Genomic DNA, 54,888 nt, shown 5'->3' with positions numbered 1-54,888 from the left:
CACGCCGCCTTCGCCGCGGCCCAGCTTCCCGAAGGCATGGCGCTGATCGAGCAGGTCCGCGCGGACCTGGATCGCGCCCCCGTCTCGGCCAAGATGAAGGCACTGCTGAAGATCGCCGCAGCGGTCCAGAAGGGCGGCCGGAGCGTCGGCGAGAACGATGTCACGGCGGCCCGCGAGGTCGGCGCCACCGACCTGGAGATCCATGACACCGTGCTGATCGCCGCCGTTTTCTGCATGTTCAACCGCTATGTCGACGGTCTGGCCACGCTCGCGCCCGACGATCGCTCCTTCTATGCCCGACAGGCGGAAGTGATCGTCTCCGCGGGCTACCGGGGAACACCCGCGGAGACGTAGGGAGTGCCGGCCTCCGACACCGAGGGTGTGTCGGCTTCCGGCACCGGCCGGTGACTCAGGACGCCTCTCTTACCTGCGGTGACGCGCCGCCCTCCCCCGGTGAGGGCGGTCGCGCTTCCCGTGTCGTCCATGCCGCCCACGCTCCACACGCTCCGCACGCTTGCCGTGAGCACGCTTGCCGTGAGCACGCTTGCCATGCCGTTTTTTTCCATGCTCCGCACGCTTCCCGTCCTGCTCGCGCCGGTGCTCCCACGCCCTGTCCCAGTTCCGGTCTCGCCATTGGGGAGCGGTCCTGCGCCCCTTCTTGTGTCGTGGCGGCGCCGCGGACGTCTGGAAGTTCTGGAAGCCGAAGTTGGGGATCGTCACCGGAGCCGCGGGCATTCCCGAGGCGTCGATCGGCAGCGGGACCACGAAGATCTCCTTCGGCACCCCGTCCTTGCCGACCTGCACGATGTGGCGCGCCTTGGGCTCGCTCTGCGGCATGTTGCCGGCCGGAATCCGGTTGCCCATCGGCGCCCCGTTGCCGTTCGGAGTCCCGTTGCCGACGGGAACCCCGTTGCCGGTCAGCGGCGTGGCGCCGGCGGCGCTGGGACCGGCCGTCCGGGCCGGTTCCTGGACTGCCGGCACGGGCGGTGGCCCGGCGAGTAGGACGGCGATGAGACTGGCCGCAGCCGTGCAGACGAGCATCAGACTTTCCCCGATGTGGATGGGCGGTGGATGGATGGTGCCGAAAAGCGTGACGAGACGACGGTAAGCGGCACACACTCGCTGATCAGCCGTACACGGTGAATGTCGGGTCAAAGCTCTGGAACGGTCTCCTGTCTCACCAGATCGCCGATGGCGGCTACCCCGGGAGAATCGGCTGCGGGCGATGGAATTCCATGGGTTAATAAAGCTTTGCCAAGAGTTTCACAATCCGCCACGAGGTCGAATTCCATGGTTAAGCCGCTTTTGGGGCATTTGGCGACGCTGTTCGGCGCCGACGACGACCCGCACCTGGGAGACGACTCGCACGCGCGGGGCCGGGAGGAAGAGTGGGACGACGAGTGGGACCACATGGACGACGCGGATGAAGAATAGTGGAACTTCCGACCCATAGCCCAAAAGGGACGCACGTCACCTCGCGGACATTTACCGCTTAGACCCGAAATAGGAACAAGAAGGTTTTCTGCATGAAGTTCACCCTGGAAGATGTTCGGTCGCGGACGTACAAGGCGCGGGACGCCTGGTGGACGGTCTTCCTCGTGGACCCACTGGCGGGCCGACTGGTCGTCGCCGTCGCCAACCGGACCTCCATCACCCCGAACCAGATCACCTGGGGTGCCTTCCTCCTCGGGTTGGGCTCGGCCGGCTGTTTCCTGACGGCGGACCCGATATGGCTGGCCGCCGGGGCAGTCCTCTACCACCTGAGCTTCGTCCTCGACTGCATGGACGGCAAGATCGCCCGGCTCAAGGGTACGGGGACCGTGCTGGGCGGCTGGCTGGACTACGTCTTCGATCGGATCCGCGTTTTCGGCTGCGCCCTCGCGTTGACGTGGGGGCAATATCAATCGACCGGGCAGGACCTCTACCTGCTTCTCGGCATCGGAATCGTCTTCCTCGACATGCTCCGCTACGTCGACGCACTCCAGGTGACGAAGGTCCGGCGCCAGATGCGCCGCACGATCCGGATGGCGTACGAGGCGGCCGCCCCCGCCGGCTCACGCTCTCCGGCGAGATCCCTGCTGCATGACGACCCCGACCTGGACCTCGACACCAACTCGGACTTCGACGCCGACTCGGACTCCCACGAGGACCACGTCCGTACAGCTGAGGCCGTCGACCTGCAGGTGGAGTTCCACTCGCGCTATGCGTGGTACATCCCGTTCCGGGCGTGGCTGCGGGCGCACCGCGTTCGTACGCACCTGGTCAGCGGCATCGAGTTCCAGATGGCGGTGTTCATCATCGGCCCGCTGCTCGGCGCCCTCTCCTCAGCTCTGATCATCGCGGTCACGATCGGCGCGGCGATCCCGCTGCTCGCCTTCGAGGCCGCGATCATGTACAAGCTCTGGCTCTCGTCACGCGACTTCACCCGCGCTCTCGCCGAGATCCGGGAAACGCGTCCGCCGCACATGGCCGGCGCCTGACGGATCCACGGCCGACACCGCCGGATCCCGGACAGCCCTATCGGACGACCTCCCGGCGATCGGCTCCCATGACGGGGATACGACGACGATACGGCGCGATGCCGTGTTAGCGTCACGGCTCGTGGTGGAGAACCCGGACAACTCGGTGGAGACCGTATACGTGGGCAAGGCGGGCATCGACGCGGCCGGGGACCGTGGCTGGCTGCTCGGGCACTTCAAGTCGGCCGACGGCCCCCGACACAGCGAAGACGTCGAGATCAAGTGGGGTGTGCACCCGCGGGGCGACGAGCGCGCCGAGTGGGTCACCGGAGAGAAGCGTACGGCGCTGCTCGTGCTGATCAGCGGCCGTTTCCGGGTGGAGTTGCCGGGACGCAGCGTGCTGCTCGCCGAGCAGGGCGACTACGTGGTGTGGGGGCCGGGCGTCGATCACTCCTGGTACGCCGAAGAGGAGTCGGTGGTGCTCACCGTGCGCTGGCCGTCCATCCCCGGTTACGCGGTTCCGGACCCGCATCGGAACCCGTGATCCGTCAGGGTGGCCGCTCTGCCGGGCACGATGGGCCGTCCTGGCTGGTTCATGCCTTCCCACGGTGGGCCTCCACGGGCTGTGCCGTACGGTCGGTGTCCTGCCGGGCCTGGCTGATCAGTGCGATGAGATCGGTGAGGATGCCGGGTGTCGCGGCGATGGTGGCCTGAGCCTTCGTGGTGTGCGGGCCGCCGTCGATGTCGGCGACGACGGCGCCGGCTTCACGGGCGATCACGACGCCGGCCGCGGTGTCCCAGGGGTTGTTGGACAACGTGATGGACGCGTCGGTCCTGCCCTCGGCGACCCAGGCCAGATCGACGGCCGCCGAGCCGAGCATCCGTACCCGCTGCACCCGGGCGGCGAGCCGGTGGTGAAGCGGCAGACGGATCCGGTTCTCCGCCTCCGCGCCCTCGCCCACGGCGTAGTCGCCCACGGAGACGATCGCGGCGCTCAACGCGTAGGTCGTGTGGGCGCGGATCCGGTGGCCGTTGACGGTGGCGCCCGCTCCCTCGGCCGCGCAATAGTACGCGCCGAGGTACGGAAGGTCGATCACCCCCAGGACCGGGCGGCCGGCCTCGATCAGGCCGAGAGAGACGCCGCAGAGCGGGATGCCGCGGGCGAAGTTCGCGGTGCCGTCCACCGGGTCGAGCGCCCACATCAGGCCGCCGTCGCCGGTACGGCTCAGGCCTTCCTCCTCGCCGAGAAACCCGAACTCGGGCGTCTCACGTGACAGGAACTCCCGCACCACATGCTCGACCGCGTAGTCGATGTCGGTGACCATGTCGCGGTCGCCCTTGGTCGTGACGACCCCGGGATCTTTCGTACGGATCAACCGGCCGGCGATGGTGACGGCCTGCTCTGCTGTGCGCAGCAGCGCGCGGGTGTCGACGGTCATTCGGGTTCGCCCCGTTTCCAGATCCGACTTCGTCGAGACGGCGAACTTGCGGGACGTAAGCGAGTGTCCCCCGCAGGCTGCGGTCCCATGTCGCCCCAGCCGGTGATTAAGCAGGGCTTACGAGGCACTTCAGCATTTCTCGATGGACGAGGCACGCACGGCCACGCGATCATCCAGAACATGGAAATCAGCACGCCGGCCCGAGGGGTGCACATCCCGTTGATCACGCCCTTCACCGGAACGGGCGAGGTCGCGCTCGACGCCCTGGAGCGGTTGGCTCACGAACTCCTCGACGAGGGGGCCGCCGGCCTCGTCGCTCTCGGCACCACCGCCGAGGTGGCGACGCTCACCACGGAAGAGAAGCAGTCGGTGGTCGATGTGGTGGCCCGGGTCTGTCGCGAACGCGACGCGCCACTGATCGTCGGGGCCGGGAGCAACGACACCGCCGCCAGCCGGGAGGCGCTGGCCGCCCTCCGGAAGGTGCCCGAGGCAGTGGCGGCGCTCACTCTCGTCCCATATTTCACGCGACCCTCCGAGGCGGGAGTGATCGCGCACTTCACGGAACTCGCCGCCGACAGCCCGGTTCCGCTGGTGATCTATCACGTCCCGTATCGGACCGGGCAGGAGTTGGGCGCGGAGGCCCTGCGGAAGCTCGGCGCACTGCCGGGCATCGTCGGCGTGAAATACGCGACCGGCGCGCTCAACGCTTCCACCGCGGACCTGATGGCCGATCCGCCCGACGGCTTCGCCGTACTGGCCGGGGACGACGTTCTTTTCGCACCGCTGCTGGCCATGGGCGCCCGCGGCGGCATCCTGGCCTCGGCCCATCTGGCCACCGCCCGTTTCGCCGAACTCGTCCGGCTCTGGCACGCGGGCGACACGACTCACGAGGGCGACACGACTCACGAGGGCGACACGACTCACGAGGGCGACACGGCGCACGCCCGCGGCCTCGGCCATCGTCTCGCCACCCTGTCGGCCGCGCTGTTCGCCGAGCCGAATCCCACCGTCATCAAGGGCGTACTGCACGCCCAGGGGCGCATCCCCAGCCCGGCCGTCCGCCTGCCCCTGCTGCCCGCCGGCCCCGAATCGATCTCCGCCGCACTACGGGTGCTCGACTCCCTCACCCGGTAGCCGTACCCCTCCTATCTCGCCACCTCGCGCCTCGAGCGGGGTCACCGTTCTGCCGTCCCACCCACGCCGGCTTCATGGATATGCGGAAGACGACCACCGATCGGCGAGACTGGGGACATGGAGATCATGTTGCTGCGGCATGGGGAGACCGAATGGAGCAAAGCGGGCCGACATACGGGACGCACCGATGTGCCGCTGACGGCGCACGGCGAGCAGCAGGCTCGTGCCCTGGCCCCGATAGCCGGCGCCCGCTCGTTCTCGCTGGTCCTGGTGAGCCCCGCCCGGCGGGCCCACCGTACGGCCGAGCTCGCCGGGGTCGCCTCATATGAGGTGGACCCGGACCTGTGGGAGTGGGATTACGGCGGGTACGAGGGCGTCACGGCTGCCGAGATCCGCCGGTCCCGTCCTGATTGGTATGTCTGGCGGGACGGTGTCGTCCCCGGGGACCGGGACCATCCGGGCGAGACCGTCGAACACGTCGGCGAGCGCACCGACAAGGTCATCGCCCGGATCCGGCAGGCCCAGGGGGACGTGCTCGTCGTGGCGCACGGCCACCTGCTCCGCGTGCTCGCGGCCCGATGGCTGGGACTGCCCGCCGCCCACGGACGGTATCTCCGACTGGACACCGGAACCCACTCGCTACTGGGATATGAGCACGGCGAGCCGGTGGTGCTTCGCTGGAACACCCCGGCATGAACCTCGAAGGTCAGCTCGGACTCGCGGCGCTCAGCAAGGAGGAGGGGGAGGTCGTTCGTCAGCGTTTGGTGATCTCTTGGACATCAAGCTACAAGTCGTTTACAACTAACGGAATCTAGCATTCCGGGCATGCTCAGAAAGACCATCTCGGTCGCGACGGCCGGTCTGGCCGTACTGGCGGCCACTCTGGCGACCCCCGCGGCGGCGTTCGCGAGCGACGGCGAGACCAAGCAGATACACCTGCGCAAGGGTTTGACCCTCAAGATCCCCAAGTCGTGGAAGGTCGACAGGAAGAACGCGGACTGGGTCCGCGTCATCACCGGCTCGTGCCCCACCTTCGGCACCGAGGACTACGGTTTCCGCGACTGGGGGTGCCGTAGCTTCTGGGTGCTGGGCCCGAAGGCCCTCGAGATCGGGCTCCGCACGTTCCAGGCCTACAACCCGAAGTACGGATTCGATCCCGCGACCGACGTCAGCGTCTGTCCCAAGAGCTACAAGCTGTTCAAGGGCGACTGGAAGCTCGCGGGCAGGGGACTGCGGCAGGTCGGGCCGGGCCACAAGGCGGACTACCACAGGTGGGCGGGAACCTGCGTCGACAAGAAGTTCAAGGTGAAGACGCACTACAACCAGCGTGAGTGGTACCTGCCCAAGTCCAAGATCCTGGTCCTCGACCAGTGGGACCACCCGGGCCTGAACGCCATCCTCAAGAACGCGACCTGGAACTGGCCCCTCCATCCGTGACCACCGCGATCAGGGTGGGCAAATCCCTGGTCACGGGCCTTCTGTGATGTGCGCGGCCGAGAGGACACGAACCTCTCGGCCGGACTGCACAAGCACTAGAGACATCGGTGGTCCGGGGCCCGGAAGCTATCGAGGCAAATACTGCCCACGTGGCTGATATAACCCCTACATGACCTACCGATTCACTGCCCGCGCCGCTGGCGGGGAAGAAGAGTTCGATGAGGATTACCGCCAAGCCGGGGTGGCGGAATTCGAGGATGGCAGCGGCTTCAACCTGCTCTTCATGAGCGGAATCGAAGAGGCTGAAGAGCAGGATGTGGATCTCTCTATGGACACCCACTGCCTGGTTACGGCCGATCAGGGAACCGCTTACGGCTGCGTGCGAGAAGTCGCTGTTCGCGATGGCACATTGCGCGTTGTACTCGACCCGGCCGCTCTGGAAGATCTCGGCTTGGACGACCCGGTGATCGAAGCCGTGTTGGATGTCCCCGAGGCCGACGTGAACCGTATGCGCGACGTGCTCCGCCGCATACTCGCCTATGGCAGAGCAGACGCCAGACCAGCGCTTTTCGACCTTTGAACTCCTCCCCGGTCTAAAGCTGAAGGCCGAAGATTCTCCCGTCGCGCCCGTTGCCAGGTTTTCCCTGGTCACGGGCCTTGTGCGATGTGCGCGGCCGAGAGGACTCGAACCCCTAACCTTCTGATCCGTAGGGGGAGACTCAATCCGCGAAGAGTAGGGCGTCTACCAGCGCCAACGTAATCACTGGATCGCCTAGAACTCTAGCACGGGAAGGCATTGGGAAAGTTGAGGAGCGAAGCTGTCAAGGGACTGTCGTATCTACGCCGCCCAGAGGCTCACGACTCATGCAGCGGGTCGCTATGCTCCTTCTCTCCATTAGTGCGAAGTTCCTTTTCTGTAATTGCTGGGGCTGGGGTTGGGAGCGGAAACCAAGCTCTCGATAACTTCTCCCTCGAAAGCCTTGACCTCCACGCTAGACAGTCGGAGATACGGGCTTGCACCCATGGGTCATTGGCAAGATCCTCCGACAGCTTGGTCTTGTCGTCAATGATTGCTTCCGCCAACTGTGCAGCAGTGAGCCCGCTGACATCGCGAAGATCGGCACTTCTGAAACTGGCGCCCTGGAGGAGCGCTCCCTCCATAGCTGCCCCACGGAGGACGGAATTATTGAATGCTGCGTAACGCAGATCTGCGTTACTTAGCCAGGCGCGACTTAGATCCGCAAAGTTGACAATGCTTGATTGCAATACCGCCCCACGAAGGTCCGCACGCCGAAGATCCGCCCATGTGAGAAATATCGCAGTAAGCCGTGGCGGCTTGGCAAAATCATATGATCTTATCGACAGCCTAATGAGGCTTACTCCTCTAAGATCTGGGCGATTCGGCTCATAGCGCACCGGCCTGCGAGCAATTACAGTCATCGCTGTGTCAATATCGAAGGGCAGCTCAACCCCCTCGATATCAGAAGTGGATATTTCGGAGATATACTTCCCCTTTTCATTGCGAGGACGGATGGTCCGAGCACGAACAAATGAGCTTAGGACTCCGAGAACCGCCGAGTGATCTGTAGGGGATTCCGCCATAACGTGTTCAAGGGCGTGAATTCCACCTAACCTCTCTTCAAGCTTGTCGGAGGCGAGTTGAGCAACAGCCTTACCAAATCGATCTGTCACTTGCCCCCGTCGAGAAAGATAGTACGTGCGAACCGTGAACCCAAGAGCGATGAGCGCAGCGGTTCCACCGAGAGCGGTCAGAAGCGTTTGCCGGACCGCGTTTATAGCGTCGGCCTGCTCTTTACCGCGCAGACGCTCAACAGTGTTCCCACCAATTAGCCATGACAAGGGGCCTAGAGTAACCAGGATGCCGACCAGAAGAGCGACTACAGTTGCCGACCATACAAGGATTTTTGACGATGCCGGATGCAGATTAATCCAACGGCGAAAGGTCCTCCACCAACGGCGAAGCCGACGGAGTGGCCTCACACGGCGAAGCCAGCGCAGTCGCCCGGGGAGACGAAATGATCGTTGCCATTTATAAGCCATCGTTGTTCCATGAATAGATCGACGACTTCCTGGAGACGCTTTCCCTTCGTCGTTAAGTTCAAGCTTGGATATGTAGAAATCCTAGACCCTGCCCAAGAGGGCCTGTCCCATGGTCGTGGCGGAGCTGACCCGTAGTCGCATCCTCCTCGCTGCTCAAGTGTCCCGGACGTGCCCGTCGAGTCAAGGCCGCCTGCGGCGACAATTCGTGATTCTTCTTTTCGCTGCGCGCCTCCGCATCCGTCCCGGAGTCGCCCACGAGGACTTGCTCCCGGCTCAATCGTCGTCGTTGACTCGGAACACTCGGGAAGCCTGGCAAGGACAGGCTCAGTGAGAGAGACTCGTTGCATGGAGAAGCTGACCATGACAGCGCAATGATGGAATGAACTCACTGTCCTGCTGAAGGATAAGCAGCGTCTTCGGGCCGAGTATCCCAAGGTGGCTGAGTACCTGGATATGGCGGCAAGGCTGTCGGGAACCAGGGCTCCGGCGTTCTCGCGTTTTGTCCGGTTTGACTATGTGATGCCGAGGGTGGCGAGGCAGCGTCCGGGGTCTTGAGCGTGGCGGCGGTTGGCCTTGGCGATGTTGGTCCAGCCGCAGAACTTCAAGATTCCGATGGCCAGATTCCGCAGCGCTGCCATGACCGCGGGTCCTGATCCGGTACGGACCTGGCTGGCGTCCTCGCGGTAGGTGACGTCTCGGATATGGTGCAGGGCTTCGATCTGCCAGTGTGCGCGGATCCATGCGGCGAGGTCGGCGGGCCGGGCCTGGTGCGGGGCCAGGCTGGTGACGGCGTAGACGGTGACGGTCTTCCACCGCCCGCCAGCGCGGGGCCGTACCTTGCGGGTGATGCATATGGCCTGGGCGGCGAGGGGAAACAGCAGCCCGGACCCAATGGCCACGGAACAGACCTTGATCGAACGTTTCTCGGTGCGGCCGTGCCCGTCGACGGTGATCACTGTGTCGGTCAGGTCGAGGGGGTGCAGCAGCGGCACGAACGCGGTGATCTCGTTGCTTTTGCCGTCGACCTCGACCTGGCCGAGGACCGCCAGGGTGCGGGTGTCGGTCACCGCGAGCAGGTGCATGGCGCGGCCGGTGGCGGTGTGGTGCCGGGTGCCGCGCAGCGCCTTTCCGTCGACCGCCAGCACTCGGCGCGGGCGGCGTCGCGGCCTGCGGCCGATCGTCTGCGCGGCCGTGGACCGGGCCGTGGCCAGGTCGTTCAGCCAACTCGGGAACCGGTGATGTTCAACTTGAAGCGGCGTTCGACCTGCGGTTCGTGCACTAAATGACCGGTGGGAGCGCTGTGAGCCCGAACCCGTACTGGGCGGACGCGTGTTCCACGGCGCACACCGCGGAGTGCTGGCCAAGAGCACATCCTTCGGATCTGGCGCAATGCTCGTAAGAAGGCCCTGACTCTCGAGGAGTACGCCTCACCGCTGGCCCGGCGCCCGTATGACCTCCGGCACGCCTGCCTCTCCACGTGGCTCAACGCTGGAGTCTCACCGAAGCAGGTGGCCGAGTGGGCGGGCAACAGCGTGGAGGTTCTTCACAGGACCTACGAGAAGTGCCTCGTTGGTCACGATGAGATCGCCATGCGTCGAATCAGCGAAGTGCTACGTCCCTCCCGGCGGGAAGGCATTGGGAAGGACCACCCGGATACCACCGATCGGAACCGGACGCAGCCGGACGCAGCCGGACAACAGCAACTGATCCAGAACGCAAGAAAGCCCAGGTCATCGCACTGATGATCTGGGCTTTTTTCGTGCGCGGCCGAGAGGACTCGAACCCCTAACCTTCTGATCCGTAGGGAAGGGCAGTTGCCTTGTCGGCGGCTCCTCGTCCTGCTCGACCGGTAGATACGGGCCGGTGAGGTGTGATCGCGTAAGGCGGCGTTGCTGTACGCGCTGCTGTACAGCAGCCTCAAGGGCCCGCCGCTCGTCCGCTTCTCTGCTCAGCCGGCCGCGCCATCCTCGTAGTGCTCGTGCGCCTGGTGTGCGGTGGTGAATCGGCCGATGAAGTCAGCCGTTGAGTGTTCCGGCCTGCTCGGCTGGAAGTGCCCGTTGGCAACAGCCCACTCGTAGACCGGATCGTCGATCCGGTACTCGGTAAGCATCCCGGTCAGTCCTCGCGCACTGATCCACTCCTCGGCCAGGCGCTTGGTAGTGAAGATTGCCGAAGGCCAGCGTCCACCCTCACCCACGAACGCCCAGACCGTCTGCCGTCCATCGTCCATCGCCTCCGGGCCTCCCTTACCTGACTCGGCGGCACGGTATCAGCCGAAGACTGACCCCTTCGATGCGAAGCCACTTACCCATGATCCCTAGCAGGGACGGCCCGGCCCTGGCTTGCGGGAGAGATCCCCAGGAGTCCGCGAACGTCCGGGGCCGTACACCTCGGTTGTCACCCAGTTAGTCACTCACTCTGAAGCATTCTGTACAGCCGTCTTACGTCCGGCCGTAGACAACGAACGACCCAACTCGACCTCGCCAGGTCGCTTCGAGCCACCGCCCACAACGTACAGAGCAACCGCGGCTGTGACCTGGCTCATGATCTGCGAGATATCGGCGGAGCTGACTCCGATAAGGGCTAGCGCAATCGCCAGGCCTGCCAGGATTCCTGCGATCCAGACAGAGATGCTGGCAGAGGGTAGTCTCTCCATACATGGTCTCCTCGGGAAGTAGGGGACATGGAGCCTCGTGCGGCATGGAGATCGTTCGTGATGGGATTGCTCTCCGCGCCTCGCGGGGCTCGCTACGGAGACCATACGCTGCACATGAGCCACCGTTGGTGAGCGCTCAAATCGAGCGAAACCTCTCAGGTTATGCAGGTACTTATCTACCCGCAAGGATGCTCTTAGGCCTATTTATAGTCCTGAGCTGGCCTTTAGGCGCTAAGTACTAGTACATAGCGCCAGGTCAAATGGTGATTAGGGTGTACTGTTGACTCAACGGCCCATCAGATTCTACTTGCAAACCGTTATCAATTTGATACTTTAAAATGGGCATTATATCCCACTTTGTCCAATAGACAGAAAACCTAATCATGAGGCATGTGTGAGCCGCCACCTCGAAACCGGGGTTGGAGACGGCCATCGATCCTGTAGCACTCCCCCGCCCTGATGTCTCGTACGCCGTCGACCCACCGCGGAGCGGCAGCGGGCCGGCGACGGAGGGGCAAGCCCGGCCTCGCGTGTACGTCAACCGGTCGCCGTTCCTCGATCATTGGACGCCATCGGTCACGGCCGGGCTTGAGCCGTAGGAGCTGGTCTGCTGGGCTTGCCTGGGTCGATGGCGTGCGAGGCGATCAGGGCTCCCCAGCCACCTACGAACCTCGGCTTTTCGCGATCACCTCGGGGCCGGAGATCCCCGCCGGAGGCAAAAGGAAGACCTCGGCCCGCTACGGCGTGTCCGCCTGGTCGCGGCGGCCGGTGTCGCGCCCGTCATCCTCGTGGTTGGGCTTTCCGCGGTTGTCATGCGTCTGCCTGTTGGGCGCGGCTGGCGGCGGCGCGGTCGGGACCGGCCCGAAGAGGCCGCATGCCCGGCCGCGACCGACCGCGCCGCGCCGCCGCCGCCCGACTGGGCGGCGGCTTGAACCCGTACGGAAGGTTGTAACCAGGTAGATCGGCAGCCACGGCAGAGGCCAGGCCGAGGGTTGGCAGTTCGCGCTCTCAGACGGGCAGGAGTCTGCTGGTAAAGCCTGCGTCCACGAGGCGCTGATAGGCGGCTTCCACTTCGTCGGGCATCTCTTGCGGGATCGCGAAGCCCTGTTTCGGGTATTCGGTGATCCGTTGCGTGTCGCCGACGATCATGTTGATGACGCGGGCGGTGTCTCCGATGCTCGCCACGTACTCCTCCAGCGGGAGCGGCCGGGAGGCGCAGATGACCTCGGGTTCGGGCCACAGCTTCTTGCACGTCGCGAACGCGCGCCGCTGCTGGTAGGGGCGAGTGATGAGCATGATCGAGGCGGGATGGACGCCTTGGCTCGCGAGAAGCCGGCGAGTGAACTGGATGTTCTCGCCGGTGTTGGTCGCGCATGGCTCAACAAGGATGACCTCGGCGGGCACTCCGCGCCGGGTGGCTTCCTCACGGTAGTGGACGGCCTCGCCTCGGGGGAAGCGGTCGATCGTGGTGGGGGCGTTGGCGCCGCTGAACACGATGCGGGGGAGCATCTGGCGGTGGTAGAGCTCGGCGGTGAAGACGGCGACGCCGATGTCGTGACTTCCCAGGCCTACGCCGATGTCGCAGGGGCGTGGCTCGTGGTGCATGTCGTGGTAGTCCCACAGGGTGCGTAGGTCGGACTTCACGGTCTGTGGGAGTGCTGAGAAGTCATCGGACATCGGCGTCACGTCCCTCAGTCGGGAATCTTGAAGGTATATGCCCACTCGAAGTGGGACGCGGCGTGGACGCCGCGCGCGAACTCGACTACCCGGCCGTCTCGTGTGCATGTCGTGCGCTTGAGCACGACGACGGGTTCGCCGGTGAGGAGTTGGAGTTGCTCGGCTTCCTCGGGGCTGGGCATGCGGGCGTGGAGTGCCTCGGTGATGGCGTCGGGTTCCAGTCCTTGGACGGTCAGGACGGCGAAGCCGCCTCCCTTTCCGGCCGGTCCGGCTGAGGCGTTGACGAGGGGTGTGCCTTCGACGTCTTCGGGCCGGTAGTAGCTGGTGAGGGTGTGGGTTGGCGTGTCGCCGTCCTTGACCAGTCGGGCGCGTTCGTAGACCGGCGCGCCTGGCTCGATCCCGAGGGCTTCGGCGATCTCCTTGTCGGCTTCGATTCGGCGGACGGTGTTGGTCTGGTCGCCGGGTGTCCAGGCCCGGCCGGATGCTTCGCGGTCGGCGGCGAAGGCGACGAGGCCGAACTTCCACTTGCTCTTGGCGTAGCGCTCGGCGCCGAGTCGTTTCATCGGGGGTCGTGAGCGGACGACGGTTCCGCGGCGTCTGACCGGTGTGACGAGGCCTTCGCTCTCGAGTACGCGGATCGCCTGGCGGACGGTCTTGATGTTCACGCTGTAGGTTTCGGCGATCTCGTCCTGCTTGGGCAGCGTGGTCTGCGGTGGGTAGTCGCCGCGTTCTATGGCTGAGCGCAGGACGCTCGCCAGCTCGCGGTAGCCGATCCCCATGTGTGCCTCCTTGTTCCTGGAATAAGGCTAGCGCTACCCCCTCTGAGCAGAACATGGTCTTAATAGAGCTAGTTCTATTGACAGAACCATCTCGCTCCGTCTTAATAGAGCTAGCTGTAACAGCGTCAAGGAGGCAAGGACATGCGCAACATCCCTGTGGATCTGTCGGCCCTGTCGTTCACCGTCGCGGGTGAGCCCGAGCCGAAGATCGTGGATCGGGCGACGGGCGAGGTCAAGAAGGACGCTCAGGGCCGGGACCTGTACACGGTCCCGCTGCTGCCGCGACCGAATGACGACCGGCGTAACCCGGTGATCGTCGTCACGTTCCCCTCGGAGACCTTCCCGAGCATCCCGGAGGGCGTGCAGGTCCGGCCGGTGGGCCTGGCCGCGTTCTTCTGGACGATGAACGGCCGGTCGGGGCTGGGGTTTCGTGCCGAGTCGATCGTCCCCGCCGCGGTCAAGGCCGCCTAGCCGGCGCTTCCTCATAGCGCCCCCGGGAGCGGCCCTAAGCCTGCCAGCTCCGCCACTCCCGGGGGCTTTCCCTTCGCTCACCGAAAGGAGGTCTCCAGTATGACCGCTGACACGCTCGTCTACCTCATCCCGTGCCTGTTCACCCTCGCCGTGATCCTGGGGCTGGTGGCGTGGAACCGGCGGCATCCGGTCTCGTTCTGGCTGGTGCTCGGCTACCCGCGCAAAGCCATCTCGGTCTACTTCACGTGGGGGAACGTCGCTGCCGGGTGCGGTCTGACGACCAAGCGGCGCCGCTGGCGGTGGACGTTCGACGGCATCCCCGCCCTCGGCACGGCCCTGCACACCGGCGGCGCCACCTCGCAGCGGCGGAAGGTGCGGCGGGTGGCGGTCGACAAGCCGCCCCGCCTCGGGCTGGTCCGCCCGTCAGCGAACGGGTTCCGCGTCCGCGTGGGCCTGGCCGATGGGCAGACCCCCGACGATTACGCGGCCAAGCTGCCCAACCTCGCCCACGCGTGGCGGGTGCACTCGGTGCGGGTGCTCGACTGGCGGCCCGGCCGGGTCACCCTGCAGGCCACCCGCCGCGATCCGCTCGTCGAGGTGGGGGTTCCGGTGCTGGCCGATGGGCTGTTGCGGGTCCGGGTCGGGCTTTTGGAGACCTCCGCCCCCTGGGTGATCGACTTCCGGACGGTGCCGCACTGGCTGATCACGGGTGCGACCCAGTCCGGCAAGTCCACTCTGCTGAACGCGTTGATCTGCGGGCTGGCCCCGCAACCGGTGGCGCTGATCGGGTTCGACCTCAAGGGCGGGGTCGAGCTGACCCCCTACAGCGAGCGGATGACCGAGCTAGCCACCGAACGCGCCGACTGCGTCCACGTGCTCAACGACCTGGTCGCGGAGATCAAACGCCGGATGGCCTTGTGCAAGCAGCACCGGGTGCGCAACATCTGGAAACTCCCCGAGCAACTGCGGCCCGTCCCCGTGGTGGTCCTGGTGGACGAGGTGGCCGAGCTGTTCTTGATGGCCGACAAGTCCGAGAAGGACGAGATCGCCGCCACTGCCGTGCAGTTGATCCGCTTGGCCCAGCTCGGCCGCGCGTTCGGCCTGTACCTGCTGGTGTGCGGGCAGCGGGTCGGCTCCGACCTCGGCTCCGGGGTGACGGCGCTGCGCGCCCAGCTCTCAGGGCGGATCTGCCACCGGGTCAACGATCCGGAGACCGCGAACATGACGCTGGGCGACATGGACCCCGCCGCGCTGCAGGCCGCGCGTCTCATTCCGGCCAATCAGCCGGGGGTGGCGGTCCTGGCCGCCGATGACGGCCGCTGGTATCGCGTCCGCTCCGCCTACGTGTCCGAAGAGCAGGCCGAGCAGGCCGCCGCGACCTACGCCCACCTTCGGCCCTCCTGGGCGGAGATGACCACGGTCACCGTGCCCCCGGTCTCCGATGAGGAGTTCGCCGGCTACGTCCCCGACGCTCAACCCGAGTCTGACCCCGTCTGACTCCTCTCCCCTGTCTTACCGCGGTACGGCCCCGCCTGAGCGGGCCGTGTCCTTACCCGATCCATGCCTACTTCTGAAAGGAGGCGCATGATGGCCGTCCGTCGCTCCGGTCGTGTCCGGTCCACGCTGGTGGACTCCGGGCCGGTGATCGTGCTCGCACTGATCGCCGCTGTCGGGTCGTTCACCCACATCAGCGAACTGGCCGCCGACCACGGCCAAAAGGGCTGGCAGTCGTGGGCGGTCGCGGTCTGCATCGACCTGATGTGCGTGATGGCCGCCGGTGAACTCCAGCGGGATAAGCGCACCGACCGCCGCCGTCGCGGGCTGATCTCCTGGCCCGGCCTGGTCCTGGCGGGCGGGATCGTCTTGACCCTGGCCGCCAACCTCGCCCAGGCCGAACCCTCCCCCTGGGGCTGGACCTGCGCCGCGACTCCGGCCGTGGCCTTCCTCGTCGCCGTCTCCATGCTGGAGCGCCGCGCGTCCCACCGTCACGCCGCGCAGGCGGAGCCCGCCCCCGCCCCGGTCGAGACGGCGCCCGTCGTGTCGGTTCCGGTCGAGGTGGACGCGGTCCAGCCGTCGGCCGACCTCATCCCCGTCGTACAGCCGTCCCCTGCCCCAGCGTCGGCCTCGGCCTCGCTTGCCGGGCGGTCCCCGGTGCCGGCCCCCGGCCCGGCTGACGCGCTGGTCGCCTACGCCCGCCGCGTCGCCAGCGAGCACACCGCCAAACACGGCACCGCGATCACGTGTGACGCGCTGCGGCAGCGGTTGCGCGTGTCCAACGAGCTCGCCGCCGACCTGCTCGCCCAGATCCACACCGCACCCGAACCGGCCTGACCAAGGCCCGGCCCGGTGACAGGCCGTCGGCCGCTGCGGGTCCTCACCGGCTCCGGCCGGTGGGGCGCCCGGGGCGACCGCCCCGCCAGTCCGGCACCACGACAACGAGGAGAGACTGATCATGGGTAAGACGAACTACACCGACAGCGGCCACACGACCATCCAAGCGGGCCGTATCGGCCCTCGCGGCGAGAACGACACGCGCGAGGAGAAGGTCAAGGCCGCTGCCGAGAAGGCCGAGAGGGCCAAGGCGAAGGTCCGCAACATCAAGGCGGGTAACGCCCGGGTCGGCGTCCAGACGGACGGCGTCATCGGCAACGTGGACATCCGCCTGGACGGCCGCTCATGACCGGCGAGTACACCCACCCCGACGTGCTGACCATCGGCGTCGCGCAGGGGTGGGCCGATCCGGAGACCGACCCGGCCCGCATCGACTGGCCCGCCCGGCAGGCCGCCGCCGCGATCCCATTCCAGGTGATCGACGGCCGCCCGGTCAACCCGTTCGCTCCGACCGGCATCCGCTACGGCCGCAACGAGCTGGGCCACTGGGGCGAGCAACTCGCGGCCGACGCCATCATCACCGCCACCGACGAAAACGGCCGCCGGTGGCTGGTCATGGTCGAGCGGCGCGACGGCCACGGCTGGGCCATTCCGGGCGGCTGCGTGGAACCCGGCGAGGACCCGGGCGCCGCTGCCGTCCGCGAGCTGGAAGAGGAGACCGGCCTCGACCTGGACGGCCACTCCTGGCAGGTGCTCCCCGCCCGGTACGTGCCCGACCCGAGAGCCAGCGATGAGGCGTGGATGGTCACCGTGCCCGCCACCGTCGATCTCGGCACCCTCCGCCGTGCCAACTTCCCCACGCCGGTCGGGGCCGACGACGCCAAACGGGCCGCCTGGGTCCGGGCCGACAGCTACCCCACCCTCGTGACCCACCTCAAGGAAACCCACCGAGGGCAGGTGTTCGCCGCACACGTGGCCATGCTCTCCGGCCTGCTCGACTGAGCCGCCCTCGCAGCGGTCAGCCCCACCCCATCCCGGAAAGGAGATGAACCCTGTGATCGTTCGCTACCGCTGCTGCACCTGCGGCGGCACGGGCCTGATCAACGACGACCAGAGCGACGCCACCACCTGCCGCGACTGCGACGGCACCGGCATCGACAACCACGGCGCATAACGCGCCGTCCCCTGCGGCCCCGCCTGCCAGCTCCCGGCCGCCACCGACCATCAACCCGAACTCGCTCACCAGGAGAACCCACGATGAAGCGCTTCCGCCTGCTCCGCCGCCGCCCCTGCCACATGTGCGGCGGCCACGGATCCATCGCCTACGGCCAGACCCGCGACACCTGCGGCGTCTGCGGCGGCTCCGGCTACATCAACTAGCCGCGGCCCTGCCCTCCAGCCCTTTCCAACTCGACCCGCGCGGGGCGGTCCACGCCTGCCAGCTCCCGGCCGCCCCGACCACGCTCACCAGGAGACCGCCACCATGCCCACGCCTGTCCCTACTCGTGTCTGCCCAAACTGCGACGGCGCCGGTTCCGCCGTCGTCAGCACACCCGACCCCAAGCCCGGCGCTCACTCCCTGACCACGGTCGTCTGCCCCGCCTGCGGCGGCACGGGAACGGCGGCCCGATGACCCTTGCGCCTTCCGAGCCTCCCGCCCTCGCCGGTGACCTGGTCGGCCCGGTCATCCGCGACCTGACCCGCCGTTCCGGCCACGATCTGAACCGCTGGATCCAGCAGGTACAGCGCCTGGGCGGCTGCGCCGAACCCGTCCGCCTGACCGGCGACACCCTCACCCTCGATGCCGCATCCGGCGAAGTCCTCGGCAGCTACTCGACAGCGGCCGAACCCCACGGACAGCTCCTCATCCGCTGCGGCAACCGCCGCGCCTCCCGCTGCCCGTCCTGCGCCGAGACCTACCGACGCGACACCTTCCACCTGATCCGCTCCGGACTGCTCGGCGGCAGCAAAGGCGTCCCCGAGACGGTACGCAGCCATCCGCGCGTATTCGCCACGCTCACCGCGCCCAGCTTCGGCCCCGTCCACCGCGGCCCCGGCAAGAACGGCCAGGCCGCCGTCTGCCACCCCCGCCGCACCGGCCCGGCCTGCTTCGAACGCCACACCGCCGACGACCTCCGCATCGGCCAACCACTCGACCCGGCCACGTACGACTACGTCGGGCATGTGCTGTGGAACGCCCACGCCGGAGACCTGTGGCGCCGCTTCACCATCTACCTCCGCCGCCACCTCGCCGGAGCGGCCGGACTCACCCGCGCCGCGTTCAACCGGCAGGTCAAGGTGTCGTTTGCCAAGGTCGCCGAGTACCAAGCGCGCGGCGTCGTCCACTTCCACGCCGTGATCCGCCTCGACGGCCGCACCGACGATGCTGACGGCCCTCCTGTCCAGCCGCCGGACTGGGCAACCGTGCAGCTCCTCGACGGCGCGATCCGTTCTGCGGCTGCCGCCGTACGCCTCCCAGCGCCCGACCTCGGCCAGCCCACCCGCCACCTCGTCTGGGGCGACCAGATCGACGTCAAGCTCATCGAGCCCGGCGACCTCGACACCGGAGAGCACCTGTCGGAACAAGCGGTCGCGGGCTATGTGGCCAAGTACGCCACCAAAGCCGCCGAAAGCGCCGGCACCTTGGACCGGCGTGTCCGCTCACACGACCTCGCCCGCCTCGCCGAGCAGGGCGTCACCGAGCACGCCGCCCGGCTCATCCGTACCGCCTGGACGCTCGGTGACCCCGCCACGCATCCCGAGTTACTGCCGCTGCGGCTGCGCGGCTGGGCGCACATGCTCGGCTTCCGCGGCCACTTCTCCACCCGCTCCCGCGCCTACTCAACCACGCTGACCGCCCTCCGGCAGGCCCGGACCGACTACCGCCAAGCCCAGCTCCGCGAAACCGACTGGGCCTTTGACCCCGACACCACGCTCGTCCTCGCCCACTGGCGGTTCGCCGGTCAGGGCTTCACCCCTGGCGAATCCGCCTTGGCCGCCTCGATTGGTACGGAGGGCACCGATGACCCCTGACCTGCTGACCGTCCCCGAAGCCATGACCGTGCTCAAGGTCAGCCGGTGGACGCTCTACACCCTGATCCGCTCCGGTGAGCTGCGCTCGGTGATCGTCGGCACCCGGTGCCGCCGCATCCCCGCTGCCGCCCTGGAGGAGTACGTGACCCGCCTGTGCGAGGAGGCCGCCTGATGGGCAAGCGCGCGAACGGGGAAGGCTCGGTCTTCCCCTATAAGGACGGATGGGCGGGCTACGTCTGGGTCACCACGCCCGAGGGCAAGCGGACCCGCAAATGGGCGTACGGCAAGACCCGCGAGGAGACCCATGAGAAGTGGCTCAAGCTCCACGAGTTGGCGGGCAAGGGGCCGGTGCCGACGAGACACCCGACCGTGGCGGCGTACCTGATTCGCTGGCTTGCCGAGGTCATTAAGCCGAACCGCGAGCCGACGACCTACGTCGCCTACGAGCCACTCGTCCGGCTCTACATCATCCCCGGCCTGGGCAAGAAGCGGCTCGACAAGCTGACCGTGCGCGACGTACAGGCCTGGCTCAACAGCCTGACGACCCTGTGCACCTGCTGTGATCAGAAGAAGGATCACAAGCGTCCGGAGTCCAAGCGGCGGTGCTGCTCGAAGGGGCAGTGCTGCAAGGGGTACCCGTCGCGGAGCACGATCGCGGGCATCCGCCGTGTCCTGCGCTCGGCGCTCGGTCACGCGCTGCGAGAGGAGTTGATTTCCAAGAACGTGGCGGCCCTGGCGACCCTGCCCAGTGCGAGCAAGACCAAGAAGAAGCGACAGCACACCGCGTGGACCGTCGACGAAGCACGGCGGTTTCTTGAGCACCTGCGCGTGGTCGACGATCCGCTCTATGCGGCGTACGTGCTGATCCTCGTGCTCGGCCTCCGTCGCGGCGAGGTGCTCGGGCTCGCGTGGGACTGCGTCGACCTCGGGGGCGAGCAGCTATGGATCTCTCGACAGCTCACGCGGGTGAGCGGCCAGCTCCTCCACCGAGAGACGACCAAGACGGAGGACTCGACGGCTTCCCTTCCGCTGCTCGGGCTGTGCGTCTCGGCGCTGCGGCACCGCCGACGGGTGCAGGATGACGCACGCAAGGAGGCCGGGGAGAAGTGGAAGGACTCGGACCTCGTCTTCACGACGAGGAACGGCACGCCCATCGAACCGCGCAACTTCAACCGGGCCTTTGAAGCCCACTGCCGAAAGGCCGGTGTCCCTCGAATTCGCGTGCATGACACCAGGCACACATGTGCCTCGCTCCTGGCCGCCCTCGACGTCCACCCGCGGGTCGCAATGCGCATCCTCCGTCACTCGCAGATCTCGATGACCATGGACGTCTACACGCAGATCCCTTCGGCCGAGACCCGCAAGGCGCTCGACCGGCTGAATCAACGTCTGGACGGCGACGGCTGAGGACGTTGCTGTATGGAACTGCTGTATGGAGATCAAAAAGGCCCGTTCCGATGATCGGAATGGGCCTTTGAGCTGGGCGCGGCCGAGAGGACTCGAACCCCTAACCTTCTGATCCGTAGTCAGATGCTCTATCCATTGAGCTACGGCCGCTTGGTCGTCGCCACCGCTCACCTGCGGCTTCGGCAACGGAGGTAACTCTACCAGACCTCACGCCCCTGCTCGCGCCAATAGTTCGCCCGCCTCCTCCCCAAGGGTTCATGATCCGCTTGCCACCTTCTTGGGCCAGATCGTGTAGCTGACCGGCCAGATCAGCGCGATCAACGGCACCCTGGCGAGGCCGGCCATGAAGTCGGACAACGCGGCCGTCCTGGCCGGATCTCCCACCATCCAGATCGCGGCGAACAGCAGAGCGCAGGTCACACCGTACGCGATCACGATCCGAAACCAGAACGCCCACTCATACCGCGTACGGGCCATGCCGCCCGCCGGTGGCCTGCGCGGGGGTGGCCCGCCGCCGAACCGGTGGCCGACCCACGCGTCGGCCCAGCGGATCGTACGGTGACCGAAGACCACGGTGTACCCGAGGTACGCGGCCGCCAGGCCGTGCTGCCAGGTGGCGACGGTCTCCGACGACCGCAGGTCGATCACGGTCGCGACGAGCAGGACCACGTCCACAAGCGGAACGCTCAGCAGCGCGACGTCACTCGCCCGGCGGGCCCGCACCAGATAGCGCAGCGCCAGGCCGAGCGCGAGCAGCACCCAGAAGCCGATCTCACAGGCGATGATGAAGACGAGCAACGACGACGCACCTCCGGCTTCAACACTCGCGCTCGCCGCCGCCTCACGCATCGTCGTCGGCGACGATCCCGGGTACACATTTCGATGTACGCACCCGCCCCACCCTCGGAACGACGCACCACACCTGCGTTGATGGTGGAATCGTCATCGATGACTTCTTGGTCCCCTCCCAGCTGGTCCCCTCCCAGTTGGTCCCCCGCTCGGCAGGACGCGCTGCTGGCCGTGGCGGCCTTCGTCATGGGCCTGGTCCTGCTGGCCGGCGGCGCCCTGCTCGATCGCGGCCGTCCGCTTCCCCTCCTGGCCCTGCCGCTCGCCCTCACCTGCGCCGCCGTGGTCGTACGACGACGCGCGCCGGTGGTCACGCTCGCGCTGGGCGTCACGGGCATGGCCGCCGACGTCGTGCTCGGGCCCTCGCTCGGGACGATCCTGGTCTTCACCGACAATCTCTACGCCGCCGCGCTGTACGGCCCGCGCCCGCTGGGCCGTGCGCTGCTCTGGATCACCTCGACGGGTGCCGTGCTCACCGGTGCGGCCGCCTGGTTCGCCACGGGGGACTGGCGGACGCTCGCGTTGTTTCCGGTGCAGGCGGCGCTGATCGGAGTCGTCCCCGTCAGCACGGCGAACGTCATCAGACAGCATCGCGACCAGGCCGTGGCGGAACGGGAGCGCGCCGAGCAGGTGGCCCGGCTGGCCGAGCTCGACCGGCAGGCCGCGATCGCCGGCGAACGCACGCGCATGGCCCGCGAGCTGCACGATCTGGTCTCCAACCACTTCAGCGCGATCGCCATCCAGTCGTCCGCGCTGCTGGCACGGCAGGACCTGGATGCGGCAGCCGTACGGAAAGTCATGAAGTCGATCAGGGAGAACAGCGTTCAGGGAATGGCGGAGATGCGCACGATGATCGGACTGTTGCGCCACGACGGCGAGGGCGAGGAGGCCGAGCCGATCCGGCGGCGGCTGGCGGACGCCGCCGACCTCATCGACCGGACGGGGGTCAGGGCGCGGCTCACGGTTCGCGGCACGTCGCGTCCCCTGCCGCCCGCTGTCGATCTGGCCGCCTATCGGATCCTGCAGGAGGCCCTCACCAACGTGCTCAAGCACGGCGGGGCCGGTGCGGAGGTGGTGATCGAGTACGCCCCTGATCGTGTGGTGCTGATCGTGGAGAATCCGGTGGACCGCGACAGCCCGCCGACCCTGCCGGGCGCGGGCGCGGGCCTCGTCGGGATGCGGGAACGCACCGCGCTGGTCGGCGGCTCGTTCGACGCCGGCCCACTCGAGGCCATGCCGTACGACACCGGGCAGCTCTCGACCGCACCTCTTGAGGCCGGGCCGTCGCGGGGGACCCGGTGGCGGATGCGGGCCGAGCTTCCGACAGGATCACCGGCATGATCCGCGTACTGGTGGCCGACGATCACGCGGCGGTGCGCGCCGGGGTCGTGCTGATCCTGGACGGCACACCGGACATCGAGGTCGTCGCTGAGGCCGCCGACGGGCTGGAGGCGGTCGAGCTGGCCGAGCGGCTCCGTCCCGACATCGTGCTGATGGACATCCGGATGCCGCGGCTCGACGGCATCACCGCCGCCAGGAGGCTGCGCGGCGTGGCGGACGTGGTGATCCTCACCACCTTCGACCTGGACGAATACGTCTTCGGTGCGCTCCGCGCCGGGGCGGCCGGGTTCCTGCTCAAGAACACCGACGCCGACGCGCTCATCGAGGCCGTCCGCGTCGTGGCGCGCGGCGACGGCCTGATCTCTCCCTCTGTCACCCGGAGGATGATCGAGGCGTTCGCCGCCATGCCCGCTTCGGCCGGGACTCCCACAGCCGGGCGGGGGCCGTACGAGAACCTGACCGCGCGTGAGCGCGAGGTGCTCTTCCACATCGGTCGGGGGCTGTCCAACGCGGAGATCGCCCGGGAGTTGGGCATGGCGGAGGGTACGGCGAAGACGCACGTCAGCCGCCTGCTCGCCAAGCTCGACCTGCGCAGCCGCGTACAGGCGGCGATCATGGCGCGGGAGTTCCCGCCCGATGTCGGCCCCGGCGATCCCCGGACCCGCTGACCCCCCGCCGACCGGCATCGGCCGTACGGCCTTCGCAAACGGAAGTCACAAGGAACGGCCGAGAGCCCGGGCGATGGCGGAACGGCGGAGTTACGATGGCGCTCCGGAACGTGGGCGATGGCCGCCGCGCTGCCGCGGAGGACACGTGAAGCAACAACCAGGACCGCGCGGTAAGCGTTATCGGCTCCGCGGTCTCATCGCGATGGTGATCGCCGGGCTCGTCTGCTGGGCGGTCGTCATCTGGTTGGGCTGGCTGCTGGTGCGGCTTCTCACGTAAAGTCCGATGCCCGCCGGGCGGAGGACATTCTCGGCCCGGCGGGTCACTCGCTCTAGGTCGTGTCCCCTCCGCCCTGGGTCTTCCCTTCGTTCTGGACCTCCTCGAGCTCGTCCAGGTGTTCCTGAACGACCGGTTCGGCGTCCCGGGCGAGCTGCTTCACCTCTTCCGAGGAGCCCTCCGACAGCTGCTTCGCCCCGGCTGCCAGGTCCGCTCGATGCTCGGCGACCTCCGCCTCCAGCCAGGCCCGGTCGAACTCGGTCCCGCTCTTGGCGGTGATCTGTTCGAGCTCCGCCTGCTGCTTCGCGCTGGGACTGCTCGGCAGGTCGACGCCTAAGTCTCCGGCGACCTGCGTGACCTCCTTGTCCAGCTTCTTGTGGTCGTAGACCAGCATCTTCCCTACCTCCCGGACCTCCTCGTGGCTGGCCTGCCGCTTGGCGGCCTTCCCCGCCTGGATCTCGGCCAGGTTTCCCTCGTGCAGCGCGGTCAGGAACCCCCGGTCCTGCTCGTTGACGTTGGGCGGCGCAGCGGCGAACCCGGCCGCCGCCGTCGAGAACGTCGCGGCCGCGATGGCCGGCAGGATGATGAGCCGTCTCACCATGAGACCCCCCGGAATCTCTCTCCGGACGGCTGGGGCATCGGCAAACCGGCACCCCAGCCGGTCCGGTCATTCACTGACGTAAGCCCCATACCCCACCAAATGTCACTCTCGCCCGGGTCCGTCCAATCCATCGCCCGCAGCTCTCGTTGACCGACCGTGCCAGGCCGCACGGCTCGTACGGCTCATACGGCCATCCGCCGGTGCCGCGCGGCGGATTCAGGCCGCCGAACTGGCCGAGACACTGACGCCGAGCGAAGCCACCGTGAAGACCCATGTCGCCCGCATCTTCGCCAAACTCGGCCTACGCGACCGCGCTCAGGCGGTCGTCATCGCGTACGAGACCGGGACTCATCCGTACCGGAAACCGGTCGTCCCGCTGATCATCCCTCGCTGAGGCGGTGACGGGACAGCAGAAGCCCGGCAGCGGCCGTGAGGGTGAGCAGGAGGCCGGTCAGTACGAGCACCCGCCCGTCGGGGCCGACCTCACCCCCGCCTCCGGTCGCGACTCCACCCGACGGGGTCTTGCTCACCTTGCCGTTCCTCGTCGTTTCGATTGCCGTGTCGTCGGCGGGTTCCTGACTCGGGAGCTCCTGACTCGACGTGTCCGAGGCGGTATCGGAATCGGCCAGCCGATCGTCCACTGTGCCGATCGTGAGGTTGTAGGTCGTCAGATCGTCGGCGTTCTTCACCTCACACTCGATCGTCGGCTCGGTGGGCCTGGTCCCGAAGTTGATGGCGGCCGGCCGTACCGTCGCGGTACCCGCGTTGGCCGAGGTGGTTTTCAGGGGGACTTCGGCCAACGGAAGGGGGATGCTCTCGCCCGGGGTAAGCGACGCGATCTCACCGACTCCGGTGGCTGAGGTCAGCTTGGCGAGCCCGCTGATGGATGCGTACGCGTAGAGCTTGGCGCCGACCGCCAACCCCGCGGCGGGCACCCTCAACGCGGTCGTGTCGTCGAAGTAGGTCCCACGCCAGTTGATGGTCATTTGCTTGCCCGCCGTGGCGTCGACCGGCATCGTCAGTTCGACCTTGACCTTGATTTCCTGTTTCTCGGCCTCACCGTCCGCGGTGCATTCGTAATCCACGATGTCAGTGACGACGAGCGCATCCCGCTGCAGTCCGGCGGCGGAGGCGTACACCGGCTGGCAGACCGAGATCAGGCCACCAACAAGGGTGGCGGCCGAGAGAATCGAGCGGATGCTCAAAACGACTCCTATCGTGACAATGAGGCACAGGAGAAGACGGGGCACTTGGGCATCCGGTTGACAACCCAGCCTTACGAGCAGGAAACCGATCATTCCAATGGGAGGCGTCTTGCCTGTATCGTCGCGATGTAGATGGTCAGAGCACGGGAAAGCGCTCAGCGCTTGAGCTGATCGCGATCTGTGTAGCCGTGCTGATCGGGGATGGCCTTCTCAATCCCGTGATCACACTCGTCCAGACAGTTCCGCTGGCCATGGTCGGCGTCTTCATGGTCGAATGGGCGCGCGCCGATCCGTGGTGATTTCCGGCGTGTGTACGGTAGCCGGACCCCGCACTCACCGACTCCGCGACATTCCAGAGCCGGAGTGCCTCTCCGGCGGCGCAGCCGGGGCAGGTAGTGCCGCGCACGCTGATCGCCCAGTTGTTGAGGAGAGCGACGTATGACCATCGTGAAGGGCATCGAGGCTCGCGGCATGCACCACTGCGAGACGACGGCACTGGGAGTGCTGCTGCGGCATGAGGGGCTTGATCTGTCCGAGCCCATGCTGTTCGGGCTGGGCACGGGCCTGTCCTTCATCTATTGGGACAGCAAGGCCATGCCGTTCCCCTTTCTCGGAGGCCGCGTCAAGCCTTTCGACCTCACCAGGAACCTGGCCGCCAGGCTGGGGCTGACATTACTGGTCGAGGAGACCACCTCACAGCGAAAGGCATGGGAGAACGTAGCCGCCCCCATCGATGCCGGCCAGCCGGTCGGCCTTCAACTCGACTCCTACCACCTGGAGTACTTCCAGTCCAAAACGCACTTCGGCGGCCATGTCGTCGCGATGTACGGCTACGACGAGCACGACGTCTACCTGGTGGACACCGACCAGCAGGGAGGGGCGGTGCGCACCAGCAGGGCCAGCTTGGCCATGGCGCGGACCGAACGCGGACCGATGACCGCCAGAAACCGTTCCTTCACCATCACCCTGCCGGAGGGTTCACCCTGCTGGCAGGACCAGATCATCCCCGCCATCAGAGACTGCGCCGACGCCTTCCTGGCCGCTCCCATCGCGAACCTGGGCTACCGCGGCATCGAGAAAGCCGCCAAACAGCTGCCGAAATGGCTGCTGCGCGCCGACAACCCGCAGCAGGACCTACCGCAGGCCGCCCTCCTCATGGAGAAAGCCGGCACCGGCGGTGCCCTGTTTCGCGCCCTCTACCGCGATTTCCTCGGCGAGTGCCTCCAACTGATCGACGACAACAACCTCCGCACGGGTCACAAGCTGTATGCCGAGGCCGCCACCCTGTGGACGGACGTGGCCACCTTGATCACGAAGGCTGGAGAGAGCGGCGACGCGGGGCATCTCGAACAGGCACGCGCCATTCTCCACGATCTTTCACGCATCGAGAAGAATGCCATGCAGGCACTACGTCAGTTGCCCGCGGCGACTCCCCCTCGTCCCTGATCGTCATGCTCCGCCGTACGACTGAGCATCCGGAGCCGGAGGCGCTTGTTCACGGTTCAGCGTCGGCTTCAGATGCGGTGGGTCTCCAGCGCGTCGGAGAGTTCCTGGGCCACTTCCGGTGAGCTGGCGGAGAAGAACGCGCGCTCCAGGATCGTCGCAGGCGCCAACCCCCTGATCCAATTGTCCAGGAGCCTGGGCCGGATGCGGACGGGATACCCGGACCGCCGCCGTCCGTGGGCGGAGCTGCATATTGAGCACTGTCGGCAACACAGATAGTTGTGATGGCCGTCCCCATTTGCCATCGATCGGGTGAGAGCGTGCAGGTGCTCGACTCTGCCGATGCGAGAGGGTCACGGACCGGCAGTGGGCCGTAACAAGCCCCTCGATCACGAATAAGCCCCGCCACCGAGCGAGGGCTGAGGCACGCCGTAAAGACAGACGATCACGGGGTGGAATCGAGGATGGCGCCACCGAACGCGAAGATCGCGATCAGGAGCGCGGGGATCGCGACGATGTAGCCGAGGATCAGGCCAGCGATCGCCATCCCGTGACCGCCCTTGCGGCCGTTCTTCGTCTCGGACAGGGCGACGTGGCCGAGGATCACGGCGAGGAAACAGGGGATGCCGAACGCGCACCAGCCGCCGAGGATGCCGAGGATGCCCATCACCAGGCTGGCCGTGGCGTAGCCGGAGGTCGGCGGAGCCTGCACGTACATCGGTTGGTAGCCGTACGGCGGCGGGTGCGGTCCCGCCTGGTAGGGCCGCGGGTGCTGCCCCGGCTGCTGGTACGGCACGGACGGGTAGGGGTTGTTCTCGGTCACGGAGACCTCACGAGGATGCGGGATTTGGGAGGGTTCAGCGTGACAGAAGACGCGTGAACGAGCTGACAGGTTGGCAAACCTACTCCTCCGGGCCGCCCAGCCAGTCCTCGAACTCCCACTCTCCGATCCGGCAGATCTTCGCGGCGAGCTCTCCCCACGTCGCGGCCTCCAGAACAGCGATCCGATCACTCAACCATCTGACTACCTCGGCAGGACGAAGCTCAGGGACGAAGAGCCAGTGACGACCGATGAGGACGGGATGATGATGCAACCGCTCGGTGAGGGCGGATGGAGTGCAGACGGTGAGCTGGAACCGCTCCTCCCCCGGCTCACTCTGCGGGCCGACGTACATCTCCAACAGCTCGCAGGCATGCGCCGGGTCAGCGACGCCATGTCCGTCTTCAAGATCTGGCCAGCGGAAGGAACTCACTCGTGCCCTCATGGTCCTATGATCACGCAGCGGACGGCGTCATGCACAGGTGAGCTGTCAGCTTGGGAATCGCGTGGATCACGCCTCGTAGGGGGCCTGACATGGGCTCCGGGCGGGGTCAGGAGTGAGCGTGGTTAACCCTCGTCGCCCTGATTAATGGCACGCTGATGCCCGAGGATCATGCGGTTGTTCCCGCTCGGGTCTGCAGGGTCCGGATCCGGGCTCGTCGGCGGTCACGGAGAAGAGCAGCCAGTCGACTCCGGGCACTGTGAAGCGAGCACTGGCCGTCTTGGCTGCGATTCCTTCGAGGTAAAGGCGATCATCGCAGATGTTGCAGGTGACGGACCAGGGATTGGCGATCCTCTGCGCGGTGAGCAAGGTATGGAAAACGGCCTCCTGCGGTTCCTGCACGCCGAGCGGGGAAGACATCCGTACTTCGGCCAGTTCCGGCATCTTCCAGTAGCTCTCGCAGGACAGGAGCGTGAAGGGCTCTCCCGCAGCCTTGCCCATTCTGGCGATCACCCGTCCGGCTCCGGCGTGCTTGTTCACACGCAAGTAGCCACGCCAGTGGATCACATCGAACATGGCGTCATCGTGGCACGGGAGACACATGCTGCGCACCTGTACAGCACCCCGCCTGCCTGATCACCCTGGAGCCGGAGCGTCCTCGCCGGAGGCGTCTTTAATAGCGAGTATGGAAGGCGTGTCCGATTTGGCCTGGGACGACGTGAAGCAGTTCTTCGACATGGATCGAAATGGGGCACTGCCCGATGTGACCGTCGAGGGAGCGGGGGTTGATGATTGGCAGGCGCTTTTTGACCTGGTCCGGTCGCAGGGCTGGGCACATGAGTACTCCCTGGATGGCGACCTGCTCGACCTACCCTCCGCCGCTGACGCGCTGGCTGCTGGTGAGGCGGCGGCCACGTTGAAGGTCTGGCCGATACCGGCGGTGCTGGCGATCTTTCGTCCGCATCGCGCGGAGTCCATTGACTTCGATGTGGACTTGCGAGAGTTGCAGAGCCAGGAGCGGCTAGACATCCTCTGTGATCTGTTCCGGGTGGTCGGGCGGCGGTTGCGAAAGCCGGTGCTGATGACGCCGGAAGGCGACCGCGGTCATCCGGTGCTCGGGTTCGATGTCGAATCCGATCGGGTGGTGCTGCTGGCTGATCCAGATGATGACTGATTCGACGTGGTGGCGGTGCGGCGGTGGTTCCGAGGGCAACCTCGGGCATAGCGGCCCGGAGCTGCCGGCGAACGCCCGCCGCGCGCTCCTCGACCTCGACGTCCTCGCCAGTCTGGAGGACATCCTCACCTACGAGGACATGGCCGGCCTACCCCGGAAGATTCACAAGTGGGAGCTTGCGGTTCATGGCCAAGGACGACCGGGCATCGACGGTCTCGCCGATCCGGTGCCAGTGCGGTGAGCGGCGCGTCGTATGGGATCAGGAGGTGCACTACTACGTGTGCGGCGCGTGCGGGACATACCTGAGCACGACCGGAAGGCGAGCGAGCAGGCCGACGCCGTTGAGGCGGCCAAGCTGGTGCGGCGGTAACTCGGGCTTTTTGTTCACGTAGCGGTTGTCGTGCACAACAGGGCGCTCCAGGTGAAGAGAAGCACCACGTTCGTCCGCACCGGGTTAAGGAATCCGCATCCGACTGGGGTTTCTGTTACCCCTGAGACGAAGGGGGTGTTGTAGCACGCCTGCAAGATGGTTTGCGGCAGTGTGCTCACAATCAAGGTGATTCACCCCGCTAGGTCGTCCGGACGGTACCGCCGGACGAACGGGCCGGCGGGGAGAGGAACCAGCGATGGAAGATCGCTGCCTGTGTGAGAGGGAGCGGGAGGCGGAACGAAAGGTCCGCCTCGTGCTGGCGGCAAGCAGGGTGATCTTCTGGATCATCTGGATCGCCGTCGAGTCTCACCACACCTCGTAGGAGGTGGTCGGGCCTCCTACCGGCCGGGACGCAAACCTGGGCAGGTAGGAGGCCCTTCCACGTTCTCAGGATATGACTGCGGCAGACACCTGGTAGAAGAAGCTTCAACCGCGGCACCTGGGTAATCCACCGCAGTTGGCCTTTGCTCGACCCGCATATTTCCCCGGGGCTTGACGTACCCGGTACCCTGCGGCTTGTCCCGAAACCGGCCGGGTGTGGGCGTAGTACGCTCGGCCGGAGACACGATCAGCCGATGGTGGCCTGCCACCGCCCGCGCCGGAGGTGGATCACCCCGTCCGGGTCGACCCGCACAGCCGCGCCGTACAAGGGCAGGCTGCCGTTCTGCAGCCAGTAGTCGCGGATGGCATCGAACTCATCCCACAGGCGGCATGGCCCGGTCTGGTGCACGACGGGCCGCGCGTGCTCAGCTTGTACGGCTCGCGCCCATGACCCGTCCGGGTGGACCATGATCGCCGTGCGGGTGTTCGTGTTCTCATGGTATTCGTGCTGGATGCCGGGCACGGCCACCTCCAACATGCTGCGGAGCTCCCAGGCGTCCTCTTCGATGTCGAGGACGGGGAAGCGGGTCATCGCGACGTGCTCGCCGTCGGCGGTCCGCGCGACATCCAGCAGCTCGGCCAGGCCCGGCGGATAGTCGGTCCCGTGGCGTGCGCGCATGAACATCGCCCAGTCCCGCTCGACCTGACCCACCGCACCACCGTCCGCTGTCTTGACGGCGGTGACGATCAGGCTGGTGTTCGTGATGGTCGTTGCCAGCCGTCCTCCTGGGGCGAGAGCTTCCAGCCATGAGGCCGGGATCGGGCGGACCGACACCATGGCCACGATCCGGTCGAACGCCCCCGGCAGCGGCGCCGTGGCATCGCTGGTGACGACCCGCGGTTTGTGCCCTGCCTCGGACAGGCGATCTGCGGCGGCCACCGTCAGGTAGGCGTCCACGTCGATCGACGTGACCCGGTCATCCCCGAGCAGACGGCACAGCACGGCGGTGCCGTACCCGGAGCCGGTGCCGACGTCGAGCACGGTGTCTTTGTCGCCGATCCTGGCGTGCCGGTACATCTGGAGCACGAGACCCGGCAGGGTGGACGAGGAGGTCGGCAGTCCGGCCGGCTTGTCGCCGACGCCGGCGTGGTCGGCGTGCAGTGTGCCGATCCTCGTGACGAGCGTGCGGTCGGCGTAGGCCGCCTTCAGCCATGCCTCCTCGTCGGCCGGGCCGTGCCACACCTCCCAGCGGCCGCCGTTCCAGGCCCACCATGCGGGCACGAACTGGTGGCGGGGCGTGCCGGCGATTGCTGCCCGCCACCGCGACCCCGGATGGGTGACGCGGTCGGCGAGCCTCTGCGCGTGCGAGTGCCAGTCCATGACGTCAGTCTGCTCTCACCACCACGGGATGTCCGGGTCGGTGTCCGGGTGGGCAGAAATGATCGAGGGCATCGAGGCGTGCGGTTGGACGCTGACGCATTGGAGCGTCTCGACCGATCAGAAGGGCCGGCCGGAGGCATACCCGTTCTTCCGCCGCCGCGTGTAGCCGACGGCCGATGTTGGCACGGCAATGGCCCGACGGCGATCACACGCCTATCCCTCCCATCTGCTAGGGAAGTTGCTCGCGGAGAGCTAACCACTGATCAAGCTCTTGCCGTCGGCGTCGTCGACAGATAGTTACGGATGATCTGGGCCGGTGCCAATAGATTCTTGCACTGACGGAGGGCCCGAATTTCCGTGTGGGACCGCTGTTGCCAGTTGGGGGCCCACTCCGCGGCGTCTTCTCGTTGAAGAGGGAGGGCCGCAAGGATGTCCACGGCGAGGGCATCGGGGTTCAAGAGCGGTGAGCCCGTAGGGCCGAGGTCGTCGATCAGACATGCACGCAGGTGGAATCGGCTCATGTTGGCGGTGATGATGTCCAGCCCTGCGCCCTCGGCTCTGGCAAGCGCGTACATGGCCGTCTCCGCCCACATTCGCCGTCCTTCGCCCTGCTCAGGCTGACGGGCGTAGAAGTTGTTCAGCTCCCACACCGCGAGCCAGTAGTTGATGGGTCCAGAAGGATGGTCGACCACGAGATCACTTTCTCATGCGCGGCGCGCAAGCCTTCGCCTGCCTGATCATCCCGTCGCCGTCGACCCGCTCCTCGTCGAGCAGGGCGTACCCATCCGCGTCGTGCAAGAGATCCTCGGCCACGCCCGCGTCACGACCACCGAGCGGTACACCCACGTCGCCGGTCTCCAGGTCAAGGACGCGAGCGAGCGTATAGGCACCGCTGTCTGGGGAGACGACGACTAATCGCAACCCTCACGGCTCTGGAGATCGACAAAGCCCCCCTCGCTACGAAAGCGAGAGGGGCTTTGATCTGCGGAGGCTCGGGGATTTGAACCCCGGATGGGCGGTAAACCCAAACCGCATTAGCAGTGCGGCGCCATAGACCTGACTAGGCGAAGCCTCCCCGTTGGAGTTGCTCAGGACAGCGTACCGGCGATCGCGCAACGCGGCAAAGCGGAATCGCGACCGGGTTCGCCGGTCTGTCCGGCACGCCTCGTGAGTCACTCACTCCGACGATATGCGCAGGAAGTGCATGCCCCGTCCACCGGCACGCACGGTTGTCCCCAGCTCCATGCACAGCCCTTATCCACAAGCTGTGGACAAGGGCTGTGGTCAGGCTGTGGATACAGCGCGGCGGTCCTGCGACTCTCGCCGGGACCATACCGATCACGACCCGAAGGGCGGAGATCGGCTCAGGCCTTACGGATGGCCTCGCCCTCGATCTCGATCTTGACCTTCTTGCCGACCAGGACGCCGCCGGCCTCCAGGGCCTGGTTCCAGGTCAGGCCGAACTCCTCGCGGTCGATCTCGGTCTCGGCGGAGAAGCCGAAGATCTCCTGACCCCAGGGGTTGGTGGCGGCCCCGTTGAACTCGACCTTGAGCTCGACTTCCTTGGTCACGTCACGAATGGTCAGGTCGCCGACGAGCGTGAACTCATCGCCGGAGTGGTCCGTGATCCGGGTGCCGCGGAAGGTGAGCTCGGGGAACTTGTCGGCCGAGAGGAAGTCGTCGCTCCGCAGATGCGCGTCACGGTCGGCGACGCCGGTCTCGATGGTGCCGGTCTTGAGCATGGCCTCGACGGTCGACTCCAGCGGGTCCTCCGCGATCACGATCTTGCCGTCGAACTCGCCGAAGTGGCCGCGGACCTTGCTGACCATCATGTGCTTGACGACGAAGCCGACTCGCGTGTGGGCAAGGTCGAGTCCGAACTCACCAGGCGTGGGGATCTTGACGCCCTCCCACTCACGAACGCTCATTGCTGCCCTCCGAGGTAGTTGCGACGTGGATGTCTGCTACTACAACTATCTACAGGAGAACTATTCCGCATGTCAACTATCTGTCGTAGACTTCGACCATGGACCCTTTCGATGACCCTCGCCTCACAGCGATGGGCCTGCTGGCGGAGGTGTTCACCGGGCTGACCGGCAAGACGAACCCCACCTTCGCCGAAGCGGGCATCTCCGAGGTCGACTTCGAGACCCTCATCCGGCTGGCCCGCTCCCCGGAGCAGCGGCTGCGGATGAGCGACCTCGCCGCGCAGACGTCCCTGTCCACCAGTGGCATCACCCGCGTGGTCGACCGCCTCGAACGCGAAGGCCTGGTGGCCCGGCACCCGTGCGCCAGCGACCGACGTGCCTCGTACGCCGCCTTGACCGAAGCCGGCGCGGCACGCCTGGAGCAGGTGCTCCCCCAGCACCTCAAGGACATCGAGACCTGGTTCACCGGGCTGCTCTCCCCGGACCAACTCGACCGGTTCCTGGAGGCGCTGCGCGTGATCCGTGATGTCGTACGGCCCTGCGCCACCGCCGGCGTGCCGCGCAGGGCGCCCGCGAGTTGATCCGTACGCCGGGGGGCGATGCCCGTACGGGACGATCCCGAATTGCCGGAAAAAAGGGACAACAGAAGGGTGCGCCGCGCTGGCGAAAATCATGGATTTCTGATGGACTGCGTAATCCGAAGGCGCCCGCCGCAGTCAAGCACCGAGTCGCGCCCCACCGGCGACTCGCCGTCCCCCATCAAGCTTCTGGAGTCAGCCCGTGCGTTTCCCCCCGCGCGCCGCGTCCGCCGTACTCGCCTCTGTCGCCATCGCGGTTCCCCTCGCCGCCGCGAGCCCCGCGACGGCCGGGACCCGGCCGAAGAGCGTGCCCAAGGACGCGGTCGAGGTGACCGTGAAGAAGGTCATCGACGGAGACCAGTTCGAGGTCACCACCTCGAAGGGCGCGACCGTACGCGTCCGGCTGCGGGATGCCGACGCGCCCGACCCGGGCGTCTGCTGGTTCGAGGAGGCGTTCGCCCACCTGTCCGAACTGCTCCCCGCCGGCCGGCCGGCGTACCTTCAGCTTGAGCCGAAGCTGGAGGTCCAGGACGGCGCCTACCTCCTCTACGCCTGGTCGCCCAAGGGCGTCTTCGTCAATGGGGACCTGGTCAGGAACGGTTACGCGCAGATCGCGGCAGACTACATCGCGGGGAGCTACCCCGTACACCGGTACACGGCGTGGCAGGATGCCGAGCAGATGCGAGCCCAGGCCGATCGCCTGAGGATCTGGTCGGGGATCTGCCTGGCGCCCGACACCTACGACAGGCGCTATTCGATGGAGATCCCGCCGGGCACCGACCAGGACCAGAGCGGCCTCGCCGTGTCACCGGTCGAGCCGACGGGCCCCTCGCCCGAGGTGTACGAATTCCCGGAGCTGTCCCCGCTGCTGGAGACCGGCGCCGACGACCTGCGGACCCCACCCCCGACGACCGGCCAGTCACCGGCCCCCGAGGCCACGCCGAACCCGCAGCCGGACGGAACCGGCGATGACCCACGGTTCGGGACCTGCGAAGAGGCGATCCAGCACAACTACGGCCCCTACCGGCGCGGGATCGACCCCGAGTACGACTGGTACATCGACAGGGACGGCGACGGCATCGTCTGCGAACGGTGACGATCGACCACGGAAGCCGGGCACCATGGGTTTCGACCGCCTGAAGCGAGGGATGGCGGGCCGGTTCACCGGGGCTCGGCGGCCGACACCACCAGGTCGCCGCGGAGCTTGGCCATCCCCCGGGAGACCGTGCTCTTGACCGTGCCCACGCTGATCCCGAGCGTTCTGGCGATCTCGGGCTCGGTCATGTCCTCGTAGTAGCGCAGCACGATGGCGGTCCGCTGCCTGGCAGGGAGCCGGGCGAGCGCCTGCTCAAGTTCGTCGTGCCAATGCCGCGGGTCGTGCTGGGGCGGCGCCTCGGGAAGCTCCTCCGAGGGGAACTCCTCAAACCTGCGCCGCCGCCACCAGGAGATGTTGATGTTCACCATGGTCCGTCGCACGTAGCCGTCGAGGGACGATCGGTCCTTGATCCGGTCCCAGGCCAGATATGTCTTCGTCAGGGCGGACTGCAGCAGGTCCTCGGCGTCGCTGGGGTTCCCCGTGAGCTGGTTGGCGACCCGCAGCAGAGCCGTCCCACGGGACAGGACGTACGTGCGGAACTCCTCGTGCTCCACGATCATGCGATCACCAGCCTGGCCTGGAGGGCGTGTCGTGCCAGAATCGCAGCCCAGCCCTGGGATCCGGCTGAACCGTGATCCTGGTTTCGCACCGCCATCGGCAAAGATCACACAAGCTCGGCGGTGGGTTCCTCGGCGACGCGGACGGGCCGCGGACGGATTTTGCCCCGAAGCGGGAGATAACACGTTGCACCGGGAGGAGGAATGTTTCTCCCCCGACTGTTTCTCACCGATGGATCCATCCGTGCCAGACCGGGCGGCATGTGAAGGTAGAAACGGGAGGGGCGATGCCGTACCGGGATGTGGAGCGAAGACGAATGCTGGCGGCGGCCGCGCTGGGCCGCGACCTCCGGCCTCCGGCCCCAAAGCTCGACGGGCTCGACAGACGGGACGGACCGGACAAGCGGGATGGTAACGCCGGAAATGAGAGCACCGGGGAGGGGGCAGCCGGGAGTCCCGGCGCGGGAAGCGAGGTACGGCTCCTCGCGGTCAGCGGTCGCGTCCTCGACATCAGCCCGCACCTGATCATCCTTGAGGACGACGCGGGGGAGGAACGTCGGCTGGTCGTCGCTCCCCGGGCGACCGCGTGGCGGGGGGCATCGGTGCCGCCCGCCGATCTCCCCGTCGGGGCCCGGGTCGTCATCCGGGCGCTGCGATCCGGCACGGTCGCCGAGCGGATCTGGGCTGACATCACCCGAATCACCGGGATCATCCGTGACGTACGCGGCAGCCGGGACCTCACGATCGAGCTCGATGGCGGCGCGCATCGGAGAACGCGCTCGATCGTGGTCCCCTACCGCTTCTCCGGCAGGATCCGGGTGCGGCATCCGCAGCTCGCGCCCGGCTACCTCTTCGACGCGATCGGTGTGCTGGACGACGGCACCGCGCTGGCACATCTGCCGGCGACCTCGCAGCCGCCTTACCATGCGCGGGCCGTGCCGCCGCCGTCCGCGACGTACGGCGGGGCGCAGTCGAAGATCTCCGGCGCTGCCGTGTGGGCCGACCTCGATGAGTACGGCGTGGCCTATCCGATGCTGGAGGCGGACGACGTCGGCTGCGACGACGTCGGTCTCTCCTGCGCCGGCCTGCCGTACCTCGCACTCGGTTCCATGCTCGAGGTGCGCAACGTGTGCGACGGCCGGGCAGGTGTGCTGCCCATCGTGGGCTGCGGGTGCGTGGCCGGGCGGTTCTGCGACCGATGCCTGGAATGCGGCACCTCGCCGCGCGGGAGGCTCGTGGAGTTGTCCCCCGCGGCGTACGTCGAACTCGGTGGAGACTTGACCAAGGGCTGTTTCAACGCCCGCATCGGATTGGGGTGAACGGTGCTTCCAACGCTTTCCGGGCTTCCAACGCTTTCCGGGCTTGCGGGCCTTGATGTCGTCGCGACGGCCGCCCTGCCGATCCTGGTGGTGGTGCTGGCCCTGGGCGGAGTCGCCAAACTGGCCATGATCGCCCGCCATCGAGAGGGGTCGGCCGAGGTCTCTCCGGGCTCACTGAGCCGCCTCGGGCCGGCGGCGCTCGTGCCGGAGCGGTTCGCGACCCCGATGACGATCCTCTGCGCGGCGGCCGAGTTCGTGTTCGCCGCCGGACTGGTGTTCGTCGATCACCCCGCCGCGCGCTGGCCGTCGGTGGCGTTCTTCGCGGTCGCGACGTACGTCCTGCTGGATCTGCGCCGTCGCCGGCCCGATGTCGGATGCGGCTGCTTCGGAGAGGTCAGCTCGGCACCGATCGGACTGCGGTCCATCGGGCGGACCACGGCCCTGACGGCGATGGCGGTCATCGTCGCGCTGGAGCACGTCACCTGGGCCGATGCGTTGTCGGCCTTGTCATCAAGAGCCCCGGTGGCTCCGGCGGGTGTCTGGCTGGGCGGCCTCGTGATGCTGCTGCTCGTCCTGTCTCCCGAGATCGATGCCGCCGTGGCCCGGCTGCGTCACCGCCTGCCGTGCGAGCAGCGCCCGCAGCCCGCCGCCCGGGCCCTGGCCCGCCTGAAGACCAGTACGGCATGGCGGACGCATAGCGGGATGCTGGAATCAGACGAACCCACCGACACCTGGCGTGAGCTGTGCTGGCGGTTCTTCGTCTTTCCAGGGAGAGACGGCATCGAGGTCGTGTTCGCCGTCCAGCTGGACGGCCGCCGCCCGACCGTCCGGGCCGCCGTCGTCACCGACGACGATCAGCCGCTCCCCTCTCTGCGGGAATCTATGCCTGTATCGGTCTGAGGCTATACAGGCATAGATTCCCGCATCGAGGCGCCGGACGTGCCGGAATTCAGCTCTCTACGGCTCTCTAGCTTCCCCTCTAGAAAGCCGTAGAGAGGTCTATGGGGTCCCCAGGAATCAGGAGACTGGTCTAGATCGGCTGGGCACGGAGGAACCTCCCGAAGTGGGGGACGGTGAACCCGATCAGCCCACGCTCCGCGCTGTAGATCAGCCCCTTCTTGATGAGGCTGTCCCGGGCCGGAGACAGGCTGGACGGCTTGCGGCCGAGCGACACCGCGACGTCGGCCGTCGGCACCGGATCGTCACCCAACTGGGCCATCGCATGCATGTAGTCACGCTCGGCCGGCGTCGCCCGCTCATACCGGCTGCCGAAGAAGCCGACGGCGAGTTCCTCCTCCGCCTCCGGGGCCGACACCCTGATGTCATCGGCCGTGATCGGGCTGCGTGGCGCGAGATCCCAGGCGACTTTGCCGTACGCCTGGACGAAGTAGGGATAACCGTCGGCCGCCTCGTAGAGCGCGTCGAGCGCGTCAGGGGTGAACTCGACCTCCTCGCGGGCAGCGGGGACGATCAGCGCCAGATCCGCGGCATCCCGATCCAGCCGGTCGATCCGGGCATATCGGAATAACCGCTCCGAGTAGCTCTTGCTGGCCGACAGCACACTCGGCAGGTGCGGCAGACCGGCGCCGACCACGATCAGCGGCCCCCCGATCTGGGACAGCTCATGACAGGCCGCGCACAGGGCCGAGACGTCCGGCGCCCGCACGTCCTGCATCTCGTCGATGAACAGTGCGATGCCGACGCCGAGATCGGTCGCGACACCGGCGGCGTCGACGAACAGCTCGGTGAGATCGATCTCCAGGTCACCCGAGTCGGCCCGGCCCCGGGAGGCCGGCACGTCGATGGCGGGCGACCAGTGGGAGGCGCCCTTGGCCGCGGCCGGGTCGCGCATCGCGAACGCCTTGAGCACGCCGAGGAACTCCTCGATGCGTTCGGGCGCCCGGTGCCGGGGGGCGAGCTCCCTCGTGGCCATGTGCAGCGCGGCGGCGATCGAGCGGCGGATCGACTGGTCCGGCCTGGCCTCGATCTTTCCGGTGCCCCACAGCCGCTGCATGGCCATGGACTTGAACGTGTTGAGCAGGACGGTCTTGCCGACGCCGCGCAGACCGGTCAGCACCATGCTCCGCTCCGGGCGGCCGCGGGCCACCCGTTCGAGCACGATCTCGAACTGCTGCAACTCACGGTCGCGCCCCGCGAGCTCCGGAGGCCGTTGGCCCGCGCCGGGGGCGTAGGGATTGCGCACGGGGTCCATGCTCTCGGACTTTATGACGCCGTATAGCGGTCGCCCTAGATTTCCGTAGAAAGCGCTACGGCGTGTCGCGGGCGACGATCGGCGCGGAGCACACCGTTCGGGAACATCAGGGGCGAGAGCCGAATCAGCGGGAATTCGGGGAGACGGGACGGTGAGGGCGGGTGCGCAAGCCGTCGGCACAGCCATGGAACCACCCCTCAACAGTCAGAACGTGGACCGAACCTCTGTTCGACCCGTTGCCCACGACTGTAGCGCGTCCTCGAACACACGCGCGACGCTTTCTGGGGAAAATCCCTAAGCGATCTCGGCGGTGAACTCCCAGGTCAGACGATCTTTCAGGCTTCCGGCCCCCGCCTCGCGTCAGGTGATCTCCACCACCGGGAGCCGTACACCGGGGTCGGCCGAGACGACCGCGGACAGGCGCTGCCGTGCCAGCGCCGGCCACGCCTGGACCGCGCAGAAGGGCGCGCACTGATCCCGATCCGAGCGGGTGCCGACATGGACGCAGCACTGCACGAGACGCTCCTCGATCATGGTGGACATGTCCATGAACGGCTTGATCGTGATGCGGACGATCCGCTCGCCGAGCAGCCGGCGCAGGCGACGGCGGCGGCCCGGCAGCGCCGAGGACACGAGCGTCAGCAGCGTCGGCAGGCCGAGGTCGCAGTTCCCGCCAATGGTCCGCCAGAGCTTGCCGATCTCGGGATGCGACAGCGACGACTGCTCCGACAGCAGGCCGAGCAGCGACTCCTGTACGGCGAGGCGCAGCTCGCGTGGGATCTCCGAGTCGGCGATCCGGTTGGCCACCAGACCGAGGTGCCCCTTGAGGCGATCATGGCCGATCAGCGCGGTCAACGACCGCCACCGGTCCGCGTCGTCACGGATCAGGTAGCCGACCGAGCAGCAGTGGGGATGCGAGCAGGGCAGCGCGGTGAGGTCCCGCCAGGTCACCAGCCCGTCCGTCTGCGGGCCGAGCCGCTTGAGCACGCCCGTGTGGGTGAGCCGGTCCATCGGGTCGATCGTCCCCGATCTCCCGGAGCCGAACTGCGGCTGGATGGACACGCCGCCGACGAAGGGGGTGTCGAGGGCGAGCCGCACCACGTCACCGATCTCCCCGTCGTTCACGCCAAGGGCGGCGGTCATGACCAGCGTGGTGAAGATCTCCCGCTCCGACAGCCGCCGCAGCGCGTCGGCCTTGAACCGCCGCAGGTCACCCCCGCGATGATGGCGCGACGCCTCGGCCGACACGCCGTCGTACTGCAGGTAGATCTCGACCCGCTCCCGATGCCCGGCCAGCAGGTCGAGCAGCGCGTCGTCCTTCGCGATGAGCAGCCCGTTGGTGTTGATCAGAATGCGAGTGATCGGCCGGGTCGCGAGCTCGGCCAGCAGCTCGGGCAGATCGGGGTGCAGGGTGGGTTCGCCGCCGCTCAACATCAGCACGTCGAGCCGGCCGTCCTCCCGTGCGAGCCGCTGGTCGACGTTGGCCAGGATCTCCGCCACCGGCACGACCCCGCGCAGATCGGGCGACGACTCGGTGAAGCAGGTGGGGCAGCGCAGGTTGCACACCTCCGCGACATCCTCGAGCAGGATGCAGGTGTGCTGGGTCTGCATCTCCGGCAGCCCCCGCAGGTACGCCATGGGAACCGGGTCGAAGTTCCCGGGGACGTCGGGCCGGTGCGCCTTCGTGGGTGCGGTCCACTCCTCCAGGTAGGCGAGGATCTCCGGGTCCTCGTCGTAGAGGGTCCGGACCAGGCCGTGTGTACGGCAGCCGCGCTCCAGATAGACCCGGTCATCCCTGACGGCCAGCCACCCCGACAGACGAGCGACGTCCGGGAGCGGACGGTCCGGACACTCGTCGTGGCAGCGCGGGCAGAACGCGTTGACGTAGCGCAGGATCCGGTCTCCACGGAGAGACATTCCAGTGGTCAAAACATGCCGTCCGTGTAGATCGAGGGGTTGACACCGGTGCAGAACCCGGCGGAGATGATGGACATCAGCGCCCAACCGATCATCAGGCCGAGGCCGAGGCCCTTGCTCCACGGCCTGCGTAGCAGGATCAGCAGGATGCCGCCCCCGATCGCGATGGCCGCGAGGAGCACCGCCCCGATCCCGACGATCAGTAGTTCGTTGTCACGCATCGCATTGGCCACGCCGAGCGTGAACAGAAACCCGGCCACGTTGATGACCGCGAACATGGCGATGCCGACGAACGTCAGCCCGATGACGACGCCGATGGAGGAACCCGCCGGTGGCGGTGGCGGCCACCCGGGCGGACCGGGCGGACCGGGAGGAGGCGGCGGACCGGGAGGTGTGTTCATCGAATCTCCTGACGAAGGGTCGCGCTGTCATCCGCGCTGTCATCCGCGCCGTCTTCAGGGAAGGCGTCACCATCGGAGTGGGGCCGCGATCGCTTCCCTGCGCCCGAACCGATCGCGAGCAGGCGATCGTAGAACCCGCTGCGGTAGCCGTACCGGAGCCGAATCGCGACGAGCGCGAGCCCGGGGAGGAGGAACCACTGCGGGCGGGTCAGATCGAGCCACACCGTCTCGTTGGCCCGGGTGAACTCCACGAGGAACCGGAACCCGGCGTACGCCGCGACATAGAGGGTGAACAGCTCCCCGGGACGGTTCACCCGGCCGCGCGCCCACAGCAGCGCCGCGAACACGGCGAACTGGAAAACGATCTCGTAGAGGAACGAGGGGTGCATGGTCTGCCCCGCCAGGCAACCCGGGCATTCCGGCACCGACGCCGGAGCTCGGATCCCCCACGGCAGGTCTGTGGGACGGCCCGGGGCCTCAGTGAGGAAACAGCCGATCCGGCCGACGGCCATGCCGAGCGCGACCGCCGGAGCGAACAGGTCGCCCGTCTTCTCCCGATATCCGATGAGCCTTTTGGCGATCAGCACGCCGACGTACGCGCCGGTCAGTCCACCCAGAACGCTGCGGGAGCCGAACATCCACGCTTCCAGGAGCGTCGGGTTGAGCGCCGGGTTGAGATGCTCGGCCCATCCGGACAGACGCATCCCGATCGCACCGCCGACCAGGGCACCCGCGACCGCGAACAGCGGCTCCTCCCGAAGCGCGCCCCTGCGCCGCGCCTCCAGAACGAACACCACGCTCGCGACGATGACCCCGAGCGCCACGAAGAAGTCGTGGGCCGGCACGGTCAGCGCGCCGAAGCGCAGCTCTGAGATCACGACGCCACGATAGCGGCCCCCTCCGACGTTTCCGTTCCCCGATTTCCGCAGATGGCTCCGCCTCCTCCCGGACATGAGCATCGACCGGCAACTGCAAGATCACGGTCGATGAAATGCCTGGCCAGCGGCACAACGTGCGAGTTTCTGCAAGATCACGCACGGGAATCCCCTGGTCGCGAGGGGTGACTGCGAGAAACTGCAAGATCACGCGGGAGGGGGGCGGGGGGCGCGGGGGTTGCGAAGGAGCGCGGAGGCGGGCGGAGGTAGCGTGCCTCTATGGCTTGTTTACGGAATCCCAGGTCAGCGGTGATCGCGATGGCCATCGTGGGCGTAACGGCCTGCACCGCTACGGCCTGCACTGCGGGAGACGCCGAACCCGCAGCCAGGACCTCTGTCACCACAGCCTCACCCGCCGCTGTTTCTTCCGTTGTCACCGTCCCTCCGGACCAGACACCGACGTCATCTCCGACCTCATCGCCGTCGCCCGCGACGCCGGCCGAGACGCCGTCGGCCGCGGCCGAGCCACCCGAGTTCTCGGCAAAGATCAGCAAGGTGTCCCGGGCCGAGGTTCCGCACTCGTGGCGGCCGAGTTGCCCGGTGCCACTCAGTGGGCTCCGGAAGATCACCATGACCTACTGGGGCCTCGACGACCGGGCCCACACTGGCGAGATGGTGGTGAACGCGGCCGTCGCCGAGGACGTCGCCTCGGTCTTCCGGAAGCTGTACGACCAGCGGTACCCGATCCGGCGGATGGAGCTGGTCGACGCGTACAAGGGCAGCGACTACGACTCCATCGATGCGGGCAACACCTCGGCCTTCAACTGCCGGAGCGCGACCGGCTCGGGCAACTGGTCGGAGCACGCCTACGGCCGGGCGATCGATCTCAACCCGCTCGAGAATCCCTTCGTGTACGCCGACGGCTCGCATGCCCACTCGAACGCCGACAAGTACGTCGACAGGCCGAAGAAGCCCGGAGTGATCCACGCCGACGACAAAGTGGTGCGAGCGTTCGAGGAGATCGGCTGGGGCTGGGGCGGCTACTGGTCCAGCTACAAGGACTACCAGCACTTCTCGAAATCAGGGCACTGACCCGTCAATCAGGCGCCCAGTCCGGCACCACACTGATGTCATGCCGATCGGCATGACTCCGCGCCCGAGCCTCTCGCCGTCCCTTACCGGCGGCGGCACTTCATCGCATCCCGATCCTGATCGGATCGGAAATCGCAGGCTCAGAAATCGCAGCCTTGGGAGGCCTGCTCCGCCCGACGCCTTCGCTGTTTCCAGCCGCGCCGCAATTCCCAACCTTCTTGTACGGCCATGCCATACAAAAGCGCGATGCGTGCAAGATTGCCCGATAACCCCAATTTTGGCCGATAACCGCGATGGCCACGAATCAATCAAGCGATCAGCCGATAGTGCCAAATCGGTGCGCCGCTTCCGCTGCGTGGCACCTTCCGGCCATAGAACGGGACCTGCCATCTCTACAGGAGGTCCCATTGCTTACGCACTGGACGAGAAAGTCCATCAATGACAACGGCCGGGAAGCAACGGCCATGCCGCGACGGAGAAGCTGGAAAGCTCGCGTCCGGGCGGCCGTGGCCGCCGCCGCCATCGCGATCGGCCTGACTCCGGCGGCGGCCCTGCCCACGGGAACCGCCGCCGCGGACACCGCCCCGGCCCGACAGCAGCAGACCGTGACCGCCTATGTGTCCAACGCCCTCCCCGGTACCGTGCTCGCGTACAACACCTTGACCAACACGCTCATCAAGACCATCCCCGTCGGGACCAGCCCGGACGGGATGGCGAGCACGCCCGACGGCACCCGCGTCTATGTCGCCAACATCGTTTCCAACGACGTATCGGTGATCGACACGGCCACCAACACCGTCGTCGCCACCATCCCGGTAGGGACCCGCCCCATCGACGTGGCGGTCTCACCCGACGGCACCCGCGCCTACGTCGCCAACTCCGCCTCCAACAACGTATCGGTGATCAACACTCGCACCAACACCGTCGTCGCCACCATCACCGTCGGCACCGGCCCGGAAGGAGTAGCCATCTCGCCCAGCGGTCGCCGCGCCTTCGTCGCCAACACCTTCTCGAACACCGTCTCGGTGATCGACACGAGCAGCAACACGGTCGTCACCACCATCGCCGTGGGCACCAAGCCCATCGGTGTGGCGGTCACGTCGGGCAACTTCGTCTTCGTGGCCAACTCCGGCTCCAACACCGTCTCGGTGATCGACGCCGACAGTGACACCGTCGTCGCCACCATCACCGTCGGCGCCGCGCCCGACCGCGTGGCGGCCACGCCCGACGGTGGCTTCGTGTATGTCACCAACTCCGACTCCAGCACCGTCTCGGTGATCGACACGAGCACCGACACCGTCGTCGCCACCATCCCCGTCGGGGCCTCTCCCATGGGAGTGGCGATCACGCCCGACGGCACCCGCGCCTACGTCGCCAACTTCGTTTCCAACACCGTCTCGGTGATCAACACTCGCACCAACACCGTCATCGCCACGCTGACAGGGGGAGGCTTTCCCACCGGTGTGACCGTGGCGCGCGTCCGCACGCAGGTCAGCCCGCAGGTCATCCCACAGCGGCCCGGCGCCGCCGCCGGCGTGGACGGCGTCGTGGACCAGAGCATGGGCCGAGTGGGGGCGCCGAGCACGGCCCGCCTTCTCGCCCACCGTCACCCCGGTGCCGCCACACACCACCGCACGAAGGCGCACAGGGCCCACCACACCCGGCGACCCACTACGGCGAAGGCCGCCGACCCGGGCCGGTGAGTACGACCACGGCTCGGTAGCCGGTACCGGGCGCAGGTGAAAGCAGTGCCCGGGGAACACAGCACCCATGAAGTACGGAGCCCCGGCGGAGTTCGCATCGCACGACTTCCGCCGGGGCCTTCGGCATTTCCGGCCGCGCCCGAAGCTCTCAGCAGCCTTGTACGGCTATGCCGTATAAGCACCAAATCCGGAAATATCGCGTTAATTCCGTTCGGCGGCTCCGCGTCGGACCAACGGTCGGGAGTCAGTCAAGCAGCCAGCCGGGAGCGCCAAATATCGCGGCGCTTGCGGTCCCGGCACTTCCAGAAGCCGGATCGTCAAATGTCGCATTAGCGCATTCTGTGGCAATCAGTCGGCGTTCTCGCCAGGAATCAATCAAGTGGTCAGCTGAAAGTGCCAAGTCGGTGCGCCGCTTCCGGTGCGTGGCGCTTTCCGGCCATAGAACAGGACCTGCCATCTCTTCGGAAGGTCCCATTGCTTATGCGCTGGACGAAAAAGTCCACCCATGACAACGGCCGGGAAAACCCGGCCACGCCGCGCACGCGGAACTGGAAGACCCGCGTCCGGGCGACCGTGGCGGCGGTCGCCGTGGCGGTCGGCCTGGCGCCGACCGCCGCCCTGCCCGCCGCGGCCACCACCGCGGCGGCGCAGCAGCAGGCACGCCAGGTCACCTACGTGGCCAACACCAACTCCAACACCGTCTCGGCGATCAACGTCAGGAACAACACGGTCATCGCGACCATCCCCGTGGGCACCGCTCCCATCGGGGTGGCGACCACGCCGGACGGCACCCGCGTCTACGTCACCAACGCTCTTTCCAGGAACGTGTCGGTGATCAACACTGCCACCAACGCCGTCATCGCCACCATTCCCGTCGAAGTCAACCCCGTCGGAGTGACGGTCTCGCCCAACGGCAACCGCGCTTACGTGGTCAACAACGGCTCCAACAACGTGTCAGTGATCGACACCGCCGCCAACACGGTCATCACCACCGTCACCGTCGGGACCGCCCCCGCCGCGGCGGCGGTCACGCCCAACAGTCGCTTCGTCTATGTGACCAACACCGGGTCGAACAACGTATCGGTGATCAACGCACGCACCAACACCGTCGTCACCACCATTACCGTCGGAACCACCCCCTCGGGAGTGGCGATCACGCCCGACAACTTCGTCTACGTGAGCAACGCGGGGTCGAACAACGTCACGGTGATCGACGCGGACACCAACGCCATAGTCACCACCATTACCGTCGGAACCAGGCCCGCGGTCGTGGCGGTGGAGGTCACGCCGGATGACGGCACCTTCGTCTGGGTCGCCAACAACGGGTCGAACAACGTCTCCGTGATCGACACGGACACCAACACCGTCGTCGGCACCGTCCCCGTCGGGACCAATCCCCTCGGGGTGGCCGTGGCGGTCACACCGAACGGCGACTTCGTCTACGTCACCAACAACGGATCGAACAACGTCACGGTGATCGACGCGAACAGGCTCATGGTCCTCACCACCGTCACTGTTGGCAACACCCCCAGCGGCGCGGCAGTCGCCAATGTCCAGGGCGCGCAGGAGCAGGCAGCAGGCGCCGGCGTGGATGGCGTCATCGACAACATCATGGGCTGACACCGCTTCAAGCACCTGGCTGCGGCAACGGTCGCCGGGCGGCTCGTGATCAAGACGAGGGACCGGTAGACCGTATAGAGAACAGTTGAACAACCGTGAACAACAGGGCCTCCGGTGGAATTCGCATCGTCGACTTCCGCCGGGGGCCTCCGGCGTTTCCGGCCACACCGAGATTCCCGCCGTTCTCGTACGGAAATTCCGTACGAGAACGTGATGCAAGTGAAATGGCACGACAGTCACCGTTCTATGCCGAAGGCCGGAATGATGACCACGAATCAATCAAGCGATCAGCCGGGAGTGCCAAATCTCTGCGCCGATCCCGGACCATGTCACCTTCCAGACATAGAACAGGACCTGCCATCTCTACGGGAGGTCCCATTGCTTACGCGCTGGACGAGAATGTCCACTGACGACGACGCCCCGACGACCCCGGGCACACCACGAAAGCGGAACTGGAAGACCTGCGTCAGGGCGGCCGTGGCGGCGGTCGCCCTGGCCGTCGGCCTGGCGCCCATGGCGGCCCTGCCCGCCGCATCGGCCGCCGAGCCGACCGCCTCGGCGGCCCAACAGGCAAATGAGGTCGCCTACGTGGTCACCTCCACGATTCCCGTCGGCAGCGTGTCGAAGATCGACACGCGCACCAACACCGTCATCGCCACCATCGCCGTCGGGAACGACCCCTTCGGGGTGGCGATCACGCCCGACGGCACCCACGGCTATGTCACCAACAGTCGCGCCGACTTCGTTTCGCTGATCAACACGATCACCAACACCAGCATCGACATCATCCCCGTCGGCCACATCCCGGAAGGGGTGGTGATCACTCCCGACGGCGGCCGCGTCTACGTCGCCAACAACGGCTCCAACAACGTGTCGGTGATCAGCACCGCCAGCAACACGGTCGTGGCCACCATCCCGGTCGGGAACTCCCCCGAGGGGATGGCGATCTCACCTGACGGGACCCGCGTCTACGTCACCAACACCTTCTCCGACAACGTGTCGGTGATCGACACCGCCACCAACACCGTCGTCGCCACCATCGGCGTCAGGCAGTTCCCGACCATGATGACGGTCGCGCCCAACGGCGCCCGCGCCTACGTCACCAACTTCCAGAGCAACAACGTGTCCGTGATCGACACCGCCACCAACAGGAACGTGCGCACCATCCCCGTCGGGGAGAACCCGGTGGGAGTGGCGGTCGCACCCGACAGCAAGACCGTCTACGTCACCAACCTGGCGACGAGCGACGTGTCGGTGATCGACGCCGACACCAACACCGTCGTGGCCACCATCCCCGTCGGGAACTCCCCACGCGGGGTGGCGTTCACACTCGACGGCACCCGTGCCTACGTCACCAACTCCGCCTCCGCCGGCGTATCGGTGATCGACACCGCCAGCAGGACCGTCATCACCACCGTGACCGTCGACGCCCCTTCCGCTGTCACCGTGGCGCTCCTGCCCGGACCGCAGCCCGGACCACAGCCCGGACCGCAGCCGCGCGCCGCCGCCGGGATCGATGCCGGCGTTGACCAGAGCATGGGTCGCGTGGGGGCGCCGACCCGACGCGGCGAAGCCGCCGGAGCAGGTCGATGAGCATGACCACCGCCCGGTAGACCGGGCCGGGCGCAGGGGAAACCAGCGCCTGGGGAACGCGGCACCCATGAGGTACGGGCCCCCGGCGGAGTTCGCGTCGTCGAACTCCGCCGGGGGCCTTCTCGACATTTCGACATTTCCGACAGCAGGGGATGCCTCCCGCGAACAGCCCCCCTTCATCCCGCATATTGCTGTATTTCATGGTGATGCAGGTGAGATGAGGCGATATTTTCATCTAGAGACGGCTAGCCGGAATGGCAGAATGGTGGCCAGGAATGGATAAAGCGATCAGCCGGGAGTGCCAAACCGGTGTGCCGCTGCCGGTGTGTGACACCGTCCGGACATAGAACAGGACCTGCCATCTCTACGGGAGGTCCCATTGCTTACATTCTGGACGAAAAAGTCGACCCATGACGACAGCCGGGAAAATCCGGCCATGTCGCAGAAGCGGAACTGGAAGGCCCGCGTCCGGGCAGCGGTGGCGGCCACGGCCATCGCGGTCGGCCTGGCACCGTTGGCCGCCCTGCCGGCTGGCGCGGCCACGATGGCCACGATGGTCAAAATGGCCACGACGGCCCCGGCTGCCGCAGTCGCCGCCGAGGCGACCGCGAGTGTTACAGAGCAGGCGCGACAGGTCACCTACGTGGCCGACTTCGGCTCGAACACCGTCTCGGTGATCAATGCCCGAAACAACAGGGTCATCGCCACGATCTCCGTCGGCACCGGCCCTGTCGGGGTGGCAGTCACGCCGAACGGCAACCGCGCCTACGTCACCAACTTCGAATCCGACAACGTCTCGGTCATCGACACCCGGACCAACACCGTCATCGCCACGATCCCCGTCGGCAACAATCCCCGCGGGGTCGCCGTCACACCGAGCGGCAACCGGGTCTACGTCACCAATCAGGGCTCGGACAACGTCTCGGTGATCGACACCGCCACCAACACCGTGCTGACCACCATGTTCGTCGGAGACGCCCCCGAAGGTGTGGCCGTCACGCCGAACGGTACCCGGGCCTACGTCGTCAGCAGCGGCGACAACACGGTCTCCGTCATCGACACCGCGGCCAACACACTCGTCGACATCATCCGGGTCGGAACCGACCCCAGGCAGGTGGCGATCACGCCGAACGGCAACCGCGCGTACGTCACCAACAGCGGCGACAACACGGTCTCCGTCATCGACGCCGCCACCGACACGGTCACCCGCACCATCGACCTCCTCTGCGGCAGCGGCCCCGTCGGAGTGGCGGTCTCACCCGGCGGCAAGCTCGTCTACGTCACCAGTCCTCAACCCGGCGCCGCACCCGGCGTCGTCTCCGCCATCGCCACCGCGACCGACGCGGTCATCTCCATGATCCCGGTCGGAAACGATCCCAACGGAGTCGCCTTCACAGCCGATGGGGCGCGCGCCTATGTGGCCAACTCCGGTTCGAACAACGTCTCCGTGATCGACACCCGCACCAACCTGGTCGCCACCACCGTCGCCGTCGGGAACTTCCCCGAGGGAGTGGCGGTGAAGCGCATCCGCGCCGTGCCGCCCCAGCCGCCCGTCGCCCGGCGACCGGCAGCGGTCAAGGGTGACACGACCAACGCCGACTGACGACTGACATCACGAGACCGGAGGACCCCGGCGGAGTTCGCGTCGTCGAACCGGGGGCCTCCGGCATTTCCGACCGAAAAGACCTTCCCGCACGTTCTTGTCGGTTTATGCCGTACTTCTCCGGATGTGAGCTCGGAAGCCCATGGCGTACCCGCGAATTACGCGGCGATTCAACCTGAATGATGACCAGGAATGCATCAAGGGAGCAGCCGAGAGCACCAAATCGGTGTGCCGATTCCGGGAGAAGCCGACCTTCGGACGTAGAACGGGACCCTGACAGCTCTATGGGAGGTCCCATTGCTTACCCGCTGGACGAGAAAATCCACGAATATCGCCGGCCCCGAAGTGACAGAAGCGGCGGACCCGCCGCGGAGGCGGAGGTGGCGGGCAGCGGCCACCACAGCGGCCACCGCGGCGGCCATCGTGCTCGGCCTGGCGCCGCTGGCGGCCCTGCCCGCCGGTGCCGAAACCGGTGCCGAAACCGCGGCGCAGGGGACACGGCAGATCGCCTACGTGGCCGACTCGAACGCGAGCAACGTGGCGGTCATCGACGTCGCCACCAACACCGTGACCACCACCATCCCCGTCGGGACCAGCCCCGACGGGGTGGCGGTCTCGCCCGACGGCACCCGCGCCTATGTCGCGAACAGCGGCTCGGACGACGTCTCGGTGATCAACACCCGGACCGACGCCGTCATCGCCACCATCCCCGTCGGAAACAGCCCGTTCAAGATCGCGATCACACCGGAGGGCGCCCGCGCGTACGTCACCAACTTCGCGTCCGACAACGTGTCAGCCATCGACACGGCGGCCAACACCGTCGCCGCCACCATCCCGCTCGGGGCCGGGACCAATCCTCAGGGGGTGGCGATCACACCGGACGGCACACGTGCCTACGTCGCCGACTCCGGTGCGAGCACCGTCTCCGTGATCGACACGGCCACCAACACCGCGACCGGCACCATCCCGATCGGCGCCGGAACCATTCCGGTCGATGTGGCGATCACGCCCGACGGCGCCCGCGCCTACGTCACCGACGTCGGCAAGAACAGCGTGTCGGTCATCGACACGGCCACCGACACCGTGACCACCACCGTCCCCGTCGGGGCCGATCCCAAAGGGCTGGCGATCACACCGAACGGCGGCCGCGTCTACGTGGCGAACAACGACTCGAACAACGTGTCAGTGATCGACACGGCCACCGACACCGTCATCGCCACCGTCCCCGTCGGGACCGCCCCGCTGGACGTGGCGGTCACCCCGGACGGCGCCCGCGCGTACGTCACCGACTTCGCGTCCGACAACGTGACGGTCATCGGCACCGCCGCCAACACCGTCCTCGCGACCGTACCGACGGGAGCCAGGAGCGGACCCGTCGGCGTGGCCGTGGCCCGCGTCACCGAGGTGACTCCTCGGCCGCAGCCGCGTAGGCCCCGGATCAAGGCCAGGGTGGACCAGGAGATCGCGGGCGGCGAAGCCCGACCGGCCCAGATCATCGAGACGGGTCAGTTCGCCGAGGCGGGTCGGCGGGTCGAACAGTGGCAGGCCCCGCATTGGAGAATCGTCTCCGAGAACAGTTGGACAGGCCGCTCGGTCACAGGCCGGTAGTCGCTGTCTCTCGTGTCCGCACCCAGCGCGCATGAGGCGTACGGCCCCCGGCGGAAGTCGCGTCGCCGGCTCTGCCGGGGCCATACCGTACAGCCACGCCGTACGTCTGGCCGGGCGAAACGGAGAAAAAGAACAGCGCCCGCTCCTCCGGCCGGAAGGAGGCGGGCGCGTGTCGCCGCATATGACAGCTCCTGATTCACCGAAAACGAGGGAATCACGAGTGAGGTTGTCACAACCTAATGGTCCCGGGGCCGGCCAAACGGCGGAACCGCTCACCTATTCATAACGATCGGCAATCAGGCTCGTCACGCCCGCCGCGCTCGCAGGGCAAGATAGGGCCCATGGTGGCGAAGGACGGAGACGGCTGGGCCCTGTGTTCTCGTGGACACCGGCACTGGGGTCTGCACGGGGCGGCCGGTCTGCTCGCCGTCCATCACACGCTCGACGGCATGCCGTACGTCCTGCTGCAGAAGCGCGCCTGGTGGAGCCATCACGGCGGAACCTGGGGGCTGCCGGGCGGCGCGTGTGACAGCCATGAGGACGCGATCAGCGGCGCGCTGCGCGAGGCGCACGAGGAGGCCGCGCTGACGGCCGATCTCGTCCGCGTCCAGGGCCTGTACGTCGACGATCACGGCGGCTGGTCGTACCAGACAGTGATCGCCCAGGCGGAGGGCCTGCTCGACGCGGAACCCGCCAACGGCGAGAGCACCGACATGCGCTGGATGTCAGCCGACGAGGTCACCGCCCAGGAGCTCCACCCGGGGTTCGCCGACACCTGGCCCGGCATCCGGGCCGCGCTCAACCCGCTCGTCGTCGTCCTCGACGTCGCCAACATCATCGGCGCCCGGGCCGAGCACGGCTGGTGGCGGGATCGGGCCGGGGCGGCCGACCGGCTGCTCGACGAACTGGCCCCGCTCGCCTCGGGCGGGCTGCGCCGTACGCCCGAGGGTCTGCCCGATCTCGCCCGATGGTTCCCTCGCCTCGTCGTCGTGCTCGAGGGTGCCGCGGCCCGCGGCGCCGACTCCCGGGTCCGAGACGAGCACACGACCGTGGTCCGGGCCCCGGGCAGCGGCGACGACGCGATCGTGGACGCCGTACGCGGCAGACGTCCGTGGGAGAAGGTCCTCGTGGTCACCGCCGACCGCGAGTTGCGGCAACGGGTCGCCTCGCTCGGCGCGCTCGTCACCGGCCCCCGCTGGCTGCTCGGCCAACTTTGAGAAGCCGGCTCTGACGACTGACAGGACGAGGGCGGGCGGCCCCCCGGATGGCCGCCCGCCCTGTCACATTTCCGTGGTTACAGCCGCTGCCAGAGGGCGGGAACGATCGGCGGCTCCCAGCCGGGCAGCGAGGTGTGCGACTGGAGGCACCGGTAGCGCACGCCGTCGTAGGTCACGACGTCGCCCGCGGTGTACGGCGTCCAGGTCGCCCAGGTGGTCTCCCCGCCGCCGCCGCCGCCGTTGACGGTCAGCGAGAACGACGCCCCGTGGCTGGCCGAGGAGCCGGCCGCGTTGATGTTGATCGTGTAGTTCCCCGCCGGGGTGGTCGAGGACGTGGCGATCGACACCGTGGACGACTGCCCGGCGGTGATCGTGGCCGGGCTGAAGGACACGGTCACCCCGGAGGGCGCGTTGGCCGACAGCGTCAGGGACTGCGCGTTGCCGCTGGTCACCCGGGTGCTGAGGGTCGCGCTCGCCGACTGGCCGGCCTGCACGGTGGCCGACGACGGGCTCACCGACACCGAGAAGTCGTTCTGCGAAGGCGACGGCGAGGGCGAAGGCGACGTGCCACCCGCGGCGAGCTTCCACAGCACGTTGGCGATGGCGTCGCTGTTGCGGTCGAGCGCCGTCGTGTTGATGTTGTTCGGGTAGCGGTCGCAGGAGGAGTGGTAGCACGAGTCATACGCCTGGCCGGCCGTGCCGCCCCACTTCTGGGCCTGCGCGGTCGTCATGCGCCCCTCGGCACCGGAGAACAGGCCGCCGACGCGCACTCCCGCGTTCTTGAACGGTGCGTGGTCGCTACGGCCGTCGGCGCCGGTCTCCGGCTCGGTCGGCACGTTGATCGAGGCGAAGTAGTCGTTGAACGCCCTCTGGATGGCGACGTCGTCCTTGTAGACGAAGTACCCGGGGTTGGGCGATCCGAGCATGTCGAAGTTGAGGTACGACTCGACACCGGACGCCCCGCCGTTCTGGACGTAGTACGTCGAGCCGATCATGCCCGACTCCTCGGCGGCCCACCAGCCGAACCGCACGTGCTTGGTGAGGGTCGGGTTCTTGGCCGCCAGGGCCAGCGCGACCTCCAGCAGGGCCGCGGAGCCCGAACCGTTGTCGTTGATGCCGGGGCCGGCGGAGACGCTGTCGAGGTGGCCGCCGAGCATCAGGGTCGGGCTGCTCGGGCCGCCCGTCCAGTCGGCGATCAGGTTGGCGTGGGTCCTACCGGCGTAGGAGAAGTTCTGGACCTGCGTCCGGTACCCGGCGGCGTCCAGCTTGCCCTTGATGTAGTTCAGCGAGGCGGTGTGGCCCGCGGTGCCGCTGGCCCGGTTGCCGCCGTTGCTCGTCGCGATCGACTGCAGCTGGCTCAGGTGCGCGGTCACGTTGCCGACTGGAATGTCCGGCGCCTGGCCGCCGTCACCCGGCGGCTGACCGCTGCCGACGGTGAGGGAGTAGTTCGCCTCGTGGGTGGTCGACCCGGCGGAGCCGACGATCGTCACCTGGTGGGTGCCGCTCGGAGCGCCGGAGGACGTGGAGAGCGTCAGCGTGGAGGACTGGCCGGCGGTGACGGTGGTGGGGTTGAACGACGCGGTCACGCCGCTGGGCAGCGAACGCGTGCTCAGGCTGATCGACTGGGCGCTGCCGCCGGTGACGGCGGTGTTGACCCGGGTCGTGACCGACTGACCGGCCTGGACGCTGCCGGAGCTCGGGCTCACCGAAACGGAGAAGTCGTTGCTCGGGCCTGCCGT

Annotated in this window: 61 protein-coding genes and 2 tRNA genes (1 of these 63 only partly in view); 38 read left to right on the top strand and 25 right to left on the bottom strand. The window is 67.3% G+C overall.

Annotated features, from left to right (window positions below; translation table 11 throughout):
- A protein-coding gene (locus tag ACFHYQ_RS29005) for a carboxymuconolactone decarboxylase family protein (RefSeq protein ID WP_394304329.1) crosses the window boundary here: on the top strand, positions 1–354 show its 3' portion. 306 nt of this gene lie to the left of the window's left edge; 354 of the gene's 660 nt are visible here — the last part of the coding sequence; its start codon lies off the left edge, out of view; the stop codon is at positions 352–354.
- A gap of 69 nt (positions 355–423) precedes the next feature.
- Here ACFHYQ_RS29005 and ACFHYQ_RS29000 read toward each other — a convergent pair whose 3' ends face one another.
- On the bottom strand, positions 424–1,041 hold the full coding sequence (locus tag ACFHYQ_RS29000; protein ID WP_394304328.1) for a hypothetical protein: 618 nt from the start codon (positions 1,039–1,041) through the stop codon (positions 424–426).
- A gap of 249 nt (positions 1,042–1,290) precedes the next feature.
- On the opposite strand from ACFHYQ_RS29000, the gene ACFHYQ_RS28995 reads away from it, so the two are divergent.
- The 3 genes from ACFHYQ_RS28995 (at position 1,291) to ACFHYQ_RS28985 (ending at position 3,003) form a co-directional block, all read left to right on the top strand.
- Positions 1,291–1,434 carry a hypothetical protein gene (locus tag ACFHYQ_RS28995; protein WP_394304327.1) on the top strand — a complete coding sequence of 48 codons (144 nt, stop codon included), beginning with the start codon at positions 1,291–1,293 and terminating at the stop codon, positions 1,432–1,434.
- Positions 1,435–1,526: 92 nt separating this feature from the next.
- On the top strand, positions 1,527–2,480 hold the full coding sequence (locus ACFHYQ_RS28990) for a CDP-alcohol phosphatidyltransferase family protein (protein WP_394304326.1): 954 nt from the start codon (positions 1,527–1,529) through the stop codon (positions 2,478–2,480).
- Positions 2,481–2,601: 121 nt separating this feature from the next.
- Positions 2,602–3,003 (top strand): cupin domain-containing protein, encoded by a 402-nt coding sequence (locus ACFHYQ_RS28985; protein ID WP_394304325.1) that lies wholly within the window; start codon positions 2,602–2,604, stop codon positions 3,001–3,003.
- 49 nt (positions 3,004–3,052) lie between these two features.
- On the opposite strand, the gene ACFHYQ_RS28980 is transcribed toward ACFHYQ_RS28985, so the two are convergent.
- Positions 3,053–3,898, bottom strand: coding sequence for an inositol monophosphatase family protein (locus ACFHYQ_RS28980; RefSeq protein WP_394304324.1), 846 nt, complete (start codon positions 3,896–3,898; stop codon positions 3,053–3,055).
- A 180-nt stretch (positions 3,899–4,078) separates the two neighbouring features.
- Here ACFHYQ_RS28980 and ACFHYQ_RS28975 point away from each other — a divergent pair, with 180 nt between their 5' ends.
- The 4 genes from ACFHYQ_RS28975 to ACFHYQ_RS28960 all read left to right on the top strand — a co-directional run bounded on the left by ACFHYQ_RS28975 (position 4,079) and on the right by ACFHYQ_RS28960 (position 7,049).
- Positions 4,079–5,032, top strand: a complete 954-nt coding sequence (locus ACFHYQ_RS28975) for a 4-hydroxy-tetrahydrodipicolinate synthase family protein (RefSeq protein ID WP_394304323.1) — start codon at positions 4,079–4,081, stop codon at positions 5,030–5,032.
- Positions 5,033–5,149: 117 nt separating this feature from the next.
- Positions 5,150–5,728, top strand: a complete 579-nt coding sequence (locus ACFHYQ_RS28970; RefSeq protein WP_394304322.1) for a histidine phosphatase family protein — start codon at positions 5,150–5,152, stop codon at positions 5,726–5,728.
- A gap of 129 nt (positions 5,729–5,857) precedes the next feature.
- Positions 5,858–6,469, top strand: coding sequence for a hypothetical protein (locus ACFHYQ_RS28965; protein ID WP_394304321.1), 612 nt, complete (start codon positions 5,858–5,860; stop codon positions 6,467–6,469).
- A 169-nt stretch (positions 6,470–6,638) separates the two neighbouring features.
- The gene (locus ACFHYQ_RS28960; protein WP_394304320.1) at positions 6,639–7,049 is read left to right on the top strand and encodes an Imm10 family immunity protein; all 411 of its coding nucleotides are present in this window, start codon (positions 6,639–6,641) and stop codon (positions 7,047–7,049) included.
- Between the two features lie 275 nt (positions 7,050–7,324).
- Here the strand turns inward: ACFHYQ_RS28960 and ACFHYQ_RS28955 are convergent, their stop codons facing one another.
- The 5 genes from ACFHYQ_RS28955 to ACFHYQ_RS28935 all read right to left on the bottom strand — a co-directional run bounded on the left by ACFHYQ_RS28955 (position 7,325) and on the right by ACFHYQ_RS28935 (position 13,642).
- Complete coding sequence (locus tag ACFHYQ_RS28955) at positions 7,325–8,329, bottom strand: pentapeptide repeat-containing protein (protein WP_394304319.1); 1,005 nt, start codon at positions 8,327–8,329, stop codon at positions 7,325–7,327.
- A gap of 713 nt (positions 8,330–9,042) precedes the next feature.
- Positions 9,043–9,675, bottom strand: a complete 633-nt coding sequence (locus ACFHYQ_RS28950; protein ID WP_394304318.1) for a transposase — start codon at positions 9,673–9,675, stop codon at positions 9,043–9,045.
- Between the two features lie 803 nt (positions 9,676–10,478).
- Positions 10,479–10,760 carry a DUF7710 domain-containing protein gene (locus ACFHYQ_RS28945; RefSeq protein WP_394304317.1) on the bottom strand — a complete coding sequence of 94 codons (282 nt, stop codon included), beginning with the start codon at positions 10,758–10,760 and terminating at the stop codon, positions 10,479–10,481.
- Between the two features lie 1,434 nt (positions 10,761–12,194).
- Positions 12,195–12,863 carry a YdcF family protein gene (locus ACFHYQ_RS28940; RefSeq protein ID WP_394304316.1) on the bottom strand — a complete coding sequence of 223 codons (669 nt, stop codon included), beginning with the start codon at positions 12,861–12,863 and terminating at the stop codon, positions 12,195–12,197.
- Positions 12,864–12,877: 14 nt separating this feature from the next.
- On the bottom strand, positions 12,878–13,642 hold the full coding sequence (locus tag ACFHYQ_RS28935) for a GntR family transcriptional regulator (RefSeq protein WP_394304315.1): 765 nt from the start codon (positions 13,640–13,642) through the stop codon (positions 12,878–12,880).
- A gap of 141 nt (positions 13,643–13,783) precedes the next feature.
- Between ACFHYQ_RS28935 and ACFHYQ_RS28930 the strand changes: the two genes are divergently transcribed.
- The 10 genes from ACFHYQ_RS28930 to ACFHYQ_RS28885 all read left to right on the top strand — a co-directional run bounded on the left by ACFHYQ_RS28930 (position 13,784) and on the right by ACFHYQ_RS28885 (position 20,884).
- The gene (locus tag ACFHYQ_RS28930; RefSeq protein ID WP_394304314.1) at positions 13,784–14,113 is read left to right on the top strand and encodes an SCO3933 family regulatory protein; all 330 of its coding nucleotides are present in this window, start codon (positions 13,784–13,786) and stop codon (positions 14,111–14,113) included.
- A gap of 99 nt (positions 14,114–14,212) precedes the next feature.
- Entirely contained in the window at positions 14,213–15,610 is a 1,398-nt protein-coding gene (locus ACFHYQ_RS28925; RefSeq protein ID WP_394304313.1) for an FtsK/SpoIIIE domain-containing protein, read from the top strand.
- An 87-nt stretch (positions 15,611–15,697) separates the two neighbouring features.
- Entirely contained in the window at positions 15,698–16,444 is a 747-nt protein-coding gene (locus tag ACFHYQ_RS28920; protein ID WP_394304312.1) for a DUF2637 domain-containing protein, read from the top strand.
- Between the two features lie 121 nt (positions 16,445–16,565).
- Complete coding sequence (locus tag ACFHYQ_RS28915; protein ID WP_394304311.1) at positions 16,566–16,793, top strand: hypothetical protein; 228 nt, start codon at positions 16,566–16,568, stop codon at positions 16,791–16,793.
- A complete protein-coding gene (locus ACFHYQ_RS28910; protein WP_394304310.1) occupies positions 16,790–17,446 on the top strand; it encodes an NUDIX domain-containing protein in 657 nt (218 codons plus the stop codon). Before ACFHYQ_RS28915 ends, ACFHYQ_RS28910 begins: the two co-directional genes overlap by 4 nt.
- A 255-nt stretch (positions 17,447–17,701) precedes the next feature.
- A complete protein-coding gene (locus ACFHYQ_RS28905) occupies positions 17,702–17,824 on the top strand; it encodes a hypothetical protein (RefSeq protein WP_394304309.1) in 123 nt (40 codons plus the stop codon).
- 103 nt (positions 17,825–17,927) lie between these two features.
- Positions 17,928–18,077 (top strand): hypothetical protein, encoded by a 150-nt coding sequence (locus tag ACFHYQ_RS28900; protein ID WP_394304308.1) that lies wholly within the window; start codon positions 17,928–17,930, stop codon positions 18,075–18,077.
- Positions 18,074–19,477, top strand: a complete 1,404-nt coding sequence (locus tag ACFHYQ_RS28895; RefSeq protein WP_394304307.1) for a replication initiator — start codon at positions 18,074–18,076, stop codon at positions 19,475–19,477. Before ACFHYQ_RS28900 ends, ACFHYQ_RS28895 begins: the two co-directional genes overlap by 4 nt.
- Positions 19,467–19,649, top strand: coding sequence for a helix-turn-helix domain-containing protein (locus ACFHYQ_RS28890; protein WP_394304306.1), 183 nt, complete (start codon positions 19,467–19,469; stop codon positions 19,647–19,649). The genes ACFHYQ_RS28895 and ACFHYQ_RS28890 overlap by 11 nt, the downstream gene beginning before the upstream one ends.
- A complete protein-coding gene (locus tag ACFHYQ_RS28885) occupies positions 19,649–20,884 on the top strand; it encodes a site-specific integrase (RefSeq protein WP_394304305.1) in 1,236 nt (411 codons plus the stop codon). Before ACFHYQ_RS28890 ends, ACFHYQ_RS28885 begins: the two co-directional genes overlap by 1 nt.
- Positions 20,885–20,961: 77 nt before the next feature.
- Here the strand turns inward: ACFHYQ_RS28885 and ACFHYQ_RS28880 are convergent.
- Together ACFHYQ_RS28880 and ACFHYQ_RS28875 are read right to left on the bottom strand one after the other, a co-directional pair.
- A tRNA-Arg gene (locus ACFHYQ_RS28880) sits at positions 20,962–21,034 on the bottom strand.
- Positions 21,035–21,139: 105 nt separating this feature from the next.
- Positions 21,140–21,682, bottom strand: coding sequence for a hypothetical protein (locus tag ACFHYQ_RS28875; protein WP_394304304.1), 543 nt, complete (start codon positions 21,680–21,682; stop codon positions 21,140–21,142).
- Positions 21,683–21,832: 150 nt separating this feature from the next.
- Between ACFHYQ_RS28875 and ACFHYQ_RS28870 the strand changes: the two genes are divergently transcribed.
- From ACFHYQ_RS28870 to ACFHYQ_RS28860, 3 genes are all read left to right on the top strand, one after another.
- Positions 21,833–23,071: a sensor histidine kinase gene (locus ACFHYQ_RS28870; RefSeq protein ID WP_394304303.1), complete on the top strand. Its 1,239-nt coding sequence runs from the start codon at positions 21,833–21,835 to the stop codon at positions 23,069–23,071.
- Positions 23,068–23,739, top strand: a complete 672-nt coding sequence (locus ACFHYQ_RS28865) for a response regulator (protein ID WP_394304302.1) — start codon at positions 23,068–23,070, stop codon at positions 23,737–23,739. Before ACFHYQ_RS28870 ends, ACFHYQ_RS28865 begins: the two co-directional genes overlap by 4 nt.
- Before the next feature lie 145 nt (positions 23,740–23,884).
- Positions 23,885–24,016, top strand: coding sequence for a hypothetical protein (locus ACFHYQ_RS28860; RefSeq protein ID WP_394304301.1), 132 nt, complete (start codon positions 23,885–23,887; stop codon positions 24,014–24,016).
- 52 nt (positions 24,017–24,068) lie between these two features.
- On the opposite strand, the gene ACFHYQ_RS28855 is transcribed toward ACFHYQ_RS28860, so the two are convergent.
- A complete protein-coding gene (locus ACFHYQ_RS28855; RefSeq protein ID WP_394304300.1) occupies positions 24,069–24,614 on the bottom strand; it encodes a DUF4142 domain-containing protein in 546 nt (181 codons plus the stop codon).
- Between the two features lie 184 nt (positions 24,615–24,798).
- On the opposite strand from ACFHYQ_RS28855, the gene ACFHYQ_RS28850 reads away from it, so the two are divergent.
- Positions 24,799–25,008, top strand: coding sequence for a response regulator transcription factor (locus ACFHYQ_RS28850; RefSeq protein WP_446746313.1), 210 nt, complete (start codon positions 24,799–24,801; stop codon positions 25,006–25,008).
- On the opposite strand, the gene ACFHYQ_RS28845 is transcribed toward ACFHYQ_RS28850, so the two are convergent.
- On the bottom strand, positions 24,995–25,819 hold the full coding sequence (locus ACFHYQ_RS28845) for a hypothetical protein (protein WP_394304299.1): 825 nt from the start codon (positions 25,817–25,819) through the stop codon (positions 24,995–24,997). The genes ACFHYQ_RS28850 and ACFHYQ_RS28845 overlap by 14 nt on opposite strands.
- 438 nt (positions 25,820–26,257) lie before the next feature.
- On the opposite strand from ACFHYQ_RS28845, the gene ACFHYQ_RS28840 reads away from it, so the two are divergent.
- On the top strand, positions 26,258–27,265 hold the full coding sequence (locus ACFHYQ_RS28840; protein ID WP_394304298.1) for a BtrH N-terminal domain-containing protein: 1,008 nt from the start codon (positions 26,258–26,260) through the stop codon (positions 27,263–27,265).
- A 442-nt stretch (positions 27,266–27,707) separates the two neighbouring features.
- Here the strand turns inward: ACFHYQ_RS28840 and ACFHYQ_RS28835 are convergent, their stop codons facing one another.
- The 3 genes from ACFHYQ_RS28835 to ACFHYQ_RS28825 all read right to left on the bottom strand — a co-directional run bounded on the left by ACFHYQ_RS28835 (position 27,708) and on the right by ACFHYQ_RS28825 (position 29,100).
- Entirely contained in the window at positions 27,708–28,085 is a 378-nt protein-coding gene (locus ACFHYQ_RS28835) for a DUF4190 domain-containing protein (RefSeq protein WP_394304297.1), read from the bottom strand.
- Positions 28,086–28,164: 79 nt separating this feature from the next.
- Positions 28,165–28,527, bottom strand: a complete 363-nt coding sequence (locus ACFHYQ_RS28830; RefSeq protein WP_394304296.1) for an Imm8 family immunity protein — start codon at positions 28,525–28,527, stop codon at positions 28,165–28,167.
- 141 nt (positions 28,528–28,668) lie between these two features.
- On the bottom strand, positions 28,669–29,100 hold the full coding sequence (locus ACFHYQ_RS28825) for a hypothetical protein (protein ID WP_394304295.1): 432 nt from the start codon (positions 29,098–29,100) through the stop codon (positions 28,669–28,671).
- 118 nt (positions 29,101–29,218) lie between these two features.
- Between ACFHYQ_RS28825 and ACFHYQ_RS28820 the strand changes: the two genes are divergently transcribed.
- The 3 genes from ACFHYQ_RS28820 to ACFHYQ_RS28810 all read left to right on the top strand — a co-directional run bounded on the left by ACFHYQ_RS28820 (position 29,219) and on the right by ACFHYQ_RS28810 (position 30,450).
- Positions 29,219–29,698: a hypothetical protein gene (locus tag ACFHYQ_RS28820; protein ID WP_394304294.1), complete on the top strand. Its 480-nt coding sequence runs from the start codon at positions 29,219–29,221 to the stop codon at positions 29,696–29,698.
- Entirely contained in the window at positions 29,691–29,939 is a 249-nt protein-coding gene (locus ACFHYQ_RS28815) for a hypothetical protein (protein WP_204018417.1), read from the top strand. The genes ACFHYQ_RS28820 and ACFHYQ_RS28815 overlap by 8 nt, the downstream gene beginning before the upstream one ends.
- Positions 29,940–30,324: 385 nt before the next feature.
- Positions 30,325–30,450, top strand: coding sequence for a hypothetical protein (locus ACFHYQ_RS28810; protein WP_394304293.1), 126 nt, complete (start codon positions 30,325–30,327; stop codon positions 30,448–30,450).
- Positions 30,451–30,696: 246 nt separating this feature from the next.
- Here ACFHYQ_RS28810 and ACFHYQ_RS28805 read toward each other — a convergent pair whose 3' ends face one another.
- The 3 genes from ACFHYQ_RS28805 to ACFHYQ_RS28795 form a co-directional block, all read right to left on the bottom strand.
- Positions 30,697–31,830, bottom strand: a complete 1,134-nt coding sequence (locus tag ACFHYQ_RS28805; protein ID WP_394304292.1) for a methyltransferase domain-containing protein — start codon at positions 31,828–31,830, stop codon at positions 30,697–30,699.
- 263 nt (positions 31,831–32,093) lie between these two features.
- A complete protein-coding gene (locus ACFHYQ_RS28800; protein WP_394304291.1) occupies positions 32,094–32,522 on the bottom strand; it encodes a hypothetical protein in 429 nt (142 codons plus the stop codon).
- 4 nt (positions 32,523–32,526) lie between these two features.
- Positions 32,527–32,676 carry a hypothetical protein gene (locus ACFHYQ_RS28795; protein ID WP_394304338.1) on the bottom strand — a complete coding sequence of 50 codons (150 nt, stop codon included), beginning with the start codon at positions 32,674–32,676 and terminating at the stop codon, positions 32,527–32,529.
- Here ACFHYQ_RS28795 and ACFHYQ_RS28790 point away from each other — a divergent pair.
- On the top strand, positions 32,623–32,745 hold the full coding sequence (locus ACFHYQ_RS28790) for a hypothetical protein (RefSeq protein ID WP_394304290.1): 123 nt from the start codon (positions 32,623–32,625) through the stop codon (positions 32,743–32,745). The two genes, ACFHYQ_RS28795 and ACFHYQ_RS28790, sit on opposite strands and share 54 nt — an antisense overlap.
- 70 nt (positions 32,746–32,815) lie before the next feature.
- Here ACFHYQ_RS28790 and ACFHYQ_RS28785 read toward each other — a convergent pair.
- Positions 32,816–32,905, bottom strand: a tRNA-Ser gene (locus ACFHYQ_RS28785).
- A 289-nt stretch (positions 32,906–33,194) separates the two neighbouring features.
- Positions 33,195–33,758 (bottom strand): YceI family protein, encoded by a 564-nt coding sequence (locus ACFHYQ_RS28780; protein ID WP_394304289.1) that lies wholly within the window; start codon positions 33,756–33,758, stop codon positions 33,195–33,197.
- Between the two features lie 98 nt (positions 33,759–33,856).
- Here ACFHYQ_RS28780 and ACFHYQ_RS28775 point away from each other — a divergent pair, with 98 nt between their 5' ends.
- The gene (locus ACFHYQ_RS28775; protein WP_394304288.1) at positions 33,857–34,339 is read left to right on the top strand and encodes a MarR family winged helix-turn-helix transcriptional regulator; all 483 of its coding nucleotides are present in this window, start codon (positions 33,857–33,859) and stop codon (positions 34,337–34,339) included.
- Positions 34,340–34,538: 199 nt separating this feature from the next.
- Entirely contained in the window at positions 34,539–35,432 is an 894-nt protein-coding gene (locus ACFHYQ_RS28770; protein WP_394304287.1) for a thermonuclease family protein, read from the top strand.
- A gap of 65 nt (positions 35,433–35,497) precedes the next feature.
- On the opposite strand, the gene ACFHYQ_RS28765 is transcribed toward ACFHYQ_RS28770, so the two are convergent.
- Positions 35,498–35,992 carry a SigE family RNA polymerase sigma factor gene (locus ACFHYQ_RS28765; RefSeq protein WP_394304286.1) on the bottom strand — a complete coding sequence of 165 codons (495 nt, stop codon included), beginning with the start codon at positions 35,990–35,992 and terminating at the stop codon, positions 35,498–35,500.
- 284 nt (positions 35,993–36,276) lie between these two features.
- On the opposite strand from ACFHYQ_RS28765, the gene ACFHYQ_RS28760 reads away from it, so the two are divergent.
- The gene (locus ACFHYQ_RS28760) at positions 36,277–37,308 is read left to right on the top strand and encodes a hypothetical protein (protein ID WP_394304285.1); all 1,032 of its coding nucleotides are present in this window, start codon (positions 36,277–36,279) and stop codon (positions 37,306–37,308) included.
- 3 nt (positions 37,309–37,311) lie between these two features.
- Positions 37,312–38,208, top strand: coding sequence for a MauE/DoxX family redox-associated membrane protein (locus tag ACFHYQ_RS28755; RefSeq protein ID WP_394304284.1), 897 nt, complete (start codon positions 37,312–37,314; stop codon positions 38,206–38,208).
- A 130-nt stretch (positions 38,209–38,338) separates the two neighbouring features.
- Here ACFHYQ_RS28755 and ACFHYQ_RS28750 read toward each other — a convergent pair whose 3' ends face one another.
- The 4 genes from ACFHYQ_RS28750 to ACFHYQ_RS28735 all read right to left on the bottom strand — a co-directional run bounded on the left by ACFHYQ_RS28750 (position 38,339) and on the right by ACFHYQ_RS28735 (position 42,716).
- Positions 38,339–39,520 (bottom strand): DUF8462 domain-containing protein, encoded by a 1,182-nt coding sequence (locus tag ACFHYQ_RS28750; protein WP_394304283.1) that lies wholly within the window; start codon positions 39,518–39,520, stop codon positions 38,339–38,341.
- Between the two features lie 360 nt (positions 39,521–39,880).
- A complete protein-coding gene (locus ACFHYQ_RS28745) occupies positions 39,881–41,437 on the bottom strand; it encodes a radical SAM protein (RefSeq protein ID WP_394304282.1) in 1,557 nt (518 codons plus the stop codon).
- Positions 41,438–41,445: 8 nt separating this feature from the next.
- On the bottom strand, positions 41,446–41,838 hold the full coding sequence (locus tag ACFHYQ_RS28740) for a hypothetical protein (protein WP_394304281.1): 393 nt from the start codon (positions 41,836–41,838) through the stop codon (positions 41,446–41,448).
- Positions 41,835–42,716 (bottom strand): prolipoprotein diacylglyceryl transferase, encoded by an 882-nt coding sequence (locus ACFHYQ_RS28735; RefSeq protein WP_394304280.1) that lies wholly within the window; start codon positions 42,714–42,716, stop codon positions 41,835–41,837. The genes ACFHYQ_RS28740 and ACFHYQ_RS28735 overlap by 4 nt, the downstream gene beginning before the upstream one ends.
- 627 nt (positions 42,717–43,343) lie before the next feature.
- Between ACFHYQ_RS28735 and ACFHYQ_RS28730 the strand changes: the two genes are divergently transcribed.
- From ACFHYQ_RS28730 to ACFHYQ_RS28700, 7 genes are all read left to right on the top strand, one after another.
- Positions 43,344–43,805, top strand: coding sequence for a M15 family metallopeptidase (locus ACFHYQ_RS28730; protein WP_394304279.1), 462 nt, complete (start codon positions 43,344–43,346; stop codon positions 43,803–43,805).
- A 464-nt stretch (positions 43,806–44,269) separates the two neighbouring features.
- Complete coding sequence (locus ACFHYQ_RS28725; protein ID WP_394304278.1) at positions 44,270–45,508, top strand: YVTN family beta-propeller repeat protein; 1,239 nt, start codon at positions 44,270–44,272, stop codon at positions 45,506–45,508.
- A gap of 480 nt (positions 45,509–45,988) precedes the next feature.
- Positions 45,989–47,128, top strand: coding sequence for a YVTN family beta-propeller repeat protein (locus ACFHYQ_RS28720; RefSeq protein ID WP_394304277.1), 1,140 nt, complete (start codon positions 45,989–45,991; stop codon positions 47,126–47,128).
- Positions 47,129–47,527: 399 nt separating this feature from the next.
- Entirely contained in the window at positions 47,528–48,721 is a 1,194-nt protein-coding gene (locus ACFHYQ_RS28715) for a choice-of-anchor I domain-containing protein (protein WP_394304276.1), read from the top strand.
- Between the two features lie 436 nt (positions 48,722–49,157).
- The gene (locus tag ACFHYQ_RS28710; RefSeq protein WP_394304275.1) at positions 49,158–50,324 is read left to right on the top strand and encodes a choice-of-anchor I domain-containing protein; all 1,167 of its coding nucleotides are present in this window, start codon (positions 49,158–49,160) and stop codon (positions 50,322–50,324) included.
- A gap of 345 nt (positions 50,325–50,669) precedes the next feature.
- A complete protein-coding gene (locus ACFHYQ_RS28705) occupies positions 50,670–51,932 on the top strand; it encodes a beta-propeller fold lactonase family protein (protein ID WP_394304274.1) in 1,263 nt (420 codons plus the stop codon).
- Positions 51,933–52,273: 341 nt separating this feature from the next.
- The gene (locus ACFHYQ_RS28700) at positions 52,274–53,149 is read left to right on the top strand and encodes an NUDIX hydrolase (protein WP_394304273.1); all 876 of its coding nucleotides are present in this window, start codon (positions 52,274–52,276) and stop codon (positions 53,147–53,149) included.
- Positions 53,150–53,226: 77 nt separating this feature from the next.
- Here ACFHYQ_RS28700 and ACFHYQ_RS28695 read toward each other — a convergent pair.
- Positions 53,227–54,888: M20/M25/M40 family metallo-hydrolase (locus ACFHYQ_RS28695; RefSeq protein ID WP_394304272.1), on the bottom strand; the 1,662-nt coding region annotated here is incomplete at its 5' end.

This window comes from Sphaerimonospora cavernae, assembly GCF_042435035.1.
GTDB lineage: Bacteria > Actinomycetota > Actinomycetes > Streptosporangiales > Streptosporangiaceae > Sphaerimonospora > Sphaerimonospora cavernae.
Note: the sequence above shows the minus strand (reverse complement) of the source record. Positions and strands in the feature narration are given on the sequence as shown.

Bases quoted from the DNA above. Each gene is read 5' to 3' on its own strand.
- ACFHYQ_RS28840 (WP_394304298.1), top strand. From the start codon at position 26,258: ATGACCATCGTGAAGGGCATCGAGGCTCGCGGCATGCACCACTGCGAG.
- ACFHYQ_RS28885 (WP_394304305.1), top strand. From the start codon at position 19,649: ATGGGCAAGCGCGCGAACGGGGAAGGCTCGGTCTTCCCCTATAAGGAC.
- ACFHYQ_RS28905 (WP_394304309.1), top strand. From the start codon at position 17,702: ATGAAGCGCTTCCGCCTGCTCCGCCGCCGCCCCTGCCACATGTGCGGC.
- ACFHYQ_RS28975 (WP_394304323.1), top strand. From the start codon at position 4,079: ATGGAAATCAGCACGCCGGCCCGAGGGGTGCACATCCCGTTGATCACG.
- ACFHYQ_RS28930 (WP_394304314.1), top strand. From the start codon at position 13,784: ATGCGCAACATCCCTGTGGATCTGTCGGCCCTGTCGTTCACCGTCGCG.
- ACFHYQ_RS28710 (WP_394304275.1), top strand. From the start codon at position 49,158: ATGTCGCAGAAGCGGAACTGGAAGGCCCGCGTCCGGGCAGCGGTGGCG.
- ACFHYQ_RS28900 (WP_394304308.1), top strand. From the start codon at position 17,928: ATGCCCACGCCTGTCCCTACTCGTGTCTGCCCAAACTGCGACGGCGCC.
- ACFHYQ_RS28945 (WP_394304317.1), bottom strand. From the start codon at position 10,760: ATGGACGATGGACGGCAGACGGTCTGGGCGTTCGTGGGTGAGGGTGGA.
- ACFHYQ_RS28715 (WP_394304276.1), top strand. From the start codon at position 47,528: ATGTCCACTGACGACGACGCCCCGACGACCCCGGGCACACCACGAAAG.
- ACFHYQ_RS28815 (WP_204018417.1), top strand. From the start codon at position 29,691: ATGACTGATTCGACGTGGTGGCGGTGCGGCGGTGGTTCCGAGGGCAAC.
- ACFHYQ_RS28970 (WP_394304322.1), top strand. From the start codon at position 5,150: ATGGAGATCATGTTGCTGCGGCATGGGGAGACCGAATGGAGCAAAGCG.
- ACFHYQ_RS28910 (WP_394304310.1), top strand. From the start codon at position 16,790: ATGACCGGCGAGTACACCCACCCCGACGTGCTGACCATCGGCGTCGCG.
- ACFHYQ_RS28870 (WP_394304303.1), top strand. From the start codon at position 21,833: ATGACTTCTTGGTCCCCTCCCAGCTGGTCCCCTCCCAGTTGGTCCCCC.
- ACFHYQ_RS28730 (WP_394304279.1), top strand. From the start codon at position 43,344: ATGACCTACTGGGGCCTCGACGACCGGGCCCACACTGGCGAGATGGTG.
- ACFHYQ_RS28920 (WP_394304312.1), top strand. From the start codon at position 15,698: ATGATGGCCGTCCGTCGCTCCGGTCGTGTCCGGTCCACGCTGGTGGAC.
- ACFHYQ_RS28980 (WP_394304324.1), bottom strand. From the start codon at position 3,898: ATGACCGTCGACACCCGCGCGCTGCTGCGCACAGCAGAGCAGGCCGTC.
- ACFHYQ_RS28805 (WP_394304292.1), bottom strand. From the start codon at position 31,830: ATGGACTGGCACTCGCACGCGCAGAGGCTCGCCGACCGCGTCACCCAT.
- ACFHYQ_RS28940 (WP_394304316.1), bottom strand. From the start codon at position 12,863: ATGTCCGATGACTTCTCAGCACTCCCACAGACCGTGAAGTCCGACCTA.
- ACFHYQ_RS28810 (WP_394304293.1), top strand. From the start codon at position 30,325: ATGGAAGATCGCTGCCTGTGTGAGAGGGAGCGGGAGGCGGAACGAAAG.
- ACFHYQ_RS28935 (WP_394304315.1), bottom strand. From the start codon at position 13,642: ATGGGGATCGGCTACCGCGAGCTGGCGAGCGTCCTGCGCTCAGCCATA.
- ACFHYQ_RS28995 (WP_394304327.1), top strand. From the start codon at position 1,291: ATGGTTAAGCCGCTTTTGGGGCATTTGGCGACGCTGTTCGGCGCCGAC.
- ACFHYQ_RS28740 (WP_394304281.1), bottom strand. From the start codon at position 41,838: ATGAACACACCTCCCGGTCCGCCGCCTCCTCCCGGTCCGCCCGGTCCG.
- ACFHYQ_RS28700 (WP_394304273.1), top strand. From the start codon at position 52,274: ATGGTGGCGAAGGACGGAGACGGCTGGGCCCTGTGTTCTCGTGGACAC.
- ACFHYQ_RS28915 (WP_394304311.1), top strand. From the start codon at position 16,566: ATGGGTAAGACGAACTACACCGACAGCGGCCACACGACCATCCAAGCG.
- ACFHYQ_RS29000 (WP_394304328.1), bottom strand. From the start codon at position 1,041: ATGCTCGTCTGCACGGCTGCGGCCAGTCTCATCGCCGTCCTACTCGCC.
- ACFHYQ_RS28825 (WP_394304295.1), bottom strand. From the start codon at position 29,100: ATGTTCGATGTGATCCACTGGCGTGGCTACTTGCGTGTGAACAAGCAC.
- ACFHYQ_RS28830 (WP_394304296.1), bottom strand. From the start codon at position 28,527: ATGAGGGCACGAGTGAGTTCCTTCCGCTGGCCAGATCTTGAAGACGGA.
- ACFHYQ_RS28775 (WP_394304288.1), top strand. From the start codon at position 33,857: ATGGACCCTTTCGATGACCCTCGCCTCACAGCGATGGGCCTGCTGGCG.
- ACFHYQ_RS28960 (WP_394304320.1), top strand. From the start codon at position 6,639: ATGACCTACCGATTCACTGCCCGCGCCGCTGGCGGGGAAGAAGAGTTC.
- ACFHYQ_RS28725 (WP_394304278.1), top strand. From the start codon at position 44,270: ATGCCGCGACGGAGAAGCTGGAAAGCTCGCGTCCGGGCGGCCGTGGCC.
- ACFHYQ_RS28965 (WP_394304321.1), top strand. From the start codon at position 5,858: ATGCTCAGAAAGACCATCTCGGTCGCGACGGCCGGTCTGGCCGTACTG.
- ACFHYQ_RS28990 (WP_394304326.1), top strand. From the start codon at position 1,527: ATGAAGTTCACCCTGGAAGATGTTCGGTCGCGGACGTACAAGGCGCGG.
- ACFHYQ_RS28865 (WP_394304302.1), top strand. From the start codon at position 23,068: ATGATCCGCGTACTGGTGGCCGACGATCACGCGGCGGTGCGCGCCGGG.
- ACFHYQ_RS28855 (WP_394304300.1), bottom strand. From the start codon at position 24,614: ATGGTGAGACGGCTCATCATCCTGCCGGCCATCGCGGCCGCGACGTTC.
- ACFHYQ_RS28895 (WP_394304307.1), top strand. From the start codon at position 18,074: ATGACCCTTGCGCCTTCCGAGCCTCCCGCCCTCGCCGGTGACCTGGTC.
- ACFHYQ_RS28760 (WP_394304285.1), top strand. From the start codon at position 36,277: ATGCCGTACCGGGATGTGGAGCGAAGACGAATGCTGGCGGCGGCCGCG.
- ACFHYQ_RS28720 (WP_394304277.1), top strand. From the start codon at position 45,989: ATGCGCTGGACGAAAAAGTCCACCCATGACAACGGCCGGGAAAACCCG.
- ACFHYQ_RS28780 (WP_394304289.1), bottom strand. From the start codon at position 33,758: ATGAGCGTTCGTGAGTGGGAGGGCGTCAAGATCCCCACGCCTGGTGAG.
- ACFHYQ_RS28925 (WP_394304313.1), top strand. From the start codon at position 14,213: ATGACCGCTGACACGCTCGTCTACCTCATCCCGTGCCTGTTCACCCTC.
- ACFHYQ_RS28745 (WP_394304282.1), bottom strand. From the start codon at position 41,437: ATGTCTCTCCGTGGAGACCGGATCCTGCGCTACGTCAACGCGTTCTGC.
- ACFHYQ_RS28765 (WP_394304286.1), bottom strand. From the start codon at position 35,992: ATGATCGTGGAGCACGAGGAGTTCCGCACGTACGTCCTGTCCCGTGGG.
- ACFHYQ_RS28890 (WP_394304306.1), top strand. From the start codon at position 19,467: ATGACCCCTGACCTGCTGACCGTCCCCGAAGCCATGACCGTGCTCAAG.
- ACFHYQ_RS28750 (WP_394304283.1), bottom strand. From the start codon at position 39,520: ATGGACCCCGTGCGCAATCCCTACGCCCCCGGCGCGGGCCAACGGCCT.